The organism is Actinoplanes sp. NPDC051851 (assembly GCF_040681165.1).
Lineage (GTDB): Bacteria > Actinomycetota > Actinomycetes > Mycobacteriales > Micromonosporaceae > Actinoplanes.
In genome coordinates this window covers 1-56,335 of record NZ_JBFAYF010000048.1, presented here as the reverse complement: position 1 = coordinate 56,335, position 56,335 = coordinate 1, and the positions used below count along the sequence as shown (strand labels likewise).

General features: G+C 71.0%; 55 protein-coding genes (1 of these 55 cut by a window edge). 33 read left to right on the top strand and 22 right to left on the bottom strand.

Features of this window, described 5'->3' with window-relative positions:
• On the top strand, positions 1-276 hold the final stretch of the coding sequence (locus AB0M08_RS34810) for a glycosyltransferase (RefSeq protein ID WP_364502853.1). It extends 489 nt beyond the left edge of the window; 276 of the gene's 765 nt are visible here — the last part of the coding sequence; the start codon falls outside the window, past its left edge; the stop codon is at positions 274-276.
• 20 nt (positions 277-296) lie between these two features.
• On the opposite strand, the gene AB0M08_RS34805 is transcribed toward AB0M08_RS34810, so the two are convergent.
• Positions 297-557, bottom strand: a complete 261-nt coding sequence (locus tag AB0M08_RS34805) for a hypothetical protein (RefSeq protein WP_364502850.1) — start codon at positions 555-557, stop codon at positions 297-299.
• A gap of 281 nt (positions 558-838) precedes the next feature.
• Positions 839-2,143 (bottom strand): hypothetical protein, encoded by a 1,305-nt coding sequence (locus tag AB0M08_RS34800; protein WP_364502847.1) that lies wholly within the window; start codon positions 2,141-2,143, stop codon positions 839-841.
• Between the two features lie 111 nt (positions 2,144-2,254).
• Here AB0M08_RS34800 and AB0M08_RS34795 point away from each other — a divergent pair, with 111 nt between their 5' ends.
• The 10 genes from AB0M08_RS34795 (at position 2,255) to AB0M08_RS34750 (ending at position 12,292) form a co-directional block, all read left to right on the top strand.
• Positions 2,255-2,689: a hypothetical protein gene (locus AB0M08_RS34795; RefSeq protein WP_364502844.1), complete on the top strand. Its 435-nt coding sequence runs from the start codon at positions 2,255-2,257 to the stop codon at positions 2,687-2,689.
• Positions 2,676-3,077, top strand: coding sequence for a heavy metal-responsive transcriptional regulator (locus AB0M08_RS34790; RefSeq protein ID WP_364502842.1), 402 nt, complete (start codon positions 2,676-2,678; stop codon positions 3,075-3,077). The genes AB0M08_RS34795 and AB0M08_RS34790 overlap by 14 nt, the downstream gene beginning before the upstream one ends.
• 68 nt (positions 3,078-3,145) lie before the next feature.
• Positions 3,146-4,342, top strand: coding sequence for a right-handed parallel beta-helix repeat-containing protein (locus AB0M08_RS34785; RefSeq protein ID WP_364502839.1), 1,197 nt, complete (start codon positions 3,146-3,148; stop codon positions 4,340-4,342).
• A 192-nt stretch (positions 4,343-4,534) separates the two neighbouring features.
• Complete coding sequence (locus AB0M08_RS34780) at positions 4,535-5,359, top strand: DUF4142 domain-containing protein (RefSeq protein WP_364502836.1); 825 nt, start codon at positions 4,535-4,537, stop codon at positions 5,357-5,359.
• A gap of 188 nt (positions 5,360-5,547) precedes the next feature.
• Positions 5,548-6,615 carry a glucose-1-phosphate thymidylyltransferase gene (locus AB0M08_RS34775; RefSeq protein WP_364502833.1) on the top strand — a complete coding sequence of 356 codons (1,068 nt, stop codon included), beginning with the start codon at positions 5,548-5,550 and terminating at the stop codon, positions 6,613-6,615.
• The gene (rfbB, locus tag AB0M08_RS34770) at positions 6,612-7,598 is read left to right on the top strand and encodes a dTDP-glucose 4,6-dehydratase (RefSeq protein ID WP_364502830.1); all 987 of its coding nucleotides are present in this window, start codon (positions 6,612-6,614) and stop codon (positions 7,596-7,598) included. The genes AB0M08_RS34775 and rfbB overlap by 4 nt, the downstream gene beginning before the upstream one ends.
• Positions 7,595-8,473, top strand: coding sequence for a dTDP-4-dehydrorhamnose reductase (gene rfbD / locus AB0M08_RS34765; RefSeq protein WP_364502827.1), 879 nt, complete (start codon positions 7,595-7,597; stop codon positions 8,471-8,473). The genes rfbB and rfbD overlap by 4 nt, the downstream gene beginning before the upstream one ends.
• The gene (locus AB0M08_RS34760; protein ID WP_364502824.1) at positions 8,470-10,068 is read left to right on the top strand and encodes a glycosyltransferase family 2 protein; all 1,599 of its coding nucleotides are present in this window, start codon (positions 8,470-8,472) and stop codon (positions 10,066-10,068) included. Before rfbD ends, AB0M08_RS34760 begins: the two co-directional genes overlap by 4 nt.
• Positions 10,069-10,087: 19 nt before the next feature.
• Positions 10,088-10,681 carry a dTDP-4-dehydrorhamnose 3,5-epimerase gene (gene rfbC, locus AB0M08_RS34755; RefSeq protein ID WP_364502821.1) on the top strand — a complete coding sequence of 198 codons (594 nt, stop codon included), beginning with the start codon at positions 10,088-10,090 and terminating at the stop codon, positions 10,679-10,681.
• A gap of 150 nt (positions 10,682-10,831) precedes the next feature.
• Complete coding sequence (locus AB0M08_RS34750) at positions 10,832-12,292, top strand: cellulase family glycosylhydrolase (RefSeq protein ID WP_364502818.1); 1,461 nt, start codon at positions 10,832-10,834, stop codon at positions 12,290-12,292.
• Here AB0M08_RS34750 and AB0M08_RS34745 read toward each other — a convergent pair.
• A complete protein-coding gene (locus tag AB0M08_RS34745) occupies positions 12,289-12,687 on the bottom strand; it encodes a hypothetical protein (protein WP_364502815.1) in 399 nt (132 codons plus the stop codon). The two genes, AB0M08_RS34750 and AB0M08_RS34745, sit on opposite strands and share 4 nt — an antisense overlap.
• A 274-nt stretch (positions 12,688-12,961) precedes the next feature.
• Here AB0M08_RS34745 and AB0M08_RS34740 point away from each other — a divergent pair, with 274 nt between their 5' ends.
• On the top strand, positions 12,962-13,585 hold the full coding sequence (locus AB0M08_RS34740) for a hypothetical protein (protein ID WP_364502812.1): 624 nt from the start codon (positions 12,962-12,964) through the stop codon (positions 13,583-13,585).
• A gap of 259 nt (positions 13,586-13,844) precedes the next feature.
• On the top strand, positions 13,845-14,714 hold the full coding sequence (locus tag AB0M08_RS34735; protein ID WP_364502932.1) for a GDSL-type esterase/lipase family protein: 870 nt from the start codon (positions 13,845-13,847) through the stop codon (positions 14,712-14,714).
• On the opposite strand, the gene AB0M08_RS34730 is transcribed toward AB0M08_RS34735, so the two are convergent.
• Positions 14,686-16,020 (bottom strand): MFS transporter, encoded by a 1,335-nt coding sequence (locus AB0M08_RS34730; protein ID WP_364502809.1) that lies wholly within the window; start codon positions 16,018-16,020, stop codon positions 14,686-14,688. The genes AB0M08_RS34735 and AB0M08_RS34730 overlap by 29 nt on opposite strands.
• 516 nt (positions 16,021-16,536) lie before the next feature.
• On the opposite strand from AB0M08_RS34730, the gene urtA reads away from it, so the two are divergent.
• The 8 genes from urtA (at position 16,537) to AB0M08_RS34690 (ending at position 24,346) form a co-directional block, all read left to right on the top strand.
• A complete protein-coding gene (gene urtA, locus AB0M08_RS34725; protein WP_364502806.1) occupies positions 16,537-17,835 on the top strand; it encodes an urea ABC transporter substrate-binding protein in 1,299 nt (432 codons plus the stop codon).
• Positions 17,836-17,915: 80 nt separating this feature from the next.
• The gene (gene urtB / locus AB0M08_RS34720) at positions 17,916-18,800 is read left to right on the top strand and encodes an urea ABC transporter permease subunit UrtB (RefSeq protein ID WP_364502803.1); all 885 of its coding nucleotides are present in this window, start codon (positions 17,916-17,918) and stop codon (positions 18,798-18,800) included.
• Positions 18,797-19,891 carry an urea ABC transporter permease subunit UrtC gene (urtC, locus tag AB0M08_RS34715; RefSeq protein WP_364502800.1) on the top strand — a complete coding sequence of 365 codons (1,095 nt, stop codon included), beginning with the start codon at positions 18,797-18,799 and terminating at the stop codon, positions 19,889-19,891. The genes urtB and urtC overlap by 4 nt, the downstream gene beginning before the upstream one ends.
• A complete protein-coding gene (gene urtD / locus AB0M08_RS34710) occupies positions 19,888-20,673 on the top strand; it encodes an urea ABC transporter ATP-binding protein UrtD (RefSeq protein WP_364502797.1) in 786 nt (261 codons plus the stop codon). The genes urtC and urtD overlap by 4 nt, the downstream gene beginning before the upstream one ends.
• A gap of 1 nt (position 20,674) precedes the next feature.
• Positions 20,675-21,358, top strand: a complete 684-nt coding sequence (locus AB0M08_RS34705; RefSeq protein ID WP_364502794.1) for an ATP-binding cassette domain-containing protein — start codon at positions 20,675-20,677, stop codon at positions 21,356-21,358.
• A gap of 84 nt (positions 21,359-21,442) precedes the next feature.
• A complete protein-coding gene (locus tag AB0M08_RS34700; RefSeq protein ID WP_364502791.1) occupies positions 21,443-23,134 on the top strand; it encodes a hypothetical protein in 1,692 nt (563 codons plus the stop codon).
• Positions 23,134-23,700 carry a TetR family transcriptional regulator gene (locus tag AB0M08_RS34695; protein ID WP_364502788.1) on the top strand — a complete coding sequence of 189 codons (567 nt, stop codon included), beginning with the start codon at positions 23,134-23,136 and terminating at the stop codon, positions 23,698-23,700. The genes AB0M08_RS34700 and AB0M08_RS34695 overlap by 1 nt, the downstream gene beginning before the upstream one ends.
• Positions 23,701-23,770: 70 nt before the next feature.
• The gene (locus tag AB0M08_RS34690; protein ID WP_364502785.1) at positions 23,771-24,346 is read left to right on the top strand and encodes a TetR/AcrR family transcriptional regulator; all 576 of its coding nucleotides are present in this window, start codon (positions 23,771-23,773) and stop codon (positions 24,344-24,346) included.
• A 22-nt stretch (positions 24,347-24,368) separates the two neighbouring features.
• On the opposite strand, the gene AB0M08_RS34685 is transcribed toward AB0M08_RS34690, so the two are convergent.
• Positions 24,369-25,421 (bottom strand): substrate-binding domain-containing protein, encoded by a 1,053-nt coding sequence (locus tag AB0M08_RS34685; RefSeq protein WP_364502782.1) that lies wholly within the window; start codon positions 25,419-25,421, stop codon positions 24,369-24,371.
• 61 nt (positions 25,422-25,482) lie between these two features.
• On the opposite strand from AB0M08_RS34685, the gene AB0M08_RS34680 reads away from it, so the two are divergent.
• The gene (locus tag AB0M08_RS34680) at positions 25,483-25,932 is read left to right on the top strand and encodes a MarR family transcriptional regulator (RefSeq protein WP_364502779.1); all 450 of its coding nucleotides are present in this window, start codon (positions 25,483-25,485) and stop codon (positions 25,930-25,932) included.
• Between the two features lie 82 nt (positions 25,933-26,014).
• Positions 26,015-28,501, top strand: coding sequence for a DUF6250 domain-containing protein (locus tag AB0M08_RS34675; protein ID WP_364502776.1), 2,487 nt, complete (start codon positions 26,015-26,017; stop codon positions 28,499-28,501).
• Between the two features lie 139 nt (positions 28,502-28,640).
• Here AB0M08_RS34675 and AB0M08_RS34670 read toward each other — a convergent pair whose 3' ends face one another.
• Together AB0M08_RS34670 and AB0M08_RS34665 are read right to left on the bottom strand one after the other, a co-directional pair.
• Entirely contained in the window at positions 28,641-29,486 is an 846-nt protein-coding gene (locus tag AB0M08_RS34670; protein WP_364502773.1) for a hypothetical protein, read from the bottom strand.
• A 21-nt stretch (positions 29,487-29,507) separates the two neighbouring features.
• Positions 29,508-29,948 (bottom strand): protein phosphatase, encoded by a 441-nt coding sequence (locus AB0M08_RS34665; protein ID WP_364502770.1) that lies wholly within the window; start codon positions 29,946-29,948, stop codon positions 29,508-29,510.
• A 37-nt stretch (positions 29,949-29,985) separates the two neighbouring features.
• Here AB0M08_RS34665 and AB0M08_RS34660 point away from each other — a divergent pair, with 37 nt between their 5' ends.
• The 3 genes from AB0M08_RS34660 (at position 29,986) to AB0M08_RS34650 (ending at position 34,961) form a co-directional block, all read left to right on the top strand.
• Positions 29,986-31,206, top strand: coding sequence for an MFS transporter (locus AB0M08_RS34660; RefSeq protein WP_364502929.1), 1,221 nt, complete (start codon positions 29,986-29,988; stop codon positions 31,204-31,206).
• Positions 31,207-31,365: 159 nt separating this feature from the next.
• On the top strand, positions 31,366-33,009 hold the full coding sequence (gene argS / locus AB0M08_RS34655) for an arginine--tRNA ligase (protein ID WP_364502767.1): 1,644 nt from the start codon (positions 31,366-31,368) through the stop codon (positions 33,007-33,009).
• Positions 33,010-33,140: 131 nt separating this feature from the next.
• Positions 33,141-34,961 (top strand): 5'-nucleotidase C-terminal domain-containing protein, encoded by a 1,821-nt coding sequence (locus tag AB0M08_RS34650; protein ID WP_364502764.1) that lies wholly within the window; start codon positions 33,141-33,143, stop codon positions 34,959-34,961.
• Between the two features lie 22 nt (positions 34,962-34,983).
• On the opposite strand, the gene AB0M08_RS34645 is transcribed toward AB0M08_RS34650, so the two are convergent.
• The 4 genes from AB0M08_RS34645 to AB0M08_RS34630 all read right to left on the bottom strand — a co-directional run bounded on the left by AB0M08_RS34645 (position 34,984) and on the right by AB0M08_RS34630 (position 38,180).
• Complete coding sequence (locus AB0M08_RS34645) at positions 34,984-35,574, bottom strand: hypothetical protein (protein WP_364502761.1); 591 nt, start codon at positions 35,572-35,574, stop codon at positions 34,984-34,986.
• Between the two features lie 99 nt (positions 35,575-35,673).
• Positions 35,674-37,077 (bottom strand): serine/threonine-protein kinase, encoded by a 1,404-nt coding sequence (locus AB0M08_RS34640; RefSeq protein WP_364502758.1) that lies wholly within the window; start codon positions 37,075-37,077, stop codon positions 35,674-35,676.
• Between the two features lie 86 nt (positions 37,078-37,163).
• A complete protein-coding gene (locus AB0M08_RS34635) occupies positions 37,164-37,787 on the bottom strand; it encodes a YdeI/OmpD-associated family protein (RefSeq protein ID WP_364502755.1) in 624 nt (207 codons plus the stop codon).
• Positions 37,788-37,799: 12 nt separating this feature from the next.
• On the bottom strand, positions 37,800-38,180 hold the full coding sequence (locus AB0M08_RS34630) for a hypothetical protein (protein WP_364502752.1): 381 nt from the start codon (positions 38,178-38,180) through the stop codon (positions 37,800-37,802).
• 294 nt (positions 38,181-38,474) lie between these two features.
• Between AB0M08_RS34630 and AB0M08_RS34625 the strand changes: the two genes are divergently transcribed.
• Positions 38,475-38,819 (top strand): STAS domain-containing protein, encoded by a 345-nt coding sequence (locus tag AB0M08_RS34625; protein ID WP_364502749.1) that lies wholly within the window; start codon positions 38,475-38,477, stop codon positions 38,817-38,819.
• A gap of 197 nt (positions 38,820-39,016) precedes the next feature.
• Here AB0M08_RS34625 and AB0M08_RS34620 read toward each other — a convergent pair whose 3' ends face one another.
• The 3 genes from AB0M08_RS34620 to AB0M08_RS34610 form a co-directional block, all read right to left on the bottom strand.
• A complete protein-coding gene (locus tag AB0M08_RS34620; RefSeq protein ID WP_364502746.1) occupies positions 39,017-39,883 on the bottom strand; it encodes a 5'/3'-nucleotidase SurE in 867 nt (288 codons plus the stop codon).
• The gene (locus AB0M08_RS34615) at positions 39,880-40,815 is read right to left on the bottom strand and encodes a PfkB family carbohydrate kinase (protein ID WP_364502743.1); all 936 of its coding nucleotides are present in this window, start codon (positions 40,813-40,815) and stop codon (positions 39,880-39,882) included. Before AB0M08_RS34615 ends, AB0M08_RS34620 begins: the two co-directional genes overlap by 4 nt.
• 93 nt (positions 40,816-40,908) lie before the next feature.
• Positions 40,909-41,826 carry a cation diffusion facilitator family transporter gene (locus AB0M08_RS34610; protein WP_364502740.1) on the bottom strand — a complete coding sequence of 306 codons (918 nt, stop codon included), beginning with the start codon at positions 41,824-41,826 and terminating at the stop codon, positions 40,909-40,911.
• 183 nt (positions 41,827-42,009) lie between these two features.
• Here AB0M08_RS34610 and AB0M08_RS34605 point away from each other — a divergent pair, with 183 nt between their 5' ends.
• Positions 42,010-42,897, top strand: a complete 888-nt coding sequence (locus AB0M08_RS34605) for a superoxide dismutase (RefSeq protein WP_364502737.1) — start codon at positions 42,010-42,012, stop codon at positions 42,895-42,897.
• A 7-nt stretch (positions 42,898-42,904) separates the two neighbouring features.
• Here the strand turns inward: AB0M08_RS34605 and AB0M08_RS34600 are convergent, their stop codons facing one another.
• Both AB0M08_RS34600 and AB0M08_RS34595 read right to left on the bottom strand, forming a co-directional pair.
• Entirely contained in the window at positions 42,905-45,028 is a 2,124-nt protein-coding gene (locus AB0M08_RS34600; protein WP_364502734.1) for an AAA family ATPase, read from the bottom strand.
• 137 nt (positions 45,029-45,165) lie between these two features.
• Positions 45,166-46,119 (bottom strand): alpha/beta hydrolase, encoded by a 954-nt coding sequence (locus tag AB0M08_RS34595; RefSeq protein ID WP_364502731.1) that lies wholly within the window; start codon positions 46,117-46,119, stop codon positions 45,166-45,168.
• Positions 46,120-46,278: 159 nt separating this feature from the next.
• Here AB0M08_RS34595 and AB0M08_RS34590 point away from each other — a divergent pair, with 159 nt between their 5' ends.
• Positions 46,279-46,896 carry a carbonic anhydrase gene (locus AB0M08_RS34590; protein WP_364502728.1) on the top strand — a complete coding sequence of 206 codons (618 nt, stop codon included), beginning with the start codon at positions 46,279-46,281 and terminating at the stop codon, positions 46,894-46,896.
• 186 nt (positions 46,897-47,082) lie between these two features.
• On the opposite strand, the gene AB0M08_RS34585 is transcribed toward AB0M08_RS34590, so the two are convergent.
• On the bottom strand, positions 47,083-47,409 hold the full coding sequence (locus AB0M08_RS34585) for a hypothetical protein (RefSeq protein ID WP_364502725.1): 327 nt from the start codon (positions 47,407-47,409) through the stop codon (positions 47,083-47,085).
• A 243-nt stretch (positions 47,410-47,652) separates the two neighbouring features.
• On the opposite strand from AB0M08_RS34585, the gene AB0M08_RS34580 reads away from it, so the two are divergent.
• The gene (locus AB0M08_RS34580) at positions 47,653-48,144 is read left to right on the top strand and encodes a DUF3145 domain-containing protein (protein WP_364502722.1); all 492 of its coding nucleotides are present in this window, start codon (positions 47,653-47,655) and stop codon (positions 48,142-48,144) included.
• A gap of 226 nt (positions 48,145-48,370) precedes the next feature.
• Positions 48,371-50,062 (top strand): glycoside hydrolase family 3 N-terminal domain-containing protein, encoded by a 1,692-nt coding sequence (locus AB0M08_RS34575; RefSeq protein WP_364502926.1) that lies wholly within the window; start codon positions 48,371-48,373, stop codon positions 50,060-50,062.
• Positions 50,063-50,259: 197 nt separating this feature from the next.
• Here AB0M08_RS34575 and fabF read toward each other — a convergent pair whose 3' ends face one another.
• From fabF to AB0M08_RS34550, 5 genes are all read right to left on the bottom strand, one after another.
• Entirely contained in the window at positions 50,260-51,486 is a 1,227-nt protein-coding gene (gene fabF, locus AB0M08_RS34570; protein ID WP_364502719.1) for a beta-ketoacyl-ACP synthase II, read from the bottom strand.
• Position 51,487: 1 nt separating this feature from the next.
• The gene (locus AB0M08_RS34565; protein WP_364502716.1) at positions 51,488-51,730 is read right to left on the bottom strand and encodes an acyl carrier protein; all 243 of its coding nucleotides are present in this window, start codon (positions 51,728-51,730) and stop codon (positions 51,488-51,490) included.
• Positions 51,731-51,780: 50 nt separating this feature from the next.
• Complete coding sequence (locus AB0M08_RS34560) at positions 51,781-52,731, bottom strand: beta-ketoacyl-ACP synthase III (protein ID WP_364502713.1); 951 nt, start codon at positions 52,729-52,731, stop codon at positions 51,781-51,783.
• Entirely contained in the window at positions 52,728-53,699 is a 972-nt protein-coding gene (locus tag AB0M08_RS34555) for an ACP S-malonyltransferase (protein WP_364502710.1), read from the bottom strand. Before AB0M08_RS34555 ends, AB0M08_RS34560 begins: the two co-directional genes overlap by 4 nt.
• 140 nt (positions 53,700-53,839) lie before the next feature.
• Positions 53,840-54,928, bottom strand: a complete 1,089-nt coding sequence (locus AB0M08_RS34550; RefSeq protein ID WP_364502923.1) for a helix-turn-helix domain-containing protein — start codon at positions 54,926-54,928, stop codon at positions 53,840-53,842.
• Positions 54,929-55,314: 386 nt separating this feature from the next.
• Here AB0M08_RS34550 and AB0M08_RS34545 point away from each other — a divergent pair, with 386 nt between their 5' ends.
• Entirely contained in the window at positions 55,315-55,533 is a 219-nt protein-coding gene (locus AB0M08_RS34545; protein WP_364502707.1) for a hypothetical protein, read from the top strand.
• Positions 55,534-55,638: 105 nt separating this feature from the next.
• Positions 55,639-56,262 carry a TetR/AcrR family transcriptional regulator gene (locus AB0M08_RS34540; RefSeq protein ID WP_364502704.1) on the top strand — a complete coding sequence of 208 codons (624 nt, stop codon included), beginning with the start codon at positions 55,639-55,641 and terminating at the stop codon, positions 56,260-56,262.
• Positions 56,263-56,335 lie beyond the last annotated feature (73 nt).

Below are 56,335 nucleotides of genomic sequence, written 5' to 3'. Positions count from 1 at the left end.
ACCGCGCGGACCGACACCGTCCGGGCGTTCGGGGGCTGGGTGGCCACGCCGCGCGGCGGTGACCTGGCGCTGGTGGTGGCGCTCGCCGAGACGACGCCGGGCTTCATGCCGCCGGAGATCACCTGGTTGTACCGGAGGCACCCGGGGCAGATCACCGGCCAGGCCGGATGGGTCCGGTTGCAGGCCGAGTCGATGGCACTGGTCCGCCAGCGTATCGCGGCGCTGCGCCGGCTCGGCGTGCGCGTGGTGGCCGAGCCGGTAGCAGGCAACGCCTGACCCGTTCGCTCAGTCGTCTCTCACGACGTCGACCAGAGCGCATCCAAGGGCAGGACCAGCGTGCCGTCATCGAAACGGAACGACAGCGCGCCGGTGTACAACACGATGGCCGCGGCGAGGCGTTCGCCGATCTTGGCGCGGAGCGCCTGGATGCCGGCGAGGTCGGACCGGTCCACGCGGGTGCCGGCCTTGATCTCGAACGCGAGGATCTTGCCGTCGTCACGTTCCAGGATCAGATCGACCTCTTTGGCGTCGGCGGTGCGGAAGTGGCCGACCGCCACAGGGGCGTGTGCAGAAGGGTGCTCTTGCCGACGGTGCGGGGGCCGTTCAGGACGATCGCCGGTTCTCCTCGATCAGTCGGCGTGCCAGCACCGCCGTGAGCTGGCGAGGCGCAATACCTGTGAGGGATCCGTCCATGTTTGCCAGGTTAGACGTTCCGCGTTTGCAGGGTCTGGATTCCGCGTTTGCAGGGGAGGACTTCCGTATTCTCCGACGGTGAGCGGCGGGCCCGTGGAGTGGGCGGTCGGGCGGGTGCCGACCGCCCGGGAGCGGGCGGGGGCCGTCAGGAGGACGGGATCGTCACCTCCCAGCCGGTGGTGACGGTGTTCGACTCGAAGCCGTCGGCGGTGCGGGCGCGGGCCTGGACCTCCAGGTACTCCCACTCGATGGTGTACGTGAAGGTCGCGTTGCCGTTCTCGTCGGCGGTGACGACCTGCTCGGTGGCGCCGAAGTCGACCGAGTAGACGAACTCGGTGACCTCCGGGGAGTCGGTGCGCAGGGAGATCGTGACCTGGTCGCCGACGGCCGGGGGCGGGGTGCCGTCGTCCGGGAAGTCGGGCGAGGTGATCTCCGGGGCCGGGACGTGCACCGAGACATACAGGTTCGTGGTGATCTGTGGGGAGACCTCGCCGCTCGCCGTCCGGCTGGTGACGGTGAGCAGGTTGTCGCCGCGCCGGTCCGGGGTGAGCGTGACGGTGCTCCAGCCGTCCGCGTCGGCGTCGACCGTGGTGGCGGGGGCGCCGTTCAGGCTGTAGGTGAACGACACCGTGCCGGGGACGGCGCTCCAGAAGCGGATCGTCCGCGGCTCGCCGACGCCGGCGTCCGAGTTCAGGTCGATGACCCGGGGATCACGGTCGATCACCGTGAACCCGTACGCGGTCTCGGCCGAGCGGTTGCCGGTGCGGTCGACGGCCTGGACGGTGAGGGTGTTGATGCCGTACGACGCCGGGGTGATGTCGACGGTCGCCCGGCCGGATTCGTCCGCCGCCACCTCGCTGAGCGTCGTGCCGGCACCCGAGTAGCGGAACTTCACCACGTCCTGATCGCCGCCGGCCGCCGCGAACGTGAACCGTCCGGTGACGCCGACGCCGCCGCTTGCGGAACCCGCCGGATAGTCGGTGGAGGTCACCACCGGGGCGTACGGCCGGTTCGTGTCGACGGTGAAGAGGCAGGCCGGCGACCAGTCCGACGCGGCACCGGCGGCGTCGGTGGCGCGGGCGGTGAGCAGGTAGCGCCCGCCGTCGGCCAGCGTGGCGGGGATCGCGGACGTGGCCCGGCCGGGATAGGTGAGCGCCGTCGCGGTCCAGGTGACGGCCTGATCGGGTGCGCCCTCCGGCTGGAGCGAGAACTCCGGGGTCAGCGTCTCGTACGCGACCGCGCCCAGGTCGGGGTCGGTGAAGGACGCGCTCGCCTGCGGGGTGGTGGTGCCGATCCAGATGCCGTCGGAGGTGCAGGCGACGCCGCTGACGGAGAGGGAGGTGGGCACGGCCGGCGGCTGATCGGCGGCCGCCCAGCCGGCGGTGGCCGGCACGACGATGAGGGCGGCCGTCGCGGCGACGACGGCGGCTCGATAGGGGAGGGGGTGCACACGACCTCCATCGAAGAAGTGATGAACGTCGTGATCCTATGAGGAGGGTACGACAGGAGGGGGTGCGGCGGATTTGACCCTGCACCATGGTGCAGGGTCGAGCATGCCGGTATGAACATCACCGCCACTGAGGTCCGGACCAGCCCCGTCACGTTCTGGGGGCGGGCCGGCGCCCTCTGGGACCTGGTCATCACCGCGCCGTTCGCCACGCCCTGGACGGCCGGACTCGTCTTCGACGCGCTGCGCGCCGTGCACCGTGGGCTGGGGCTGCCGGGTGCGGAGCCGCCGGTGTTCGAGCCGATGATGCTGATGATGGTGAGCCTCTTCGGGACCGCTGTCCTGATGTGGTCACTCGGCCGGCTCTGGTACCCGCTGCCGCGGCTGATCCTGACCGACACCGTGGGGCGGTTGCTGTTCATCACCTGGTTCGCCTGGTCGTGGGCGAGCGGCGGTTCGGCGGTGTCCGGGTTCTTCCTGTTGCTGGAGCTGATCTGGGCGGTGGCGCAGGCGCAGTCCCTGTACCGTCACCGGCGTGCGGATCGGTGAGCTGGCGCGGGCGGTCGGAGTGGGCATCAGCACGGTGCGGTTCTACGAGCGCCGGGGACTGCTGGAGCCGTCCGGGCGCAGCGGGGGGAACTACCGCAGCTACGACGACGAGTCGGTGCGCCGGCTGCGGTTCATCCGTCGCGCGCAGGAACTCGGGTTCACCCTCGGCGAGATCGAGCAGTTCCTCGCGCTCCCCAGCGTGACCGATCTTGATCAGCACGCGGTCATCGATCTGGTGGCCGGCAAGCTCGACGAGATCGACGGGCGGATCCGTGACCTGAACCGGCTGCGGTCCGCCCTGTCGACCCTGGCCGCCACCGGCGCGAACCGCGAGCGCTGCCCGGTCGTGGCGGCGCTCGCCGATCCACCCACCGGACGCGGGGGCTGATTCCGGGCAACCTTCCGGTGCTCCACGGCCACTGATAGGAGTGAATGCCTGAACGAGAGGGAGCTCCTATGTCGTCGAGAGTCGTGATCGCTGCCGTATCCGTTCTCACCGCGGTGGGGGTGAGCGCCGCCGTGACCGGAACCGCGGATGCGGCGACCGCGGAGACGTATTACGTGGCCACGGAGGGCAGTGACAGTGCGGCGGGCACCATCGACGCTCCGTTCGCGACCATCCAGAAGGCGATCGACAGTGTCGGCGCCGGCGAGGTGATCGCGGTGCGGGGTGGTACGTATGCGCTCACCGCGAATCTGCAGATCACCCGGAGTGGTACGGCCGAGGCGCCGATCACCCTGACCCGGTACGGCGATGAGCGGGTGGTCATCGACGGGGAGGCGCTGGACTACACGCCGGGTGCGGTCGGGTCGACGATTCCGGCCGCGCAGCGCGGGGCGATTCACATGGCGGCGTCGTACTGGCGGCTGTTCGGGCTGGAGATCGAGCACGGGCCGTACGGCGTCTATTGCGACGACTGCAACGGGAACACGTTCGAGCAATTGGTGACGCACGACAACTACGAGACCGGATTCCAGCTGCAGGGTGACTCGGCGGGGAACATGATCCTGAACCTGGACAGCCACGACAACCGGGATCCGCGGAAGAACGGGGAGAGCGCGGACGGGCTCGGGATCAAGGAGGGCAGCGGCGCCGGCAATGTGGTGAGCGGGGCGCGGCTCGGGAACAACGTGGACGACGGGTTCGACGCCTGGAGCTTCGGTTCGCCGATCACCATCGAGAATTCCATCGCGTACGGCAACGGGTACAACAGGTGGGACATCCCGGACTTCTCCGGGGACGGGAACGGGTTCAAACTCGGCGGCAGCAGCGGGACCGGGCCCGCGGCGGGTCACGTGGTGAGCAACAGCATGGCGTTCGGGAACGCGGCGCACGGGTTCACCGACAACGGCAACACCGGGGCGATCACGATTGCTCGCGCCACGGCGTACGGGAATGGGAAGACCGGTTTTGACTGTGATGGTGGTTCGAGCACGATCCTGAGCGCGAATCTGGCGGTGGGCAACGCGACCGCGGTGGCGCTGGGCTCGCTCTCCGGCGGCTCGGGGAACTCGTGGGACATCGGCGGGACCTGGACGCTGCTGAGCACCGACCCGTCGACGATCACCGGGGCCCGGGACGCGGACGGCGCCATCCCCTCCTCGGACTTCCTGGTCCCGGCGAACGGTGCGGCGGTCGGCGCGAAGATCTGACGTAAGGCGGTAAGCGCTCTCCGTGCCCGGCGATCGGTCGCGGTGCTGGAATCGCTCCCAAATCTAGGGATTACCTGTGCTGTCGATGATCCGAACGGTGGTTCTGTGCGTACTGCCTGCTACAAAACGGTGTGCGTGTCGACGGCGCTCGATGTGGCGGAGCGGGGCACGCGAAAGTCTGAGGAGGTTCGCGTGGCTGCTGTCGGCTCGATGTACGCGTGGCGCCGTTTCTGGGGTGCGGCGGTCATCACCGCCGCCCTGATCTCGGTGGCGCCGGGGAAGGCGATGGCCGCCGCCGACGTGCCGGTGCCGCCGGAGGATCTGCTCACCGACACGGCCAACGGTGAGGTGTCGGCCGCCGACATCGACTTCGTGGTCAAGGTGCGGCTCGCCGGGCTCTGGGAGATCCCGGCCGGCGAGATGGCGCAGGAGAAGTCGGACGACCCACGGATCCAGGCGATCGGCAAGGAGATCGCGCGACAGCACGGCATCCTGGACGAGCTCGACCGCAACGCCGCGGAGAAGCTGGACCTCGAGGTGCCCGACGTGCCCAACGCCGACCAGCAGAAGTGGCTCGGCGAGATGCGGGCGGCCGAGGGCGAGGAGTTCGACGAGATCTACATCGACCGGCTCCGGGCGGCGCACGGCAAGATCTTCCCGGCGATCGCGACGATCCGGGCCAGCACCCGCAACGACACCGTACGCAAGCTCGCGCAGCAGGCGAACCAGTTCGTCGCGACGCACATGACGCTGCTGGAGAGCAGCGGCATCGTCGACTTCCAGGCGCTGCCGACCGCGCCCAACCCGTCCGCCGCGGCGTCGGCCACGGCGACCAAGTCGGCGAGTACCCAGGTGCTCTCCGCGTCCGAGCAGACCACCGGCGGGCAACTGGACATGACGGTGCTGATCGCGGCGCTCGCCGGTGGGCTGGTGGTCGGCGGCGCGGTCTCCTGGCAGCTCGCCAGCGGCCGCGGCGTGATGTCCCGTTCCCGTCGGCGGCGGTATTACGCCCGTTGATGGCCGAAATCCGGTTTTCGCCAGGTCTGCCGCGTTCGCATGCGACGATTACGGTGGGCCTGGCGGAGATCCAGGCGAAAAACGGTGGACGTCTGGTGGATACGAGGCAGGCACCTTAACCTCACGGTTGGTGGGGTGTCGGGGGCAAGATTGCAGAGACACCGGTATTGCGATTACGGTTCGCGCCCATGAAAGCATTGGTGCTCTCCGGCGGAGCCGGGACGCGGCTACGGCCGATCACTCACACGTCGGCCAAGCAGCTGGTGCCGGTCGCGAACAAGCCGGTGCTCTTCTACGGCCTGGAGGCGATCGCCGAGGCGGGCATCACCGAGGTCGGCATCATCGTCGGCGACACGGCCGAGGAGATCCGTCAGGCGGTCGGTGACGGTTCCGCCCTGGGCCTGAAGGTGACCTACATCCCGCAGGACGCGCCGCTCGGCCTCGCGCACGCGGTCCTGATCGCGCGCGAGTTCCTCGGCGACGAGGACTTCGTGATGTACCTCGGCGACAACTTCATCGTCGGCGGCATCAGCGGCCTGGTCGACCAGTTCCGGGCCGACAAACCGGACGCGCAGATCCTGCTCACCCGGGTGCCCAACCCGACGGCGTTCGGCGTGGCCGAGCTCGGTGCCGACGGCAAGGTGATCGGGCTGGAGGAGAAGCCGCAGCACCCGAAGAGCGACCTGGCGCTGGTCGGCGTCTACCTCTTCACCCCGGCCGTGCACGAGGCGGTCCGCGCGATCAAGCCGTCCTGGCGGGGCGAGCTGGAGATCACACACGCCATCCAGTGGCTGATCGACGAGCAGAAGGACGTGCGCTCCACCACGATCGGCGGGTACTGGAAGGACACCGGCAACGTCACCGACATGCTCGAGGTGAACCGGACCGTCCTGGAGACCCTGGAGCCGTCGATCGAGGGCAGCGTCGACGAGGCGAGCGAGATCATCGGCCGGGTGCAGATCCACCCGACCGCGAAGATCACCGGCAGCCGGATCGTCGGGCCTGCCATCATCGGCCCCGGGAGCACCATCAGCGACTCGTACGTGGGACCATTCACGTCGATCTCGGAGAACTGCCGGATCGAGGACGCCGAGGTGGAGTACTCGATCGTGCTGCGGGACTCCTCGATCATCGGCGTACGCCGCATCGAGGCCTCTCTGATCGGGCGCAACGTCGAAATCACCCCCGCGCCCCGGGTGCCCGCGGCGCACCGCCTCGTCATCGGCGACTACAGCAAGGTGCAGATCTCCAAATGACCACGAAGGTTCTCGTGACCGGCGGTGCCGGTTTCATCGGCTCGCACTACGTGCGTACCGTGCTGGGCCCGGAAGGCCCCGGTGACGTCGAGATCACCGTTCTGGACAAGCTCACGTACGCCGGCAACCCGGCCAACCTCGACGAGGTCCGCGACCACCCCGGCTTCCGGTTCGTCGAGGGCGACATCTGCGACGCCGAGCTGGTCGCCAAGCTGATGCCCGAGCACGACCAGGTCGTGCACTTCGCGGCCGAGTCGCACGTGGACCGGTCGATCGACGGCGGCGCCGAGTTCATCCGGACGAACGTCGTCGGCACGCACACCCTGGTCGACGCCGCGCACCGGTTCGGCGTCACGACGTTCGTGCACATCTCCACCGACGAGGTGTACGGCTCGATCGACGAGGGCTCCTGGCCGGAGACCGACCCGCTGGCCCCGAACTCGCCGTACTCGGCGGCGAAGGCCTCCAGCGACCTGGTCGCGCTCTCCTACCACCGGACCCACCACCTGGACGTCCGGGTGACCCGGTGCTCCAACAACTACGGGCACCACCACTTCCCCGAGAAGGTCATCCCGCTCTTCATCACGAACCTGCTGGACGGCGGCAAGGTCCCGCTCTACGGCGACGGTGGCAACGTCCGGGACTGGCTGCACATCGACGACCACGTGCAGGGCATCGAGCTGGTGCGTACCAAGGGCCGGGCCGGTGAGATCTACAACATCGGCGGCGGCACCGAGCTCTCCAACAAGGAGCTCACCCAGCAGCTGCTGGACGCGTGCGGCGCCGACTGGGACAGCAGCGTCGAGTACGTCGCCGACCGCAAGGGCCACGACCGCCGCTACTCGGTCGACTGCACCAAGATCAGCACCGAGCTGGGCTACCGGCCGCGTAAGGACTTCGCGACCGGCCTGGCCGAGACCGTCCAGTGGTACCGGGACAACCGCGCCTGGTGGGAGCCGCTGAAGGAGCGTGCCAAGCTGTGACATCCTGGTTGATCACGGGGGGATCCGGGATGCTGGCACGGGACGTGGTGTCCCGCGTGCCCGGCGCGGTTGCCCTCGGCCACGCCGACCTCGACATCACCGACCGCGACTCGGTCGCGGCCGCGTTCGACAAATACCACCCGGCCGTTGTGGTGAATTGTGCCGCCTGGACGGCCGTCGACGACGCCGAGACCCGGGAGGACGCGGCCCTCGCCATCAACGGCGACGGACCCCGGATCCTGGCCGAGGCGTGCCGGGACGCGGGCGCCGTGCTCCTGCACGTCTCCACGGACTACGTGTTCGCCGGCGACGCCACGCAGCCCTATCCGGAGGACGCGCCGACCGCGCCGCGCAGCGCGTACGGGCGGACCAAGCTCGCCGGCGAGACGGCCGTTCTGGGTGTTCTCCCGGACCGCGGCTACGTTATCCGTACCGCATGGCTCTACGGAGCCGGCGGCGGTAACTTCGTGCGAACGATGGTCAAACTGGAAGCGGCCCGGGACACCCTGGACGTCGTGGACGACCAGCGCGGTCAGCCCACGTGGACGGTGGACCTGGCGGACCGCCTGGCCCGGCTCGGCACCGCGGCGCTCGCCGGTACCGCCCCGGCCGGCGTCTACCACGGGACCAGCTCCGGCGAGACCACCTGGTTCGGCTTCACCCGGGAGATCTTCCGGCTGCTCGGTGCGGATCCCGAGCGAGTCCGGCCCACCACCAGCGAGGCCTTCCAGCGGCCGGCGCCCCGCCCGGCGTACAGCGTGCTGGGCCACGACCGCTGGCGGCAGGCCGGGATCGAACCGATCCGCGATTGGTCCGAGGCACTCGAATCCGCCATGCCCACGCTGGTCGCAGAGTTCTCAGAGGGGAAGTCATGACCGTCAAGGTCAGCGTCGTCATCCCGGTCTACAACGCGGGCGTCTACATCGAGCGCCCGATCAACTCCCTCCTGAAGCAGTCGCTGCCACAGGACGAGTTCGAAGTGATCTTCGTCAACGACGGTTCGACCGACGACTCCGCGGAGCGGCTGAAGGAGCTCGCCGACAACACCGAGAACGTCCGGGTGTTCACCATCCCCAACTCGGGCTGGCCGGGCCGTCCCCGCAACGTCGGCGTCGCCAACGCGACCGGCGAGTACGTGCAGTTCCTCGACCAGGACGACGCCCTCGGCCCGAAGGCGCTCGAGGTGATGTACGCCCGGGCCCGGAAGGACGAGGCCGACATCGTGGTCGGCAAGGTCAAGGGCAACATGCGCGGCCCGATCCGGCTGTTCCGCGAGACGGTCGGCCGGGTCGGCCCGGACTTCGCCGAGCTGTACGAGACGCTCACCCCGCACAAGATGTTCCGGCGCCAGTTCCTGCTGGACAACGAGATCGCCTTCCAGGAGGGGCGCTGCCGCCTCGAGGACCAGATGTTCCTGGCCAAGGCGTACCCGCTGGCCGAGAACATCACCATCGTCAGCGACGTGATCTGCTACGACTGGAGCGGGCGCGACGACGGCGACAACAACAGCAAGGGCCGCACCGAGCCGGGTGACTACTACCCGTGGCTCGCCAAGACGGCGCAGATCGTCAAGGCCAACACCGAGCCGGGACCGGTCCGGGACGCCTTCCTGACCCGGAACTACCGGGTCGAGGTGCTGCGGAACACCGCCCGGCAGGGCTTCCTGGACGGCACCGACTACATGATGGGCCACTACCGGGCGGCCCGTCAGGTGGTGATGGACGAGTACTCGGACTCGATCCGCGAGGCGCTGCCGCCGCTCTGGCGTTTCCGCGCCGAGCTGCTCGAGGCCGACCGGGTCGAGGACCTGCGCAAGGTGGCCACGCGCTACCGCGACGCGATCGGCGAGATCGAGTTCACCGGCGAGCCGAAGTGGCGGCTCGGTGTGCTGGTCGTGCCGTTCCGGGCCCGGTTGCGCTACGAGGACGGCTCCACCGTCAAGGTCCGCAAGCTCGGCGGCGGCTACGGTCTCGACCTCGCCGTGGTGCACGGCATCGAGGGCGGTCCGGAGTGGTCCTTCACGGACCTGGAGAACCGTGCGCTCGTCGACTTCCAGCTGCGCCAGCGGGACAAGGCGCAGGCCTGGTTCCCCGAGGTCGAGTACAAGGTGCAGGTGGCCGACGACGGCACCGTGGAGATCGTGGGCACCCTCCGGATCGACCCGGAGACCGCGGCGGGCGGCGAGCGGCTGCCCAAGGGCCTCTACGACGTCTATGTGAACATCCAGGCGCTCGGCATCGAGCGGATGGCCCGGGTGGAGGGTGGCCCGGCGAGCGCGGTGCTGCCCTGCGGCGGCGAGCGGTCGGCCCACCAGAAGATCCACGCCGTCCCGTACTGGACCAGGGACGGGCGGCTCGCGCTCGACATCGGCGGGAACATGCACAAGGTCCCGGTGCCGCCCAAGCCGGAGAAGCCGCAGGGCGGTCTGCGCTCCATCGCCGAGTACGTCAAACGAGTTCTGGCATCCTGACCCGGAGGTTCCACCGATCATGAAACCCCTCTCGATCGAGGGCGCCTGGCTGTTCGAGCCGAAGGTGTTCGGCGACAACCGGGGCAGCTTCCACGAGTGGTTCAAGGCACCGGCCTTCGACGGGGCGCTGGGTCACCGCTTCGACCTGGCGCAGGCGAACTGTTCGGTGTCGTCGGCGGGGACGCTGCGCGGCATCCACTTCGCCGACGTGCCGCCGAGCCAGGCGAAGTACGTCAAGTGCGTGCGGGGCGCGATCCTCGACGTCATCGTCGACATCCGGGTCGGGTCGCCGACGTACAAGAAGTGGCAGACGGTGCGGCTCGACGACCAGGACCACCACTCGGTCTACCTCGCCGAGGGGCTGGGCCACGGCTTCATGGCGCTGACCGACGACGCCACCGTCGTCTACCTCTGCTCCGAGGGGTACGCGCCGGAGCGCGAGCACGGCGTCAACCCGCTGGACCCGGAGATCGGCATCGTCTGGCCGGAGGGCCTCGAGCCGGTGCTCTCCGGTAAGGACGCGGACGCGCCGAGCCTGGCCGAGGCCGAGGCCGCCGGTCTGCTCCCCACCTGGGAGGACTGCCGGCAGTACTACGCGAAGCTGCGCGGCTGACCATAGTTTTCCCCCAAGAAGGAGCGGGCCCACCGGCCCGCTCCTTCTTTGCACCGTCATTGGCAATGGCAGAGGTCTGAGCAATGGCACCCCGGCAGCCGAAGGAGAGGGTCACCCCCGAAAAGCAACCTTCGAGAGGCCCGGACCCCCGTGAACAAGAAGCGCCTTAGTGTCGCGGCCCTCGCGCTGTCGACCCTGCTCGCCGTCGCCGTCCCGGTCTCGCCGGCGCACGCCGCCACCGTGGCACCGACCATGGCGGCCCGGCTGACCGCCGTGCAGAGCGCCAAGACGATGAACTACTACCCCTCGGACGCCGGCTGGTCGGCGATGTGGACCGCGTTCGACCCGGTCGCCATCGGTGAGGACCTGGCGCAGGCCGCCGCGCTCGGCGCCGACAACGTCCGGATCATCGTCTTCCCGCAGGCGTTCGGGTACCCCACGCCGAAGGTGGAGTACACCGAGAAGCTGCGCAAGTTCGTCAGCCTCGCGGACTCGTACGGGCTCACCGTCAAGCTGACCCTCTTCGACTGGTGGGACGGGTACTCCGACGCCACCGGCAGCGCCGCCTGGGCCCGTGCGGTGGTCACGCCGTACGCGAACGACCCCCGGGTGATCACCGTCGAGGTGAAGAACGAGTTCCAGCCGGGCGACACCGCCGCCGTCGCCTGGGCGAAGCAGATCATCCCGGCGATCCGCGCGGTCGCGCCGGCCATGCCGCTGACCATGTCGGTCGACGCGGGCACCGGCGCGACCGGGATGGCGAAGATCAAGAGCCTGCTCACCGCGACCCCGCTCGACTACTACGACTTCCACTTCTACGGCTCCTCGGAGCGGGCGCTCGCCGAGATCCGCAAGGCGCAGGCCGCGGTCACCCCGTCGCCCGTGGTGATCGGGGAGACCGGGATGAGCACCGCCGCGGGGACCGAGGGGGAGCAGGCCGCGTACCTGGCCCGGGTCTTCCGCGCGGCGAAGGAGGCCGGGGTCGGCTCGGTCGCACCGTGGACGCTGAACGACTTCGCGGACGGCGCCATCCCGGCCAACTCGACCGTCTCCACGTTGCCGGTGCAGTACCGGTTCGGCCTCTACCGCGCCGACGGCACCCCGAAGATCGCCGCCTCGGTGGTGCGTACCGCCTGGACCACCGGGACCACCCCGAACAGCATCCTCAACCTGGGCTTCGAGTCCACCGCCGCCGACTCGCCCTGGCGGCAGAACCTTCCCGAGTCGGGTGCCGCGACGACCGTGGCGGACTACGCACGTTCCGGATCAAATTCCGTCAAATTCTCCGGTACGACGCGGACCAGCGCGGGTCTCCCGTCGCTGCGGGTCTCGCCGATCACCCCGGTGCAGGCCGGCTACAAGTGGCGCGCCGAGGCCTACGCCCGCGGCGTCGCGGCCACCGGCGTCACCGAGATCTCGCTGAGCTGGTTCGACGTCAACGGCAAGTGGCTGAGCGAGAGCACCTCGAACCGCCTGCCCGCCGGCACCACCACCTGGACCAAGCTGGTCGTCGAGACCACCGCCCCGGCCGGCGCGGTCGCCGTCCAGCTGCACCTGAAGTCCGGCGACAACACCGGCACCGTCTGGTTCGACGACGTGGCGATCTCCTAGCCGTCCCTCCGGGAGTCACCCCGGATGTCCCGCAGGCGCTGTTCCAGCGCGGACCGGCGGCGCGCCATGCGCCGCCGGTCCCGCTCGTCGGGGCCGTGTCGCGGCGGGATCCGGGTGCGCCCCGCACTTCTCCCGGCCGGCTCCCCGCGCCGGGAGTTCCACCACATCAGCGCCATGGCCACGACCAGCCCGGAGCCGGCGACCAGCGGCGTGAAGTTGAGCCAGCCGGGCACCAGGGCGTGGTCGGCGCCGGGCCCGGCGACCATGGCGTCCTGACTCCACGGCAGAGTCGGCTCGTACAGGTAGAGGTGGGTCCCGAAGGCGGCCGCCGGCAGCAGGATCAGGAGGGTGGCGAGGTCGAACACCAGCCAGTCCCGGATCCGCGTCGAGCCCATGCTCCCCACGATAATGACACAGATCAATAGCCTTCTCCGGTACGCCGTACGCGTACCGGAGAAGGAGCGATCAGCCGGTCACCGAGACGACGACCTTGCCCCGCGCGTGCCCGTCCTCGACGCGGCGCAGCACCGCGGGGGCCTCGGCGAGCGGGAGCAGCTCGGTGACGTGGGCGTGGACCTGTGGCATCCCACTCTCCCTATCTACTACTCAATCTATAGAATATAGAGTCTTCGTGTCGAGACTTCGCCGCGTATCGACTATCGTGACTGGATGTCGCCGCGTGTGCGGATCGTCACCGGGCTGCTGATGCTGGCCGTCATGTTCGCGCTGCTCTTCGCCTACCGTCTGCACGCCGACGCGGCGGACGCCGAATCCGCTCGCGCCGTGCCCTCGCCCTCGCCCTCGCCCGTGCCCTCGTCGTCCGTGCCCTCGTCGTCCGCGCTCTCGGCGTCCTCGTCCGCGCCGTCGCCGTCGGCTCCCCTGTGGTCTGTCTCCGGGCCGGCTGAGCCGCGGTGCTGTGCCGCCGAGTGGCTCTCCGCCCGGTTCTCCGGTGACCGGCTGATACTCACCGTCGACCGCCAGTGCGACGCGGACAGCAACCTCGCCGAGCTGCAGGTCTCGGATGCCACGCCGACGGTCCGCTGGGCGATCTCGGCGGGGTTCCGGCCGTCCCGGGCGACGCCGGAGGTGACGGTCGGTGTGGTGCCCGCCGGGTTCACCGAGCGGGTGCCGCTCACCGGCGCCCTCTCCGGGACACTCCGCGTCCGGCTGCGTACGAACTACACCTATTCGGCCGAGATCGATCTCGCGGCGCTCACCGACGGACGCTCCCACGCCTACCGCCCCCAGCCGGTCTGGGCCGAGACCAGCATCATCATCCCGCCCTTCTGCTGACCGCCCGCCGCCCGCCGCCGCGTCTCGGCTGGGACTGCGGGGTGTGTCGAGGGGCCCGAGGCACCCTGGAGGGCCAGCCAGGAGCTGTTGGCTGGTGGTGGGGGGTGTGTCGAGGGGGTCGAGGCACCCTGGAGGGCCAGCCAGGAGCTGTTGGCTGGTGGTGGGGGGTGTGTCGAGGGGGTCGAGGCACCCTGGAGGGCCGGCAGGGAACGGGTCGGCCGGGTCGGTGAGCGGACGTGGCATATTCGGAGGCGTGACGGTGCGGCGGTGGCAGGTGGCGGTGTTGGCGGTGCTCGGGGTTCTGGCGGTCGCCTGTGATGGGGCGGGTGTCGCCGGAGAGGCGGCGCCGACGGCGACGAAGACCACCGCGACCAGCGGGAACGCGGCCGGATACCCGGCGGTGATGGCGGCGCTCGGCGACTCGATCACCGCGGGGGTGGGCAGCTGCCTGGCCTATCTGAACTGCGACAAGAACTCCTGGGCCGCCGGCGGGAGCAACCTGGTGGACAGCCACTACCGGCGGATCCTGGCGAAGAGTTCGAAGATCAAGGGGAAGGTCTACAACTTCTCCGAGCCGGGCGCCCAGGCGGACGCGCTGCACACCCAGGCGCTGCAGGCGATCGACGCCAAGGCGCAGTATGTGACGATCCTGATCGGGGCGAACGACGCCTGTGCGCGCAGCGTCGACGCGATGACGCCGGTGACCGCGTATCGCGAGCAGATCGACCGGGCGCTCGACGAGCTGAAGGACGGGCTGCCCGAGGCGCGGGTGCTGGTGGTCAGCATCCCCGACCTCTACCGGCTCTGGCAGGTGGGCAGCAGGTCGAACCAGGCGGTGAAGGTGTGGAGCCGGGGCGGCATCTGCCCCTCCATGCTGGCCGATCCGACCTCGACGGCGAACGCCGATCAGGAGCGGCGCGAGGCGGTGCGGGACCGGATCGACGCGTACGACCAGCAACTGCGCAAGGCCTGTTCGGCGTACGGCGAGAAGTGCCGCTGGGACGGCGGTGCCGTGCACGACGTCCGGTTCACCCTGGACCTGGTCAACACCGTCGACTACTTCCACCCGAACGCCGAGGGGCAGAACGAGCTGGCCGAGGTCACGTGGCCGGGGAGGTTCGACTGGTGAGGGCGGAGAAGGCGGCCAGCCCGGTGCCCACGCAGAGCGCCGCCGAGCTCAGCCCCAGCGACCAGTGGATGCCGACCACCGCGCCGAACAGCCCGACCGTGACGCCGCTGCCGAACCGGAGCCCGTTCGCCGACATGTTGTAGAGGCCGATCACCCGGCCCCGGTCGGCCGGCGCGGCCAGCAGCTGCACCATGGTCTGGCCGACCGACATCGACACCAGGTTCGCCACCCCGCCGGCGATCAGCAGGACCACCGCGAGCGGATAGTTCCCGGAGACTGCGAAGAGCAGCGAGAACAGGCCGTACAGCGCGGTGCTGAGCACCGCGCCGCGGACCGAGGGGCGCAGCCAGCCGGTCGCCTCCAGCACGATGCCGCCGATCACGCCGCCGGCGCCGTTGGCGAAGAGCAGGATCCCGTACGCCGTACCCGCGCTCCCCGCACCGAGATCCTGCGCGAACTGCGGCATCGCCGACTGGATCGAGGCGCCCACGAAGAACGAACCCAGCCCACCCAGGATGATCAGGCTGACCAGCGTGTGATCGCCCCGGACGTCCCGGAACACCCGCAGCGAGTCCATGATCCCGACACGCTTCCGGGCGGGCGCGGCACCGGCGGCACCGGCGGCACCGGCGGCATCGGTGGCATCGGTGGCATCGCCGGCGGAGGGGGCCGGGTCGGAGGTGTGCCCGGTGAACCGGGTGCGGAACAGGAACAGGGTCAGCGGCAGGTAGAACAGGATGTTGGCGAAGATGCCCCAGGTCGCCCCGAGCCCGATCAGCAGCGCCGACCCGATCGCCGGCCCGAACAGCACCCCGAGACTCTTGAAGGTGGCGTTCAGGCGTACGGCGCTCGGCAACTCCCCGTCCCCGACGAAGTCGTGCAGCATCAACTGCTCGGCGGGCCCCCAGAGCGCACCCGCCACCCCGTGCAGTACCAGCAGGACACAGGCGTGCCAGACCTGGAGCGTGCCGGTCAGGAAGAGCACCCCCCACGCCGCCGAGACCAGCATGAACAGCGTCTGCGCGGCCTGGATGACCCGGCGGCAGTCGAACCGGTCGGCGAGCCCGCCGAACCAGACCGAGAGGAACAGGAACGGCACCCAGTGGCTGATCACCTGGAACCCGGAGAGCGCCACCGAGTGGAACCTCTCCCAGAGCACCCAGTATGTGATGACGTGCTCGATGTTGTCGGCCATCATCGCCAGCGCGGCCCCGATGAGGTAGGGCCGGCAGTCCGGGTTCCGCAACGCCGCGAACCGCCGCGGCGCGTCCGGCACATGGGTGGTCTGGCCGCAGGCAGCGCACATGCCTACAGCCTCGTGCCCACGACCGCTCCGGGTCTCCCTAAGTGATCAACCTAACCGGCGTGCCCGCCCGCTGGCCCGTCCGGCGCGCCCGTCCGGTCGCCCACGTGTGCAGGCCGAGGGTCCCGCGCGGCGTGCGCTCTCGTCGTCGCCCATGCGACCGATCTCGGGCAGGCGGTTCTGGCTCGGGGGTTCAAAGCCGGCTTCGCGATGTCAGAAGTGTGCCATGAGCATCCTGTACTCCCCCTGAGTGGCAGAACTTTGACATCGAAGACTCGGAGGTCTCCGCGTGTTTCTAGGGGCAACGCAGCCTGATCGATGCGTCGGCTACAGAGTTGGAACAGTCAAGAAATGTCAGAGCAATGACTCGCGACCAGTCTGCTCTCACTAGCGGCAGCCGGTGGCACGGGGCGGGGACCCGGGACGGCGGCGGCTCGCCCTGGACATTTCATCCGCACGATCCGTCGTGCCACGACCCCGGCGTCACGCCCCTTTTCATCAGGAACGGAGTTCTCACATATGTCCGATTCCAGCAAGCGGATGCGCGCGCTCATGGCTACGGGCGCCCTCGGGACGACCATGGCCCTCGTGCTCGCCGGCTGTGGCGCCCGGGCCGGTGACGAGACGGCCGACGCCGGGTCGTCCGCGGCGGCCAGCTGCGTCGACACGTCCGGAGACACCGTCAAGCTCGGCTTCCTGAACTCCCTCACCGGCGGCATGGCGATCTCCGAGAAGACCGTCTCCAACGTGCTGCACATGGCCTCCGACGAGATCAACGCCAGCGGCGGCATCCTCGGGAAGAAGATCGAGTACGTCCAGGAGGACGGCGCCACCGACTGGCCGACCTTCGCGGAGAAGACCGAGAAGCTGCTCACCCAGGACTGCGTCGCCGCGATCTTCGGTGGCTGGACCTCGTCCTCCCGCAAGGCGGTGAAGCCGGTCGTCGAGAAGCTCAACGGCCTCTTCTTCTACCCGGTGCAGTACGAGGGCCTCGAGTCGTCGCCGAACATCTACTACACCGGCGCGACCACCAACCAGCAGATCATCCCGGCGATGGACTTCCTCGCCTCCAAGGGGGTGAAGACGCTCTTCCTCGCCGGCAGCGACTACGTCTTCCCGCGTACCGCGAACGCGATCATCAAGCTCTACGCGGCCAAGCTCGGCATCAAGATCGTCGGCGAGGAGTACGTGCCCCTCGACAAGGACGACTGGACCAGCCAGGTGGCGAAGATCGTCGCGGCCAAGCCCGACTTCATCTTCAACACCATCAACGGCTCGTCGAACGTCGGCTTCATCAAGGCGTACTACGACGCCGGCCTCACCCCCGCGAAGACGCCGATCATCTCGGTCTCGATCGCCGAGGAGGAGGCGCCGGCCATGGGCCACGAGGTCACCGGGAACTACGCGTCCTGGAACTACTTCCAGTCGCTCAAGACCGACACCAACCCGAAGTTCATCGAGGACTGGAAGGCCTACCCCAACAGCAGCGGCGTCACCTCCGACCCGATGGAGGCCGCCTACATCTCGCTCTACCTGTACAAGGCCCTCGTCGAGGCGGCCGGTTCGTTCGACGTCGACAAGGTGAACGCCGCGGCGAAGACGAACACCATCACGTTCGACGCGCCGGAGGGCACGGTCACGCTCGACGGCGAGAACCACCACATCTCCAAGCCGGGCCACATCGGACAGATCAACGCCGACAACCAGTTCGACATCGTCTGGTCCTCCGACGAGTTCATCAAGCCCGACCCGTACCTCGAGGCCTACGACTGGTTCCCCGCGGCCGTCCGCGAGCAACTGGTGGCCGCAGCGGGCTGATCGCCCTCACCCGGACGCGGGGTCGTGTGTCGCCCGCGGCATACGACCCCGAACCCCTCTGTCATAGAGAGCGAGAGCACGTGGACGCACTGATCGCACCGCTGCTGAACGGCAGCGCACAGGGTGCGCTGCTCCTACTCGCCGCGCTGGGCCTATCGCTCACCTTCGGCCAGATGGGCGTGATCAACATGGCCCACGGCGAGTTCCTCATGATCGGCGCCTTCGCCGCCTACCTCGTCCAGCAGGTCATCGCCGCCAGCGATCTGTCGATCCCGGTCGCGCTGCCGGTCGCGTTCGTCGTCGCGGGCCTGTTCGGCCTCCTGCTGGAGGTCACCATCATCCAGTGGATGTACCGCAGGCCCCTCGACACCCTGCTCGTCACGGTCGGTGTCAGCCTGATCCTCCAGCAGGCGGCGCTGCAGATCTTCCCGTCCCAGGGCGTACCGGTGGAGAAGCCCGGCTGGCTCGACGGGCAGTTGACCGTCCTCGGCTACGACTGGCCGCTGCGGCAGGCGTTCACCATCGTGCTCGCGGCCGCCTGCGTCGCCGCGCTGGCGGCCTGGCTCAAGTACACCTCGTTCGGCCGCCGCATCCGGGCGACCGTGCACAACCGGGACCTCGCCGAGACCTCGGGGATCTCCACCCGCACCATCGACCGCCTCACCTTCTTCACCGGATCGGGACTGGCCGGGGTCGCGGGCGTGGCCGCGTCGCTCATCGGCGGCACGAACTCCCAGATGGGCGCGCAGTACATCATCCCGGCCTTCCTCGTCGTGGCCGCCGGTGGCATCGGCCAGCTCAAGGGCACCATCATCGCCGCGTGGGCGGTGGGCGTCGCCCTCTCGTACTTCGCCTACTGGACGACCGGCAGCCTGGCGCAGGTGTTCGCCTTCATCCTCGTGATCGTCTTCCTGCAACTACGCCCTCAGGGCCTGTTCACGGTGCGAACCAGGAGTCTGGTATGACCAAGCTGAAGCCATGGATCTCTCTCGGCGGCATCGGGGTGTTCGCCGTCCTGCTCCTCGCGGTCGCTCCGCTCGTGCTCGACGACCACTGGCTCAACAACCTCGGCAAGTACTGCTGCTGGGCCATCGCCGCCGTCGGCATCGGCCTGGCGTGGGGCCGGGGCGGGATGCTCGTGATGGGGCAGGGGGTGTTCTTCGCCCTCGGCGCCTACTCGATGGCCATGCACCTCACGCTGGAGACCGCCGGTGACAGGATCCCCGGGTTCATGGTGCTCTACGACCCGCTGGCGCCGCTTCCGGCGTTCTGGGAGCCGTTCCGCAGCGCGGGGTTCACCCTGCTGGCGATCGTGCTGCTCCCGGTGGTCCTGGCCGGCATCCTCGGCTACGCGCTGTTCAAGCGGCGCGTCAAGGGCGCGTACTTCGCGATCCTGACGCAGGCGCTCGCCGTCGCGCTGGCCACCCTGATCAGCTCCACGATCCGCGAGACCGGGGGCGACACCGGGCTCAGCGACTTCAAGTACTTCTTCGGTTTCGTGCTGAACGACCCGGCGAACAGGCTGATGGTCTACCTCATCGCGGCCGCGCTGCTCATCGTCTGCCTGCTCGCGGTCTGGCAGCTCTACCGCAGCCGCTTCGGTGAACTCCTCGTCGCCACCCGGGACGCCGAGGAGCGGGTGCGCTTCCTCGGCTACGACCCGGCCAACGTCAAGCTCGTGGCGTTCGTCGTCTCCGCGCTGATGGCCAGCATCGGCGGAGCGATGTTCGTGCCCATCGTCGGCATCATCACTCCGGCCGAGATGGGCGCCGCCGCCTCGATCCTCATGATCGCGGGCGTCGCCTTCGGCGGCCGCGCATCGCTCTTCGGCCCCGCGCTCGGCGCGATGGCGGTCGGCTGGGGGCAGTCGAGCCTCGGCTCGACCTGGCCCGACGGCTGGACCTACATCCTCGGCCTGCTCTTCATCGTCGTCATCCTCTTCCTGCCGAACGGGCTGTCGTCGCTGCCGGCCAGGTTCGCCGCCGCGCGCCGGAGCCCCGGCCCACAGCCCGCCCCGGCGATCGTCGCCGCAGAGCTCGAAGAGGTGCGGTCATGACCGGTGCTTCGCTCGTCGTCACGGACCTCCGCGTCGAGTTCTCGGGCTTCGTCGCGGTCGGCGGCGTCTCCTTCGACGCGCATCCCGGCGAGGTCCGGTTCCTCATCGGACCGAACGGTGCCGGCAAGACGACCTGCATCGACGCCATCACCGGGCTGTCCAAGGGCACCGGGTCGGCGAGGCTCGGCGAGAGAGAGCTGCTCGGTAGGCAGGTGCACAGGATCGTCCGCCTGGGAGTCGGCCGTACGTTCCAGACCGCGAGCGTCTTCGACGAGCTCTCGGTGCTGCAGAACCTCGACATCGCCGCCGGACGCCACCGTCGCTCGGCCGCACTGCTGCGGGCCCGGCGCGGCGTCGACGCGTCGATCGAGCAGGCGCTGGAGGAGACCGGACTCGCCGGTGAACTCGCCACGCCGGCCGGCGTCCTGTCGCACGGCCAGAAGCAGTGGCTGGAGATCGCGATGCTGCTCGTACAGGACGCGAAGGTGCTGCTGCTCGACGAGCCCGTCGCCGGCATGAGCCAGGACGAGCGCACCGCGACCGGTGAGCTTCTGCAGCGCGTCGCGGCGAAGCGCATCGTGCTCGTGGTCGAGCACGACATGGACTTCATGCGCCGCTTCGCCACCCGCGTGACGGTGCTGCACCAGGGCCGGGTGCTGTCGCAGGGCACGGTGGCCGAGGTGCAGGCCGACCCCAAGGTGCAGGAGGTCTACCTCGGCACCGCGGGCGCCGCCACCACGGCCGCCATGGCGGCCGTGCCCGAGAAGTCGACGGAGGACTGACATGCTGGAGCTCACCGACATCGAGGCCGGCTACGGGCGCACGCGGGTGCTGCACGGCGTGACGGTGCCGTCCGGCAAGGTCGTGGCCGTGCTCGGCCACAACGGCGCCGGCAAGACGACCCTGCTGCGTCTCGCGATCGGCCTGATCAAGCCGTCGAAGGGCCGGGTGTTCTTCGACGGCGAGGACATCACGGCGCTCGCCCCCAACCGGCGCGTCGCTCGCGGCATGGCGTACGTGCCGCAGGGTCAGCAGTCGTTCGGCCACCTCACGACGCTGGAGAATCTCCAGCTCGTCGCCGACGGGCGCCGGGGCGGCAAGGGCCTCATCGAGGCGCAGATGGCCCGCTTCCCCGCGCTGGAGAAGTTCGCCACCCGGAAGGCGGGCCTGCTCTCCGGCGGGCAGCGTCAGCAGCTCGCGATCGCCCGTGCCCTCATCACCGAACCGAAGCTGCTCATCCTCGACGAGCCGACCGAGGGTATCCAGCCCACGATCGTCGCCGAGATCGAGCAGACCATCATGCAGCTGGCCGGAGAGGGCATCAACGTGCTGCTCGTCGAACAGCACATCGGCTTCGCCCTCGAGGCCGCCGAGCACTACGTCGTGCTCGCCTCGGGCCTCGTCACCCAGACCGGAGAGGGTGGCAAGACCGCCACCTCCACCGTGCGAGCCGCCATGGCGATCTGAGCCGCCATGACCCACACCCGCAATGTCGTCGTAACACCGGACAGCGAGGATTCCCCAACGCAAGGTGCCTTAGGGGATGCCACTGTGTCGACGTACAACGCGCGCGCGGCCGCAGAGGACAGCCTGGAGGACTACGCCTTCCGCTATGTACCGCGCACCTTCCGGCGCTGGAGCGCGGCCTCCATCGGTGCGACCGCCCTCGGGTCCATCGCGTTCCTCGCCGACTTCTCGATCGGCGCGAGCATCGGCATCGACCACGGCACCCCCAACGCCGTGCTCGGCATCGTGTTCGCGTCGGTCATCATCGTCATCGTCGGTGTACCCGTCGCCTACTACGCCGCCCGCTACAACCTCGACCTCGACCTCATCGCCCGCGGCTCGGGATTCGGCTACTACGGCTCCATACTCACGACCGTGGTCTTCGCGGGCTTCACCTGCATCTTCTTCGCCCTGGAGGGCGCCATCATGGCGCAGGGGCTGCAATTGGCGACGGGGTTGCCGCTCTGGCTCGGCTATCTCATCTCGACCGTCGTGGTGATCCCGATCGTCATCTACGGCATGCGTGCGCTGGAGCGCCTGCAGTTCTGGACCACGCCCCTGTGGCTCGCCCTCGCCCTGCTGCCGCTGCTCTGGATCGTCGTCTCCGACCCCGAGGCGGTACGCGCCTTCACGGCGTTCACCGGCAAGTCCGACGGCTCGATCAGCTTCGGTGCCGTGGTCTCGAGTGCGGCCGTGTGCTTCGCCCTCACCCCGCAGCTGGCGGAACAGATCGACTACATCCGCGCCATGCCGCCGCGCACGCGGTCGAACGCCCGCTCGTGGTGGACGTCGTTCGCGTTCGCCGGCCCGGGCTGGGTCGTCTTCAGCGGCACCAAGCAGGTGATCGGGGTGTTCCTCGCCGTCTACCTCCTGGTGAAGGTCGAACCCGCTCTCGGGCACCAGGCGACCGAACCGGTCAAGCAGTTCGTCGTGATGTATCAGACGCTCGTCCCCGATTGGCTCGCGATCGGTCTGGCCCTGGTGCTCATCGTGGTCGCGCAGGTGAAGATCAACGTGACGAACGCGTACTCGGGCTCGCTCGCGTGGTCGAACGTCTTCACCCGGGTGGCGAAGCACTACCCGGGTCGTACGATATTCGTGCTTTTCAATCTTTTGATCGCGTACGTGCTCATGATGCTGGACGTCTTCACCCTCATCTCCTTCGTGCTGAGCCTGTACGCGAACGTCGTCATGGCGTGGCTCGTGACGATCGCCACCGATATCGCGATCAACAAGTGGGTGCTGCGCATCTCGCCGCGCTTCCCCGAGTTCCGCCGCGGCATGCTGCACGACTGGAACCCGGTGGGGCTCGTGTCGGTGGGGCTCGCCTCGGCGCTGTCGCTGCTCGCGTTCGCCGGGCTGCTCGGCGCCGCGGTCAAGCCGTTCTCGGTGCTCATCGCGATCGGCGTCGCGTTCGTGGCCACGCCGGTCACGGCCCTCGCCACGCGGGGGCGCTACTACCTGCGCCGCCGTTCCGACGGCATCGACTCCCCCCGGTTCGACGAGGACGGCAACCCCTCCGGCGAGCGGCTCCGCTGTCACGTCACCGGGTACACCTTCGAGCGGCCGGATATGCTGGCCTCGGCCGAGAGGGGACCGCACGGCGAGGTGCAGTACGTCTCGTCGCTGGCGCTCGCGCTCGACGACTCCGATCGCTACGTGCTCCCGCCGGAAGTCACCGGGCCCCCGCGCTGGGCGGCCGCCCGCAGGGCATCCCAACGACGGGGGGAGACGTGATGGAGGAGCCGGTCGACACGGCGACCGCGATTCTCGCGAGCGCCGCGGTGCTGCTGCGCGAGCGCACCTTCGACGACATCTCCTATCGCGCCCTCGCCGACGAGGTCGGCATCTCGGAGCGCACGATCTACCGCCAATATCCCACCCGCGCGCACCTGCTCGCCGCCCTCTCGAACTGGATCGAGCAGACCTACTATCCGCTGCCGCCGTTCGTGACGGTGTCCGATTTCCGCGCCGCGGTGCACGAGCGCTTCCGCGCCTTCGACGCCTCTCCCGCCTACGCCTACGTCGGTGCACGGGCGTCCGCGATCTCGCCGACGCTCGATGCCGAGCCCGCCTACATCACGCGGGCGATCGAGGCGATGCTCGAGGTGGCGGCGCCGACGCTCAACCGGCGGGATCGGCGGCGGGTCGCGGCATCCCTGCGCTACTTCTCGTCGGCGATGTTCTGGGCGCGCCTGCGCACCGGCTTCGACATGGATGCCGGTGAGATCTGCGACGCGTTCGATCACGCCGTGGGCAGCGTGCTCGCCCGGCTGCTCGACACGACGTGGGCGGCGAGATGACGCGTGGGCGGCGAGATGACGCGTGGGCGGCGAGATGACGCGTGGGCGGCGGGATGACGTGGGCGGTGACATGACAGGGTCGGCGGCCGTTCCGGCGCTGAGCGGCACGCAGGTGGCGATCCTCGCCGCCTACGCCGAACTGATCGAGGAGCTCGGCAGCGACGACGTGTCGAACCGGGTCATCGCGCGCCGGGCCGGCATCGCCGAGCGCACGGTGTTCCGTAACTACCCCACGCGGGTCGACCTGCTGCTGGCGACCGCGGCGTGGATCGAGGCGACGGTGTTCGCCCGCGAGGAGTCGCACTCGATCTTCGACATCCCCCTCGCGATCCGCGACGCGATGCAGCGGTACGACGCACGGCCGGAGCTCGCGCACGTCGTCGCCGAGACGGCGATGCGGGGCGTGAGCGGCGCGGCGCCGTCTCCCGGCCGGGCGCAGCTCGAGCGGCTGCTCGACGCCGAGGTGCCCTCCCTCGACGCGCCGCAGCGCCGAGCGGTCGTCGCGGCGCTGTCGCACCTCGACTCCGTCGGGGCCTGGGTGACGTTCCGCCGCGAGTTCGGGATGGACCGGCGGGACATCGCCGACGCCGCCGCATGGGCCGCGGAGGCGGTACTCGACGGCATCCGCGACCGCGTCGCCCCGTAGCGGGCCCGAAAGCCCAGCGCGCTCACGGCAGTTGGGTCAGGACATCGAACTCGACACCGCGCGCCTCGGCCAGGTAGATCCGCTGGTTCACGTGCCGCTCCCGCAGCCGCAGCAGCCCGCGCGGCCCCTCGTAGGAGATCGACTCCGCGTTCGCCCCGATCGCCCGGACGTCCGTGCCGCCGGCCCGCTCGACCAGGGTGGCGAGCAGCTGGACGCCCTCGTAGCAGGACTCGCCGAGGCTGCCCAGCGGCGGCGCCTCGGGGCCGAACCGCGCGGCGTACCGGCCGTGGAAGTCCAGGTTCTCCGGGGTGATCATCGAGGCGAAGAAGCCGGCCGTGCTGAACAGGTCACGGGTGGCCGGTGCGCCGCTGGCCAGCAGCATGTTCTCGTCCATCAGCGTGCTCAGCCGCAGGCAGCGGCCGGCCAGCCCGGCCCGCCCGAACGCCCGGTTGAAGCGGACCGCGTCCATCCCGACCAGCAGCATCAGCACCGCGTCGGCGGAGGAGACCTCGATCCGGCGCAGCGTCTCGGAGAAGTCGCCGGTGGCGAGCGGGACGAAGCTCTCGCCGACCACGTGCAGGCCCTCGGCGGCCGCGTACCGGCGGACGGCACGGGCGGTCCGGCGGGGCCAGACGTAGTCGTTGCCGACCACGTACCACCGGCGGGCGCAGCGTTCCCGGGCGATCAGCCGCATCGCCGGGAAGAGCTGCACGTCCGGGGTCTCGCTGGTCAGGAAGACGCCCTCGGCGTGCTCGCCGCCCTCGTAGAGCGCGGTGTAGACGTACGGCACCCGGCCGGCGAGCCGGGGCGCCACCGCCTGCCGGACCGAGGATATGTGCCAGCCGGTCACGCCCTGCACCGTGCCGCCGTCGACCAGAGCGCCGACCTCGGCGGCGACCGCCCGCGGGGGAGCGCCGCCGTCGACCGGGATCAGCCGCAGCTCGCGCCCGAGCACGCCGCCGGCCCGGTTGACCTCCTCGGCGGCGAGCTGCGCGCAGAGCTCGGCGCTCGGCCCGAGGATCCCGGCGGGACCGCGCAGCGGCACCACCAGGGCCACGTCGAACGAGCGGGACATGGCCCTCATCGTCCGCCAAGCGAGGCTGGATCTGAAGCATTGATTGGGTAACATCCCGACGATGCGGGATCCCACGGATCTTCTGTACCTGCTGACCCGGGCCGAGCGGCTGCTCGCCCGGCGGCTCTCCGCCATCCTCGACGCGGAGGGCTCCTCCCTCGACGCGTGGCGGGTGCTCACGCTGCTCGCCGACTCGGGCCGTTTCATGACCGAGCTCTCCGAGCGGGCCTTCCTGCCACCGGGCAGCCTGACCCGGCTCGTCGACCACCTGGTCGAGGAGAACCTGGTCTACCGCCGGGGCGACGACCTGGACCGGCGCCGGATCAGGGTGCACCTGACCACCCGTGGCCGCCGCTTCCATCAGCGGGTGGCGGAGGAGATCCAGGCCGGGCTGGCGGGTGTGCCGGTGGACGACGGCGACCGGGAGCGGCTGGTGGCCACCCTCACCGGCCTGGCCGAGGCGCTGGAATGTAGCCCGGGTCATATTCTCGCCGTGCGGCAGAGCGGCTAGCTCACCAAACGGAAGCGCTCCCACGAGCGCATTCAAAAGTGCGCAATCGTCGATACACACTGTTCTCCTACGGTCCGGCGGCATGAGACGCGCTTCCGCGGCGATCGCGGCCGGCCTCGTGCTGGCCGGCCTGACCGTCACACCCGCCTCCGCCGGCGGCCATCACGCCGGTACCGATGACACGCCGAGACGCATCGTCGAGTCGCTGGACCGCGGCCTGGTCGCGGTGCCCGCGCAGAACGGTGGCACCTTCCTGAGCTGGCGCCTGCTCGGCACCGAGTACGGCACCGACATCGCCTTCAACGTCTACCGGGGATCCCGGCGCCTGAACGACCGCCCGGTCACCGCGTCGACCACCTTCACCGACACCACCCGGGGCACCGGCGCGTACACGGTCCGCGCCGTGGTCCACGGCCGGGAGCAGGGCGCGAGCGAGGCGGCCCTGACGCCCGGCGACATCCCGCTCGCCGACGCGCCCGGCTACTACGTGCAGCACGCCTGGCCCGGTGACCTGGACGGCGACGGGCGCTACGAGATCGTGGTGTCCCGGCTCTCCTACGCGCTGGACCAGCCGAACTACCTGGAGGCGTACACCCTCACCGGCGAGCGGCTGTGGCGGGTCGACCTGGGGTCGAACTCGTACGTCCGGCAGGGCGGCGTGGCGGCGAACGACCCGCCGCTCGCCGCGATCAGCGGGTACGGCGACGTGGCCGGGTACCGCAACGACGACAACGTCACCGTCTACGACCTGGACAGCGACGGGCGGGCCGAGGTCGTCGTGAAGACCGCGAACGGCACCACATTCGCCGACGGCGCCGTGGTCACCTCGGCGAACCCGCTGGACCAGTTCGTCTCGGTGATCGACGGTGCGACCGGCGTGGAGCGCGAGCGCGTCCCGGTCGCGGACGACTTCACGGCCGACGGGCCCTCCGGCGGGCAGTACGGCGTCGGGTACCTGGACGGCGTACACCCGAGCCTGATCACCAAGCAGGTGACCCGGATCGGCGCCAAGCGCGGCGACTTCCGGGTGCTCTTCGTGGCCTGGGACTTCGACGGCCGGGACCTGACCGAACGCTGGACGTTCGTCCGCGGCGCCGACCAGGGCACCAGCTTCCACCAGCTGCGGATCGTCGACGTCGACCAGGACGGCACGGACGAGATCGCGGACGGCAACTACGTGGTCAACAGCGACGGCACCTTCCGGTACGTGGTGTCCGAATCCGTTCACGGCGACCGGTTCCAGATCGGCGACCTCGACCCGAACCGCCCGGGGCTGGAGGGCTACGCGATCCAGCAGACCGAGGGCGGGATCTTCACCGACTTCCCCTGGTACTACTACGACGCGTCGACCGGCGAGCGGCTGATCACCGGGTCGCATCCGGACGTGCCGCAGGACGAGACGCTCTGGGACGTCCCGCGCGGCACCGCCGCCGACATCGACCCGACCCACCCGGGCTACGAGTTCTGGGCCGCCACGGCGAACGCGGACCTGCCCGGCGCGGGCGTGTGGAACGTGGACGGCACGCAGCTCTCGAAGACCACCCCGAGCGTGAACTTCCGCATCTGGTGGGACGGTGACACCGGCTCGGAGCTCCTCGACAACACGTACGTGGAGAAATGGAACTGGAAGTCGCAGACCAGCGCCAAGGTCTTCGAGCCGTCGGGCGTGGTGTCGTCGTGGCGCAACGCGGTGCCGTTCTACGGCGACATCCTCGGCGACTGGCGGGAGGAGTACCTGGCCGAGACGGCGGACCACACGGCGTTGCGGATCTTCACCACGAACATCCCGACGTCGACCCGGCTCTACACGCTGGCGCACGATCCGGCGTACCGGCTGGGCTGGACCGTGCGGGGTTACCTGCAGTCCACGCTGACCGATTTCTACCTCGGTTTCGGGGGTAGGGCCCCGGCCCGGCCGAAGATTCAGACCACCGCGCAGGCCGGGAACGCCTGGCAGGTCCTCGCCTACGACAATTTCACGAAGGACACGGACAAGTGGTCGGCTGAGTTGCAGAGCGGCGGGACCGTGGCGGCGGCGGACGGCGTGCTCGACGTCGACGTGCCCGGCGGCGCGAGCGTCTGGTTCAAGCAGGAGCTGGAGGGCCCCTACGAGATCGAGTACACCGCCACGCCGGTCGACGCGGGAGGCGCGAACGACCACGTCACCGACCTGAACTCGTTCTGGAGTGCGCGCGACTCCCGCTCACCCGACGACGTCTTCGCCACCGAACGGCACGGTGCCCTCGCCGAGTACGACTACCTGAAGACCTACTACGTCGGGCAGGGCGCCAACCTCAACACCACCACCCGGTTCCGCCGGTACGTGGGCGAGGCGGGCAACCGGCCGCTGATCTACGACTACACCGAGCCGCGGATCTCCGGGAACGTCCCGGTGCACGTCCGGATCGAGGTGTCCGGGTCGCGGATCCGGTACTGGAGCGACGACCAGCTGGTCTTCGACTACACCGACCCGGACCCGTACACCAGCGGCTGGTTCGCCTTCCGCACGGTCGCCAGCCACTTCCACATCCAGGACTTCACCGTCTGGCGTCCGCCCACCGCGGCATGAGGGAAGGGGGCCGGTCGGCCCGGCCCCCCTTTCGGTGTCGTCGGCGCCGCGGCCATCGCGGTGTTCGACGTGGACGGTGTGGTCGCCGGCGTCCGGCACCGGCTGCGCCACATCGAGAAGCGCCCGAAGAACCTGAGGCCTATCCGGCCAGCAGGCGGGTCCACTCGCGGAGGAAGGCGGCGCCGCGCGGCCAGAACCGGAAGACCGCGGCGAGCAGCCAGCAGGCCACGCCGAGCATCATGAGCGGCTTGACCAGGGCGCTGAGGTACGGCTCCCAGAGCGCGCCGGGTGCGTCCGGCGGGAGCGGGCTCTGGGGGCGGAAGAGCATCTCGGTGACGGCGAGCGTGGTGATCAGCTGCAGCACCGAGCCGGCCCGGCCGAGGGTGCGGGCGACGCCCTTCTCCGGGTGACGGGTGAAGCGCAGCGCGATCCAGCCGCCGAGCAGCAGCCCGGCGACCCAGCCGACCAGCGCGAGCACCCGGGCCAGGGACGGCTCCGGGCGGAAGAACGTGATACCCGGGGTGGGCTGGTACTCGTGACTCCGGTAGATCATCATCGCGATCGGGCCGCGGCTCGCGGTGACCCAGTCGGCCGTGGTGTTCGCCCCGATCGTCCAGCCGGAGCGTTCCAGAGTGGACCGGGCCGCGCCGAGGTCGGGCGTCGCGCCGAGGGTGAGCCAGACCGCGCCGGGGTCGTACTCGTCGTAGCCGAAGAACGCTTCGCCCGGCAGCGGGTCCATCTGCCCGAAGAGCACGTCGAACCGCTCGATCCCATCGACCGGCAGGCCGGGGAGGATCTCGGCGGCGATCGCCGTGGCCCGGTCGTCGGTGGGCAGATCGGGGGCGCCGCGCCAGCCGAGCCACGCGCCGGCCGCCGCGGTCATCGCGCCGAAGGTCAGCGCCACCAGCAGCACGGCGGCCCAGCGGCGCAGACGGGGGACCGCACGGTGCCCGGTGTGCTGGGCGTCGGTGGCGAGGATGGACATGCGCGAACCCTAGACGAACGGTCAGCCCGGCTGGAAGCGCCGTACGAACCGTCGCTGCCACGGCGTCTCGACGGCGTCGCGGTGGTAGTTCGCGCGGACGAACGCGACCGCCTCCTCCGGCGGCACGCCGTCCAGGATCGCGAGGCAGGCCAGCGCGGTGCCGGTGCGGCCCCGGCCGCCGAAGCAGGCGAACTCGACCCGTTCCCCCTCGGCGCGGTTCAAGGCTTCGAGCAGGACCCTTCTCGCGTACGGCGGATCCGACGGCAACCAGAAGTCCGGCCACCGGATCCATCGTGTCGTCCACCCGAACTCGGGCGGCGCCGAGCCCAGCAGATAGATCCCCCAGCTGGGCGGATGCCCGGACGGCATCGGCCTGCGGAGTCCCCGGCCGCGCACCAGCCGTCCGGACGGTAACCGCAGTACACCGGCCCCGTCCGGCTCCCACCCGGAATATTCGGTCATGCGGCGAAACGCTACCGCGTAAGGTGCACTCCTTGTGATCGCTCCCGTACTCCGAACCGTTCTCCCGCCACGGCTCGGCGCCGGGTTCCGCTGGCTCGTCGCGTCCTCATGGTCCACCAACCTGGGTGACGGCATCTCCGCGGCGGCCGGTCCGCTGCTGATCGCCTCGCTCACCGACGACCCGTTCCAGATCTCGCTCGCCGCGCTGCTGGGCTGGGCGCCGCCGCTGGTCTGCGGCCTGTACGCCGGGGTGCTCTCGGACCGGCACGACCGCCGGCTGATCGTGCTGGCCGCCAACGTGGTCCGGATGGCCGTACTGGCGGTCCTGATCGGAGCACTCGGCACGGGGCACCTCTCGGTCACTCTGGTGCTGACCGGGCTCGGGCTGCTCGGGGTGGCCGAGGTGTTCGCCGACAACACCACCGGGACGCTGCTGCCGATGCTGGTGGCGCGGGACGACCTGGCGCTGGCGAACGGGCGGCTGCAGGCCGGGTTCATCACGCTCAACCAGCTCGCCGGGCCGCCGCTGGGCGCCGCGCTCTTCGCCGCCGGGCGGGTCTGGCCGCTGGTCGCCGAGGTGGTGCTGCTCGCCGCCGGCACGCTGCTGGTCTCCCGGGTGCGGCTGCCGGCGCACGGGCGGGAGCGCGGGTCCACCGGTCTCCTGCGGGAGGTGGTGGACGGCGTGCGCTGGACGATCCGTCATCCGGCCGTACGTACGCTGTGCCTGACGATCTTGATCTTCAATCTGGCCTTCGGTGCGGCCTGGTCGGTGCTGGTGCTCTACGCGAACGACCGGCTGGGGCTGGGCGCGGTCGGGTTCGGGCTGATCACCACGGTCCAGGCGGTCGGTGGCATGCTGGGCACCGGCGGGTACGGCTGGCTCACCGCCCGGGTCAGCCTCGGCAACCTGATGCGGATCGGACTCATCATCGAGACGCTCACGCACCTGGTGCTGGCCGTGACCACCTCGCCGTGGGTCGCGATGCCGACGTTCTTCCTCTTCGGCGCGCACGCGTTCGTCTGGGGCACCACCTCCACGACGGTCCGGCAGCGCGCCGTGCCGCAGCAGTTGCAGGGCCGGGTCAGTGCGGTCAACACCATCTGCGTGTACGGCGGACTGGTGGTCGGCTCGGCTCTCGGCGGAGTGCTGGCCTCGCACTACGGCGTCGCGGCGCCGTTCTGGGTCGCGTTCGGGCTCTCCGCGTTCTTCCTGATCCTGCTCTGGCCGCAGATGAAGCACATCGCGCACGACGACTGACCCACGCTATAGTCGCCGCATGCTCAGCAGCTTCAGCGTGCGACGCCGGCGTCCGACAGGCCGCCGCTGAACTCTGCTTTCCGCCGGCGGGTCGATCCCGCCGGTTGCTGATCAGTACCGGTCGACCCGCCTCTGCCTTCCTGTCGAGGGGACCGACCGATGAATCTCGAAGCACTCCTGTCCGACCGGCTCGCGCCCGCCCTCGCCGCGGTCGCGGGCACCGCCGTGGACCCGGCGATCCGGCCGTCGCCGCACGCCGACCTCCAGTCCGGGGCGCCGCTCGCCCTGGCCCGCACGCTGGGCCGGCCGCCCCGGGAGATCGCGGCCGAGGTCGCGGCGTCGGCCCGGCTCGACGGGATCGCCGCGATCGAGGTCTCCGGCCCGGGCTTCCTCAACCTCACGCTCACCGGCGAGCTGATCGACGGCGCGCTGCGGGCGGTCGCCGCGGACGACCGGCTCGGCGTCGCGGCGGCCACCCGGCCGGAGCGGATCGTCGTCGACTACTCCGGGCCGAACGTGGCCAAGGAGATGCACGTCGGGCACCTGCGGTCGACCATCATCGGCGACGCGCTGGCCCGGACCCTGGAGTGGCTGGGCCACGACGTGACCCGGGTGAACCACCTCGGCGACTGGGGTACGCCGTTCGGGATGCTGGTGGAGCACCTGATCGACCTCGGCGGCGCCGGTGACCACTCGATCGGGGATCTGACCGCTTTCTATCAGGCGGCGCGGCTCAAGTTCGACGGCGACGAGGACTTCCGGACCCGGGCGCGGCTGCGGGTGGTGGCGCTGCAGTCCGGCGACCCGCTCTCCCGGGAACTGTGGCGGACGCTGGTCGCCCGCTCCGAGACGTACTTCCTCGACGTCTACCGGCGGCTCGGCGTCACGCTCGGGCCGGGCGACTTCGCGGGGGAGAGCCGGTACCAGGACGACCTCGGCGCGGTGGTGGCCGAGCTGACCGCGCAGGGGCTGCTGGTGGAGAGCGACGGCGCACTCTGCGCCTTCCCGCACGGCTTCACCGGCCGGGACGGCGCCGCTCTGCCACTCATCGTGCGCAAGGCCGATGGCGGTTTCGGGTACGCCGCGACGGACCTGGCGGCGATCCGGTACCGGGTCCGGAAGCTCGGCGCGCAGCGGATGCTCTACGTCGTCGGCGCGCCGCAGCGGATCCACTTCCAGATGGTCTTCGCGGTCGCCCGGGCGGCCGGGTGGCTGCCGGCGGAGGTGCGCGCCGAGCACATCGGGTTCGGGTCGATCCTGGGTGCCGACGGGAAGATGCTGAAGACCCGGGCCGGCGACACGATCAAGCTGGCCGAGCTGCTCGACGAGGCGGTGAGCCGGACCTCGGACCCGGCGATCGGGATCGGCGCGGTCAAGTACGCCGACCTCTCCGGCGACCGGCGGGGCGACTACGTGTTCGACTGGGAACGGATGCTCGCGACCACCGGGAACACCGGACCCTACCTGCAGTACGCGTACGCGCGGACCGGCTCGCTGCGGCGCAAGGCCGGGACGGAGCCCGGGGCGGTGCACGTGACCGAGCCGGCGGAGCGGGCGCTGGCCCTGGCCCTGCTCGGGTTCGAACCGGCGGTGCGGGCCGCCGCCGAGCACGCCGAACCCCACCGGCTCGCGGTCCACCTGCACGAACTCGCCGCGGCCTTCTCGGTCTTCTACGAGCGGTGCCCGGTGCTGCGCTCCGAGGGGGACGTGCGGGCGAGCCGGCTCGGCCTGGCCGACCTGACCGCGCGGACGCTGCGTACCGGAATGTTTCTGTTGGGTATCGAGGCTCCGGATGAGATTTGATGAGATTTGATCGGCGCGCAATGTTCCGTTGATCGACCGATGCGCTTATCCACCGTTAGGGTGCGTCTCTTAGGCAACCCGGCTGCTGCGCCCACGAGGCGCGCGCCCTCATCTGATCCGAAAGGTTCGCGATGACCCTCCTCAACGGCGTATCGCGGCGTTCCGTCCTCGCCGCCTCGGCGGCGGCTGCCGCCGTCGCGCCGCTCGCTCTTCCCGGCGCGGCGCAGGCCGGCTCGAAGCACGGCGACACCAAGCACCACCCCGCTCCGGCCCCGACTCCCGAGACCTACAGCCTGACCGTCCTGGGTACGTCGGACCTGCACGGCAACGTCTACAACTGGGACTACTACAAGGACGCCGAGTACGACGACACCGCGCACAACGACGTCGGTGTCGCCAAGGCGGCCGCACTGATCAACAAGCTGCGTTCCGAGGCGACCGGCGCCACCCTGGTGCTGGACGCCGGCGACACCATTCAGGGCACCCCGCTGGCGACCTACTACGCCAAGCAGGAGCCGATCACCGAGACCGGCGAGAAGCACCCGATGGCCAAGGCCTTCAACGTGCTGCACTACGACGCCATCGTGCTCGGCAACCACGAGTTCAACTACGGCCTGCCGCTGCTGAACCTCTGGATCCGCCAGCTCAGCTTCCCGGCGCTGGCCGCGAACGCGGTCAGCGCCACGACCGGCAAGCCGGCCTTCACGCCGTACATCATCAAGAAGGTCTCTCTCGGCAAGCACGCGCCGACGCTGCGGGTCGGCATCCTGGGCCTCACCAACCCGGGCATCGCGATCTGGGACAAGGGCAACGTCGAGGGCAAGCTGACCTTCCCCGGCATGGTGGAGACCGCCGCCAAGTGGGTGCCGGTGATCCGGGCCCGCGGCGCGGACATCGTGATCGTCGTCGCGCACGGCGGCGACAGCGGCACCTCCAGCTACGGCGACGAGCTGCCGAACGAGAACCCGTCGGCGCTGATCGCGCAGCAGGTGCCCGGGATCGACGCGATCCTCTTCGGACACGCGCACGCCGAGGTCTCGCAGCGGCTGGTCGTCAACACCAGCACCGGCAAGGAGGTGCTGCTCTCCGAGCCGTCCAAGTGGGGCCAGCGGGTCACCAAGATGGACTTCACCCTGGTCCGGGAGAAGAACGCCTGGACGATCACGACCAAGGCGTCCGCCACCATCAACACCAACACGGTGGACGCGGACGAGAAGGTCCTGGCCGTGGTGAAGAGCCAGCACGCCAAGACGGTCACGTACGTGAACCAGATCGTCGCCACCTCGACCGAGGAGCTCTCCTCGGCCACCTCGCGGTACGAGGACACCCCGATCCTCGACTACATCAACAAGGTGCAGACCGACACCGTCGTGGCGGCGCTGGCGAGCACCTCGTACGCGAGCCTGCCGGTGCTCTCGATCGCGGCGCCGTTCAGCCGGACCGCGGTCTTCCCGCAGGGCGACGTCAAGATCAAGGACGTCGCGGGGCTCTACATCTACGACAACACCCTGGAGGCGGTCGTGCTGACCGGCGCCGAGGTGCGGGCGTACCTGGAGTACTCGGCGAAGTACTTCAAGACCTTCGCGGTGGGCACCACGGTGGACCCGGAGAACATCAACGAGACCACGGTGCCGGACTACAACTACGACACCCTCTCCGGCGTCGACTACGACATCGACATCAGCCAGCCGGTCGGCAGCCGGATCACCAGGCTGCAGATCGACGGCGCCGACGTGGCCGACGACGCGCAGTTCGTGGTCGCGGTCAACAACTACCGGCGCTCCGGCGGCGGCGCGTTCCCGGGCATCGTCAAGACCCAGGTCTACAACGAGCAGAAGGAGATCCGCCAGCTGCTCATCGACTGGGCGCAGGCGAAGGGCGCGATCGACCCGGCCGACTTCTTCACGAAGAACTGGCAGCTGGTTCAGGCCGGCACGCCCGTCACCTTCTGATCTTCTTTCTTGGGGGCGCCGGTCAGTCCGTCGTCTCCCAGTTGCCTCGGGTGTCCGCGTCGATCCGCATCGACGCGGTACGCCCGTCGCCCAGTTTGAACGAGCAGTCGTAGGTGCGGAGGCCGTCCGAACGGCGGTCTCCGTCCGCGATGCACCAGGCGCTCTTGACCGTGGTCCCGACCGCCTCCTCGACCCGGCCGTCGCTGAGCACCTTCGCCTCGACCGCCTCGGTCGCCGCGCTCTCCTTCTGCCGCTGATACGTCGGCAGCGCCACGTCGAAGACCAGCACCGACCAGAAGACCGCCCCGGCGACCAGCGTCGTCAGGAACGCGATCCAGTACGGTGCGCGGGCCCGTCCGTAGCTCCTCGCCCGCCGTGCCCGGCGCATCGCGGAGACCACCCCGATCGCGCTGAGGAAGAACGTCCACGCCACCACCGGCTGCCAGGAGGGCGCCTCGGGGCGGGCCGCGCCGTGCACCTCGCCGGGGAACCGGACCAGCAGCTGATTGTGGCGCACCGGCGGGGCCGGGGAGACCGGCTCCGCCGGCGGTGGCGTGCTGACCCACGGGGGCGTGACGGGGTACTGCGGTCCCGGCGTCTCGACTGTCGTCATTGCTGTCCTCCCCCTCGCTGCCGACCGTGTTCATCGGCAGCGGAGCGGGGCAGCTGAGAGGTTGCAGTTCCGGAGTTTTTCCGTCGCTCTCCGGCCGGCTCAGCCGTCGCTGACCGGAGGGTCGGTGCCGACCGGGGGAGTCGTCGTCGTCGGCTCCGTGGTGGTCGGCTCCTCGGTCGGCTCCGTGGTGGTCGGCTCCTCCGTCGGCTCCTCGGTGGTCGGCTCGGTGCTCGGGCTCGGCGACGGGCTGGCCGACGTCGGCGTGGCGCTCGGCGTCGGGGACTTGGTGCGCTTGGTGGGCTGCACCTCCTCCGTCGTCTCCTCGGTCGTCGGCGTGGCCTCGGTGGCGTCGGTGAACGGCTCCTCGGTGGTCTCCACCACCGTCGTGGTCGTGGTGGGGGTCTTGTTGGCGTCGCTGTCGTCGCTGCCGAGCGCCCAGGCCACGCCGAGACCGCCGGCGAGCAGGAAGAGCGCGAACACCGCGATCATCAGGCCACGCTGGGCACCCGCGCCACCGGAGGCCGCGGACGAGGGCCGTGCGGGCGGCAGCGGCGGCGGCGACGGGCTGAACCGGGGCCGGGGCACCACCTGGGTCGGGCCGGCCGGGGGCGGGCCCACCGCGGGGCTCACCGGAGCGACCATCTTCGTCCCGGTCAGCCGCTTCCAGTCGGCCGAGGCGCCGGCCGCGGCGTAGGCCGCCTCGGCGAACTCGGCGGCGGTCGCATACCGGTCGGCGGGCTGCTTGGCCATCGCCGTGGCGATCAGCTCGCGGACCGCGTCCGGCACGTGGTCGGGCAGCGGGTCGGGCTCGTCCTCCAGGTGCCGCAGGGCCACCTGGAGTGCGTTGTCGCCGTCGAACGGCGGACGGCCGGCGATGCAGTGGTAGGCCACCGCGCCCAGCGCGTACACATCCGTGCCGGGGGTGAGGTTGCCCTTGGCGACCTGCTCGGGCGCCATGTAGAGGGCGGTGCCGACGATCGCGTTCAGCCCGGTGAGACTGGTCACCGCGTTCGACCGGGCCACGCCGAAGTCGATCAGGATGACCGCGCCGGTCGGCTTCACGATCAGGTTGCCGGGCTTGATGTCCCGGTGCACGATCCCGTTCTCGTGGGCGGCGTGCAGCGCCTCGCCGGCCTGGGCCACGATCGACAGGGTCTCGTTGACCGGCATCGCGCCCTGCTTGACGCGGTTCGACAGCGGCTCGCCCTCGACGAAGGCCATCACCAGGTACGCCACCGTCTCGGCGCCGCCGGAGTCGCCCTCGCTGGCGTAGTCGTACACCTCGACGACGCCGGGGTGGCGGAACGCGGCCATCATCCGGGCCTCGCCGTAGAAGCGGGCGGCGAACTCCGGGTCGTCCAGCATCGCGGTGCGCAGCACCTTGACCGCGACGACCCGGCCGAGCACCACGTCGGTGCCGCGCCAGACGTCGCCCATGCCACCGGTGGCGATGCGCTCGTCCAACCGGTAGCGGTTGTCCAGGAGATGTCCCGCACCTAGCACCAGTGGACCCTTATTCCTATCGGGCGGCGAAATCCGGATGCCGCGTGACGAGCCGAATGCCGCTCAACTGTACAGAGCCGGGCCGATCAACGGGAGATCAGCGGCGGGACACGTCGGCCCGCCGCGGAGTCGGCGACGAGCTGGGCGAGGCGGCGTTCCCGGGTCTCCGGGCGCTTCGCGCTCACCACCCAGTGCACGGCCGCCCGGCGGTACCCCGCGGACTGGCCGTTGAACCACTCCCAGGCTGCGGGTTCGCCGCGGAGACGGGCCGTCTGGGCGGCGTCCAGCTCGGTCGGGGCGGCCTGCTCGTACGAGTAGACGCCGACACGGTCCGGGCGGCGCGCCGCGAAGGCCCGGAGCCCGGCCGGGAGCATCAGCCCGCGCTCGGTCAGCTCACCGACCTTGGCGATGTTGACCTCGCTCCACACGCTGCCTCTGCGGCGCGGCGTGAAGCGCACGTAGTAGCTCTTCTCGTCGATGCGCCTGCTGACGCTGTCGATCCAGCCGAAGCAGAGTGCCTGCTCGATCGCCTGGGGATGTGTGATGCCCGTCTCACCACTGCCCTTCTTCCAGTACGCGATCAGGGCCTCGGGCGCCGTCTCGTGGTTCTCCGTGAACCAGGCACGGAGCGCGGCGGGGTCACGGAAGAAGAGGGAGCCTTCAGCCCGTTTCAGGGCGGTGGGCGGGGCGGTTGGATGGGGCTCGGCCACTCAGGGAGTGTCTCAGCTCTCGCCGTAGGTGGGGGTGACCACGACGGTGGACTCGGCGAGCTCCAGCCGTTCGTTCTCGGCCTGGCGCTCCAGCGCGGCCCGTGCCGTGGTCGCGGCGGCCCAGCCGGCGGCCAGGCCGAGCAGGCCCGCTCCGGCGATCAGCGCCCACGGGCGGCCCGGACGGCGCCCGGCCAGCGCGTCGGCGGCCAGTTCGGCCCGCCTCCACGCCTCGTCCGCGGCCAGCTCGGCCCGCCTCCATGCCTCGTCCGCGGCGCCGGACGCGCGGTCCGCCAGAGGGCGGCTCCGCCTGCCGGTCGCGGTGACCGCGGCGGAGAGGTGCTCCCAGGCCTGGCTCGCCGTCCGTTCCGCCTGGTTCTTCCTCGTTGCGAACATCGTCGGTTACCTCCTGCGCTCGCCCCTCACGGGAGTCATCCCCCGCGCCGGGGGGCGGCAAACGTCGGTTGTGGACGTCATCACGGTTGCAAAACGATTTGACGTGGCGCAGTACTCTTGACCTCGCTCACACGGGCCACTCAGGTGGTCTTCAGGTTCGGGGCCTAACCTTTCGGGCAGTTTCACCGAACCTTCCGGGGGTAGTCCATGCCGCCCCGCAACACGGGGTGAGCAGGGTCTGACCCGCGTAACGAGGAACGACGCCCGGATGCCGGGCGGGTGGAGGGAAGAGGCGTGACGCTGTCGATAACGACGTCGACGCTGGCCGACGGAGCCGTCGAGGTCTCGCCGCGTGGCGAGATCGACGTCGAGAACGCGTATGAGATCCGTGAGGCGGTGGCGGCCCAGCTCAACGAGGGCACGCCGGCCCGGATCGAGCTCAACATGCAGCACGTGACCTTCATCGACTCGGTCGGCATCAGCGCCCTCGTGGCCGCCTTCCAGCTGGCCGGGGTCAGCGGGGTCAAGGTGATCGTGACCCGGCCCAGTCGCTTCGCGCACAAGCAGCTCTGGGTGACCGGGCTGCTCGGCCTCTTCGGCAACCCGCAACCCCACGAGGAAGCGGTCGTCACCAGCTGATCCGCTCCGCCGCCGCGCGCCCCCGTCCCGCAGGACGGGGGCGGAGCCGCGGCATCGCTGAGGCCGGTCCCAGCGCGCCGTTTCCAGCACGCGCCGGGTATGCCGGCGGCCCCGGCGCCCGCCGGGTATGCCGGTGCGTCGGCGCGCGCCGGGTATGCCGGCCCGTCGGCCGGTTCGGCGCGCCGGCGGGCGCGGGCCTAGATCGCGGGGGACTGGAAGCGCAGGTCGTCCACGTTGACCTGCACGTCCGGGTCCTCGGAGGGCGCCCGGATCGGGGTGACCACGGCGTAGTTGTCGGCGAGGGCGGCCAGATCGGTTCCCGGGTCCAGCTCCTCCTCTGCAGCCTGCACGGCGGTGCGGACGTAGCCGTCGCCAGCCTCGGCGATGCTCATCTGGACCTGGCCGAACCGGGCCAGCCCGGCCCGCCGCAGGCCGCGGATGCCGTCCACGTGCAGGTCCGGGACGTTCAGATTGAAGACCGTGCCGGGCGGGGTGTGCAGCAGCGAGGGCAGCAGCAGGACCGCCAGTTCGGCGCCGCTGGCCCAGTGGTGCTTCTCCTCGTCGGCCATGTGGATCGCGTCGATCGCGGCGCCGCCGCTGGCCGCGGTGGCCTGCGCCGGGGTGAGCACGTCCAGCGAGACCGCCAGCCCGCGCAGACCGGCGTGCGAGGCGGTCAGGGTGGCGCCCACGGTGCCCGAGTGGACCACCGCGGCGCCCGCGTTGGCGCCCCGGTTGATCCCGGAGACCACCAGGTCCGGCGGCGGGCCGAAGGCCTCCCGGAGCGCGAGCAGCACGATGTACGCCGGTGACGCGGCCACCCCGTACGCCGGGATGTGCTTCGCCCCGGCCAGCTCGCGCGGCTCCGAGACGATCCTGCCGTCCTGGACCACCGCGGTCATCGCCGCGCTGCTACCGCTCGACTCGCTGAGCGGGGCGGCCACCACGGTCTCGTACCCGGCATGGGCGACGGCCTTGGCCAGCCAGCGGATCCCCGGCGCCTCGATGCCGTCGTCGTTGGTGATGAGGATTCGCATCCTGCGGTGGTTGCCCGGAAACGCGGTCATGTCGCCTTCCTGATGGGGGTCAGCCGGACTCGTTCGGTGAGGACCCGCACGGCGTCGACGTGCCCGGTACCGAGGCCGTGCCGGGTGACGTTGAGGGCGCCCGCCGCGGCGCCGGTCCGGACGGCGTCGCTCAGCGTGCCGCCGTGTGCCAGGGTGGCCGCCACGCCCGCGGTCATCGAATCGCCGGCGCCGCGGTGCTCGGCCGGCGTCAGCCGGGGCAGCCCGACCGCGTAGATCTCGTCCTCGATCAGCGCCAGCGCGCCCTCGTCGGCCCGGGAGACCAGGGCCATCTCGGCGCCGTCGTCGTGCAGACGGATCAGGGCGGTGATCAGCTCCCGGGTGGAGCCGTCGGCGGCCAGCCCGTCCGCGATCAGCTCCTCGTGACTGATCTTGACCACCGAGAGCCCGGACTCCAGGACGGCGGCGAGATACCTGCCGCAGAGGTCGGCGATCACCCGGCAGCCGTTCGCCCGCAGATCGGCGGCGAGCCGCCCGTAGACGTCCGGCTTGATCACCGAGGGCTTGGCGGGGCCGCTCAGGATGGCGATGCCGGCCCGCAACCCCTCGGCCAGCGCCAGGTTGTAGAGCTCGTCGAGCTCGTGCCGGGAGAGCGGGGTGCCGGGCCGCTCGGCGATCTCCTCGCGCTTGCCGCTGCGGCGGTCGTGGACGTACCACCCGCTGCCGTGCTCGCGCATCACCATCCGCATGGTCACCCCGGGCAGCGCGTCCAGCAGCGGGGCGAGCACCCGGCCCACCTCGCCGCCGGCGGTCGTGCAGAGCGTCACGTGCGCGCCGAGCAGCGTGATCATCCGAGTCTGCCAGATGCCCTGGCCGCCGGGGTGAACGTGCAGCTCGGGCTCGTCGTGATGTTGCTCGATGGTCACCGTCAGCTGTGGGGCCGGCGCGAAGACCATGACACGGCCGTCACTCATGTTCGCATTGTCATCGCTGCGCGCACGCGGCGTGGCGGATCGCAGAAAGAACACGGGAGTCATTGCGCACCTCGGGACCCGGACGGCCCCCGGTCACCAGCCGGTCGGGGTGCAGTGCCCGGCCCCGGCGGGCTCGACCTGGAGCGTGGCGTGCTCGATGGCGAACTCGTCGTGCAGTGCCTCGCGGGCCGTCGAGAGCACCGCGCCGAGCTCGGCGCCGGGGTCCAGCTCCAGGTGCGCGGAGGCGACCTCCATGCCCGAGGTGAGCGTCCAGACGTGCAGCGCGTGCACGTCGGCGACGCCCGGCACGGCGACCAGCCGGTCGCGGACGGCGTCCACGTCCAGGTGCCCGGGCGCGGCCTGGACCAGGATCCGGACCGCGTCGCGGCCCAGCGCGACGGTGCGCGGCAGGATCATGAGGGCCACCGCGACGGCGACGATCGGGTCGGCGTACGCCCATCCGGTGAGCCAGATGATCGCCGCGGCCACGATCACCCCGGCCGAGCCGAACAGGTCGCCGAGCACCTCCACGTACGCCCCGCGCACGCCGATGCTCTCCTTGGCGCCGGAGTGCAGCAGCGCGAAGGCGCCGACGTTCGCCAGCAGTCCGCCGACCGCCACCGCGAGCATCCACCCGGCCGGCACGGCGGGCGGGTCGGTGAACCGGCGCGCCGCCTGGACCAGCACGAAGACGGCCACCAGGGTGAGCAGCGCGGCGTTGGCCAGCGCGGCGAGCACCTCGAGCCGGTACAGCCCGAAGGTGCGCCCGGAGCCGGACCCGGAGCCGGCCCGTCCGGCCGCGGTGATCGCCGCCAGGGTCATCGCGATGGCCAGCACGTCGGTGAACATGTGGCCGGCGTCGGAGAGCAGGGCCAGCGAACCGGTCAGCGCCGCGGCCACCGCCTCCAGCAGCATGGATCCGGTGAGCAGCGCCGCCGCCCACCACAGTGGTGCGCGATGCCGGGCTCCGGCGTGCAGGGCCCGTGTGCCGTGGTCGTGACCGGCTCCCATGTCGTCCACCTTCCGCCGTCCGGGGAGCCGCTGTCGCGATATGCGTACATCACTATGCGCGCAGACGGTTGTGCGGACGGCCTCCGCGGGTTGGAATCGGGAGCGACATGATCCGTTCCGTACGGGAAAGGAAGTTTCGTGCTTCGCCGTACCTTTGCGAACGTACTCTGTGCCGCCCTCGCGGTGACCGTAACCGCCCAGCCCGCCATGGCGTCGCAGACGCCCGTCCCGCTCAGCACAATCACCCTGCCGAGCGGTTTCCAGCCGGAGGGGATCGCCATCGGCGGCGGCCCCTACGCCTACTTCGGCTCCCGGGCCGACGGTGACCTCTACCGCGCCGACCTGCGTACCGGGGCGGGGGCGATCCTGGCCGAGGGGCCGGGCACGCCGTCGCTCGGCATGAAACTGGACTCCCGGGGCCGGCTCTTCGTGGCCGGTGGCACCGGGGGCGACGTCCGGATCCTGGACGCCGCGACCGGTGCCCTGCTCCGCTCCTACGACCTTCAGCCGGACACCGTCGCCGCGTTCATCAACGACGTGGTCCTGACCCGGGACGCCGCCTGGTTCACCGACTCCTACAACGCCGTGCTCTTCAAGCTCCCGCTCGGCCGGCACGGCGAGTTGCCCGGCGCCGCGGTGGCCCTGCCGCTCAGCGGCGATCTCGCCGTCACGTCCGGCGTGGTCAACGTCAACGGGATCGTCACCACGCCGGACGGCCGTGGGCTGATCGTGGTGCAGTCCAACACCGGCTCGCTGTTCCGGGTCGACCCGGCGTCCGGCGTGACCACCCGGATCGACCTCGGCGACGAGTCCGTGCCGTACGGCGACGGGCTCTGGCGGCGCGGCGCGGACCTCTACGTGGTGCAGAACCGGCTCAACGTGATCGCCGCGATCGAGCTGGACCGGGCGGGCACCACCGGCACGGTGATCTCCCGGACCACCGACGCCGGTTTCGACGTGCCCACCACGATCGCGGAGTACGGCGGGCGGTTCTACCTGCCGAACGCCCGCTTCACCACGACCGCGACGCCGGAGACCACCTACACCGCGGTGTCGGTGGCCATCCCGTAGGAGAGGCTCACGGGTGCCAGCCGGGGTTCGTGCCCACCGTGGTCAGGCGCTGGGTAGCGCGGGACAGCGCCACGTACAGGGTGCGGATCCCGGACCGGTCGACGGCGATCTCGCCCGGCTCGACCAGGACCACGGCGTCGTACTCCATGCCCTTGGCCTCCAGCGCGGTGACCACCTGGACCCGTTCCGGCAGCCCGGCCAGCCAGCCGGCCATCTCGTCCCGCCGGACCACCGGGGTGATCACGCCGATCGTGCCGTCCACCTCGGCCAGCTGCTTCTCCGCGAGCTCACGGACGGTCTCCGGCAGCGCGGCGGCACCGGTCACCACGTCGACCGGGTCGACGCCGGTGCTGCGGACCGCCGACGGCAGCGGCAGGTCCGGCATGATCGCCCGGATCACCCCGGCGGCCACCGCGAAGATCTCCGACGAGTTCCGGTAGTTGGTGGTCAGCGCGTAGCTGTTGCGCTTGCGTGAGCCCAGCGCCCGCTCCCGGGCCCGGTCCAGCTCCTCCGGGTCACCGGACCAGGCGGTCTGCGCCGGGTCGCCGACGATGGTCCAGGAGGCGTACGAGCCCCGCCGGCCGATCATCCGCCACTGCATCGGCGAGACGTCCTGCGACTCGTCGACCACCACGTGCGCGTAGTCCCGGTAGTCCTCCTCGCGCTGGACCTGCTGGGCACGTGCGGCGGCCTGACGGTCCGCGTGCGTGGTGACCTCCTGAATCCCGTCGCGTACGTGGAAGGGATTCCTGGTCTTCTTCTGTGCCTTCCGCGGACGGCCCATCATCTCGTCGAGCTCGTCCAGCAGGGCCACGTCGGAGATGGTCGGCCCGTGCTCGGCGAGCCCGTCGAACGAGCCCTGCAGGGTGGCGATCTCGTCCCGGGAGAGGACCCCGTTCGCGTACGCCCGGAGCCGTCGCGGGTCGGCCAGCCAGCGCAGCACCCGCATCGGGGTGAACCGCGGCCACCACGCCTTGAGGAAATCCCGGAAGTCGTTGCGGTCGGCGAGCTCCGCCTCGAACTCGCGCTTCTCCGGCAGCCCGGAGACCCGGTGCTCGCGGGCCTGGGCCCAGAGCGCGTCGAAGACCCGGTCGAAGCCCTGCCCGCGGATCTCGTTGCGCCGGGCACCGCGCTGCAGCACCTTGCGGCGGATCTGGTCCAGGTCCTGAGCGCCGAGGCGGAGCAGCGTGCCGCGGTAGAGCAGGCGCAGCTCGGTGGGACCGTCCGGCACCGCGTCGTGCGAGGCGCGCTCCAGGACCCGGCGCATCCGCAGCGAACCCTTGATCGCGGCGACCTCGCCGGAGTCGACCCGGGTGACGTCGTACCCCGGAACGAGGGAGCCGAGCGAGCGCAGCGTCGCGGTCTCCTCGCCGAGCGAGGGCAGCACGGTCGCGATGTACTCGACGAAGACCCCGGAGGGGCCGACCACCAGGATGCCGCCGCCGGCGAACCGGCTGCGGTCGGAGTAGAGGAGGTACGCCGCCCGGTGCAGGGCCACCGCGGTCTTGCCGGTGCCCGGGCCGCCGGTGACGATCGTCACCCCACCGGCGGGGGAGCGGATCGCCTCGTCCTGCTCCCGCTGGATGGTGGCGACGATGTCGCGCATCCCGCGGCCGGTCGCCTTGGCCAGGCTGGCCAGCAGCGCGCCGTCGCCGACCACCCGCATCCCCTCGGGCGCGGCCTCCGGGTCGAGCAGGTCGTCCTCGATGCCGGTGACCTTCTCCCGGCTGGACTGGATCATCCGGCGGCGGATCACGCCCAGTGGCTCGGCCGGGGTGGCCTGGTAGAACGCGGCGGCGGCCGGCGCGCGCCAGTCGACGACCAGCGGCTTGGAGGCGTCGTCGCGGATGCCCATCCGGCCGACGTAGTGGGTGGCCCCGGTCAGCAGGTCGAGGCGGCCGAAGACCAGGCCCTCGTGCTCGGTGTCCAGGGCGTGCCGGCGGCGTGCCGCGTGGAAGACCATCGCGTCCCGCTCGACCAGGGCGCCGAAGGTGCCCACGCCGGCCAGCTGGTAGCCCTCTTTCTCGGCCCGGGAGGCGTCCCGGCGCAGCTCCGTGAGACGGCTGTAGACCCGGTCCACATGCTGCTGCTCGACCGCGATCTCCTGTTGAAGGACGGTGGCGTCGCTCAAGTCCGTTGCTCTCCCTTTCGTGCGCACCACCAAACGCGCTCGCGCGAAGGGGGCAATCGAACCTACTCCTCGCCCACACTTCGCGTCGAAGCGCCCCGGCGTTCAGGGCATCCCTCAAACCTTGCACAACGAGGGGATCAGGCGGCGCGTTCGCCGGATATCGGGACGGCGGCGTGGCGCGCGGCGCGGTGGGCGTTGCGGGCGGCGCGGTGGACGATCGTGGTGAGCGCCGCCGCGACCGCCTCCGGGCGCTCCAGGGGGAGCATGTGGCCGGCGCCGGGGAGGACGGTGAGCTCGGTGCCGGGCAGGGCGGCGGCGATCGACTCGGCGCAGGGCACCGGGGTGAGCCGGTCCCGGTCGCCGACCAGCACCGCGGCCGGGACGCCGCCGAGCCGGGCCAGGGTCTCCAGCCGCTGCTGGGCGCCGATCGAGGCGCGGAAACCGCCGATCGAGCGGAGCGAGGCACGGCCGACGCTGCGTACGGTCAGTCCCAGGGCCGCCTCCGCGCACTCGTCGCCGAAGAGCAGCCAGCGCAGCGCCGGGCGCAGGACGGGCAGGACGGCCCGGTGCGGGTGCCAGGCGCCGGAGCGGGCGAGTACCCCGGCGCCGAGGGTCTCGCCGGCGCGCAGGACGCCGGTCAGCCCCGCGGGGAGGCCGTACCGGGTGTGGGTGTGGCCCTCGGCGGTGGTGGCGACCAGGAACAGCCCGGACACCCGGTCGGCGAACTCGTCCGGGTGACGGTGGGCGTACTCCATGATCGTCATGCCGCCCATCGAGTGCCCGGCGAGCACCACCGGGCCGGTCGGCGCCAGCTGCCGCAGCACCTCGGCCAGGTCGTCGCCGAGGTGCTCCAGGGTGGCGGCGCGGCGCCGGGTCGAGCCGGAGCGGCCGTGCCCGCGGGCGTCGTACGCGATCACCCGGGGCCGCCGTCGTCCCAGTTCGCGGAGGGCGGCCACCTGGGGCCGCCAGGTACGCCGATCCAGGCACCAGCCGTGCAGCAGCACCACGGTGGCCGGGGCCCGCGACGGGCCGGACACCTCGGCGTGCAGCCGTACGCCATCGGCAAGCGTGATCTCGTGACGCTCGGGCATGGGCACCTCCGCCTTTCGCAGTACCCACGGGTAACCAGCATCACTCTGGATCTCCGCCGGGCGCCAGTATCCGCTCGGTCGGGTGAACCTGGCCGAAAGTGACCGTGAGCTGTCTCGCAATCACTTCTCCTGCGCGCGCCGATCGTGAGAATCAACGACATGACAGCCATTCGCGCTGCCCAGGCCATGGCACACGGCACCGCCCTGGGTGAGCTCATCACGGGCAACAAGCGTTTCGTCTACGGCAACCCCCGCTACGGGCACAACGTCACCCAGGCGGCCGCCACCGCGGGCGGTCAGCAGCCGCACTCGGTGGTGCTCGGCTGCATCGACTCCCGGGTACCCCTGGAGGCGATCTTCGACCAGGCGTTCGGTTCGATCTGCGTGGCCCGGTCCGGCGCGCACGTGCTGGACCGGTCGATCCTCGGCTCGGTCGAGTTCGCGGTCTCCGCGCTCGGCGTCTCCCTGGTCCTGGTGGTGGGGCACAAGCGCTGCGGCGCGGTCTCCGCCACGGTCGCCGCCACCCGGTCCGGCGAGCAGCCCACGGGCGACGTCGGGTACCTGGTGGCGGAGCTGGCACCGGCGACCGAGGGTCTCGACCTGAACGACCCGGCGGCGGCGGACAAGGCGGTCCGCGCGCATGTGCTGCGTACGGTGGCCCGGCTCCGGAGGGCGGACGGCCTCGCGCCGGCCATCGCGGCGGACCAGATCAACGTGGTCGGCGCGATCTACGACCTGGACACCGGCTGGGTGGAGTTCCTCGACCCGGAGGACTGAGCCCCACGCGGGTCCGTCCGCGGTTCGGCTCGGCGCGGGTCCGTCCGCGGTTCGGCCCCGTGCGGGTCCGCTCGCGGTTCGGCTCCGTGCGGGTCCGGTTGCGGCTCGATGATCATCAGGTGATGCGAAAAGGCACCTACCGGCCGAAGCCGGGAGGTGCCTTTCTCGTCAGGTGGGCGAGGTTGCTCAGCCCTCGAAGACGCCCGCGTCCACGAGCCGCTTCTCGGTGTCGGCCCAGCCGTGCTCCGGGTTGCTGGTGTGCAGCGCGGTCAGCTCGGCGCGGATCTTGGCACCGTGGCCGGCACCGGTCAGCACGCGGATCTCCTCGACGAACGCGTCGGACTTGGTGCTGAGGTGCGCGGTCTTGCCGTTGGTCAGGTTCCGCACGTATGCGAAGCGACCGTTGGCGAGCGGGATGAGGTACTTGTACTCACCGAGCACGCTGAGGGCGCCACCGGTGCCCTGGCCGGCGCGGACTGATGCGCGGGCGGTCTTTGAGGTGTTGCCTGCCACGGCGGTACTCCTTGGAGGAAAAGCTTGAGCAGAGAAAAGGCCGTAGTAACTCTACACGATGAGCCGCGGACCGTGCCGTCGGAGCAGGTAAAGGCGTTGCACTGGGTATGCCACTACGGCCGCTCCCATAGTCGATGTTGCCGATTCTCTGGCGCACCATCCGTACCAACCGGCATCATGGGACACGATCAACCGCGGTCGAGGTCGTAGGGGAAGACGCACCTCGGTCTCCGGGAGGTCACCGTGCCAACGTGTGGCGTCGTATACGTCCACTCGACCCCACTCGCCGTGTGCCAGCATGTCGAGTGGGCGATCGCGCGCGTCCTGACCGCGCCGGTCAATCTGCAATGGACCGTGCAGCCGGTCGACCCCGGCATGCGCCGCGCCGAGTGCAGTTGGACCGGCCGTTCGGGTACTGGCGCCGAGCTCGCTGCTGCCCTGAGGCAGTGGCCCATGATCCGTTTTGAGGTGACCGAGGAACCAAGTGCGGGGCTCGACGGCGAGCGCTTCATGCACGTCCCCGGCCGGGGACTGTTCCACGGCACGATGGGCGCCTCGGGCGACATCCAGATCGGCGAGGACCGGCTGCGTGCCATCATGGCGTCCGCCCGGGCTCCCGAGGCGCTCGCGCACGCCCTGGAACGCGCCCTCGGCACGGCCTGGGACGCCGAGTTGGAGCCGTACCGCTACGCGGGCGACGGCGCCCCGGTCACGCTCCTCACCCGCGTCGGCTGACGACCCGTCCCCCCCCCGCGGCGGGTGACGGGCCTCACCCGGATGGGCCTCGGCGGGCCGCTGACCGGCGGTTCGGCGGGCCGCCGACCGGCGGTGAGGCCGGGGGAGGGGCCGGGCCGCACGGAGCTGCCGGGGGAACCGAGGGGGATCGAGTGGCATTGCTCCCCGGTGAGCTGATTCGATGGCGGATGTGAGAAAGCTGCCAAGCGTCGCATTTGCCGTGCCCATGCTGCTGCTCGCCGGTGCGTGCGGGAACAATGCTCCGGCCCCGGAATCGTCCGGAGCCGGGATACCGGCGTCGGCCGCGGCGCCGCCCTCCTCCGCCGTGCCCTCGGTGACCTCCGGCGATCCGGCGGCACAGGCCGCCGCGACGGTGGCCCGGCTCAGCGACGAGGACCTCGCGGGACAGGTGCTGATGCCGTACGCGTACGGCTCCGCCGCCACCGAGGTGGACGCCGCCGCCGCGGCCGGGAACAAGAACCTGGCCGGCGTGACCACCCCGGCCGAGATGATCGCCAAGTACCGGCTGGGCGGCCTGATCCTGGTCTCCTTCACCGCGCAGGACCCGACCGGCAAGACCAACCCCACGTCGAACGTGGAGGATCCGGCGCAGGTCCGCGTCCTCACCGACGGACTGCAGGCGGCCGCGCTGAAGCTGCCCGCCGCGGCGCCCCTGATGATCGGCACCGATCAGGAGTACGGCGTGGTCACCCGGATCACCGACGGCGTGACCATGCTGCCCTCGGCGACCGGCTCCGGCGCGGCCGGGCAGCCCACGCTGACCGAGGCGGCCTGGAAGGCGGCCGGCAGCGAGCTGGCCGCGATGGGCGTCACCGTCGACTTCGCACCGGTCGCCGACACCATCGCGAACACCGGCGGCTCGGTGATCGGGTCCCGCTCGTTCGGCACCGACGCGAAGGCGAACGCCGAGCAGGTCGCCGCCGCGGTTCGGGGCCTGCAGAGCGCCGGCGTCGCGGCCGCCCTCAAGCACTTCCCGGGGCACGGCCACACCGGCGGGGACAGCCACGAGACGCTCCCGGTGATCAAGCAGAGCAAGGCCCAGTGGGAGAGCCAGGACCTGCCGCCGTTCCAGTCCGGCGTGGACGCCGGGGCCGGCGTGGTGATGTCCGGGCACCTCGACCTGCAGGCGATCGACAAGGGCACCGCGGCCACCTTCTCGCACAAGGTGATGACCGACGTGCTCCGCGGCCGGCTGAAGTTCACCGGGGTGGCGATCACCGACGCGATGAACATGGAGCCGGCGAAGAAGTGGCCGGCGGGGGAGGCCGCGGTCCGGGCGCTGAACGCCGGCAACGACATGCTGCTGATGCCGCCGGACATCGGCGCCGCCCGGGACGGCATCCTGGCCGGGCTGAAGAGCGGCAGCCTGAAGCGGGAGCGCCTGGTCGAGGCGGTCACCCGGATCCTGACGCTGAAGTACCGGACCGCGGCGACCGCCCAGCCGGACCTCACCGTGGTCGGCTCGGCCGAGCACGAGCAGGCGGTCGCGGCGCTGGACGCGGCGTCGATCACCGTGCTCCGCGGCAAGTGCTCCGGCGCGCTGGTCAGCGGAGCGGTCACGGTCACCGCGCCGTCGTCGCGCGGGGTGGCCCGGGCCGCCCTGGTCAAGGCGCTGCAGGACGCCGGGGTGACGGTGCAGGCCTCCGGCGGGCAGATCGTGCACCTGGTCGGGTACGGCGACAAGCCGGTGGACCTGGATCAGACCGCCGCGGTCACGGTGATGATGGACCTGCCGGGGCTGCTGGCGTACGCGTCATCGCCCACGCTGATCGCGACCTACTCGTCGAGCAGGCTCTCGCTGACCGCGCTCGCCGCGGTGCTGGCCGGGAAGGCGACCGCGCCGGGTAAGTCCCCGGTGGCGGTCTCCGGCCTGCCGAGGAGCGCCTGCGTGAAGTAGGAGCCAGAAAGACCGGAAAGAAGGGCCCGGGGGGACCGGGCCTTTCTTCCAGGTTGGTGACGGCGATCTTAAGGCCGGGGGCGTCCAGCGCGAGGACGCCCCCGGCCCGCCGGGCCTTACCCGAGTCAGACCCGGCCGCCGGTACGCGTACCGGAAGTCGCTGTCGGGTCTTCCCGTTCGTCAGACGGTCGTGAAGATCAGACGGTCGTGAAGACCAGCGCCACGTTGTGGCCGCCGAAGCCGAACGAGTTGTTGATCGCCGCCGGGATCTCCAGCGGACGGGCCTTGTGCGCGGCCACGTCCAGATCCAGGCGGTCGTCCGGGTCGTCGAGGTTGATGGTGGGGGGAACGACGCCGTCCCGGATGGCCAGGATGGTGGCGATCGACTCCAGCGCACCGGCCGCGCCGAGCAGGTGACCGGTCATCGACTTCGTCGAGGTGATCACCGGGTGGGTGCCGATGGCGGCCCGGATGCCCTTGATCTCGCCCATGTCGCCGACCGGGGTCGAGGTCGCGTGGGCGTTCACGTGCTTGATGTCGGCGCCGGTCAGTGCGGCGTCGCGGAGGGCCATCTCCATCGCCCGGATACCGCCCTTGCACTCCGGGTCGGGCTGGACGATGTCGTAGCCGTCCGAGGTGATGCCGGCACCGGCGAGCCGGGCGTAGATGGTGGCGCCACGAGCGATCGCGTGGTCGGCCCGCTCCAGGACCAGGGCACCGGAGCCCTCGCCCAGCACGAAGCCGTCGCGGCCCTTGTCCCAGGGGCGGGAGGCCCGCTCCGGGTCGTCGTTCCGCGTCGACATGGCCCGCATCGAGGCGAAACCGGCGATCGGCAGCGGGTGGATCACGGCCTCGGTGCTCCCGGCCACCACCACGTCGGCACGGCCGGCGCGGATCAGGTCGAGACCGAGGGCCACCGCCTCGGCGCCGGTGGCACAGGCGCTGGCCATGGCGCGCACGCCCGCCTTGGCGCCCAGCTCCAGGCCGACGTACGCGGCCGGGCCGTTCGGCATGAGCATCGGCACCGTGTGCGGGCTGACCCGCCGCGGGCCGGACTGCTCCAGGATGTCGTCCTGGTCGAGCAGGGTGATCGCGCCACCGATGCCGCTGCCGAAGCTGACCGCGAGACGCTCCGGGTCGAGCCCGGAACCCTCCAGCCCGGAGTCCGACCAGGCCTGCTTGGCGGCGATGATGGCCATCGCCTCGCTGCGGTCCAGGCGGCGCATCCGGACCCGTTCGATGATCTCGCCCGGGTCGACGGCCACCCGCGCGGCGATGCGTACGGGAAGCTGCCCGGCCCACTCCGCGGTGAGCGAACCCACCCCGGAGCGGCCGTTGAGCATGGCGTCCCAGGTGGACGCGACGTCCCCGCCCAACGGGGTCGTCGCGCCGAGCCCGGTGACGACGACGTCTACGGTGCTCATGTCAGTGGTTCGCCTCGATGTAGTTCACGGCGTCGCCGACGGTCTTGAGGTTCTGGACCTCGTTGTCCGGGATCTTGACGCCGAACTTCTCCTCGGCGGCCACCACGACCTCGACCATCGACAGCGAGTCGACGTCCAGGTCGTCGGTGAAGGACTTGTCCTCGGCGACGTCGTCGGGGTTCACACCGGCGACCTCCTCCAGGATCTCGCCGAGGCCGGAAGTGATCTCTGCGCGGGTTGCCATTGCTGGTTGTTTCCTCTCGGGTGGTGTTTCGCGGCGGGAAGGGTTCCCGCTCACGGGCAGCGGACGACCTGACCTGCGTAGGTGAGGCCGCCGCCGAAGCCGAAGAGCAGCACGGGGGCCCCGGAGGGCACCTCGCGGCGCTCGATGAGCTTGGAGAGCGCCAGCGGGACGCTGGCCGCGGAGGTGTTGCCGGACTCCACGAGGTCCTTGGCGACGATCGCGTCGGGGCTCAGGCCGAGCCGCTTGACGATGCCGTCGATGATCCGGGTGTTCGCCTGGTGCGGGATGAACGCCGCCAGCTCGGACGGCTCGACGCCGGCCCGCTTGCAGGCCTCGGCGGCGAACGGGGCGAGCGCGGTGGTCGCCCAGCGGAAGACCGACTGGCCGTCCTGCTTGATGTACGGCTGCCAGCCCTCGATCCGCAGCACGTCGCCCTTGTCCGGGGCCGAGCCCCAGAGCACCGGGCCGACGCCGGCCTGCTCGCCGTCCGGCACCGCGCTGAGCACCGCGGCGCCCGCGCCGTCGCCGAAGAGCACCGCGGTGGTGCGGTCCGACCAGTCGGTGACGTCGGAGAGCTTCTCCGCGCCGATGACCAGGGCGTTGCGGGTGGCGCCGGCCTTGATCGCGTGGTCCGCGCTGGCCATTGCGTAGGAGAAGCCGGAGCAGGCGGTGTTCAGGTCGTACGCCGCGGGGGCGACGATGCCGAGCTTGTTCGCCACCCGGGTGGCCACGTTCGGGCACCGGTCCATCGAGGAGCAGGTCGCCACGACCACCAGGTCGATGTCGGCGGCGGTGAGCCCGGAGGCGGCGAGGGCCTTCTCGGCGGCGAAGACGCCCATGTCGGCGACCGTCTCGCCGTCGGCGATGCGGCGCTCCGCGATGCCGACCCGGCTCCGGATCCACTCGTCGTTGGTGTCCAGGATCTTGGTGAGGTCTTCGTTGGTGACGACACGCGAGGGCTGGTAGTGGCCCATCGCGAGGATGCGGGAACCCGCGGTCATCGTGCTCCTCCTTCGGGCGCGGCGGGCGCGGTTGCGCTCACGGTCAATGGTGCGCCGTGCCGCGCGATCAGGTCGCGTGCCGCGGGCAGGTCGTCCGGGGTGTTCAGGGTGACGATCTCGGGTGCGCCCTCGCCCTTGAGCTCGCGCTTCACCAGACCGGCGAGGGTGCCGGCCGGCGGCAGCTCGATGATCGCGGTGACGCCGCGCTCGCGCAGGGCCGCCATGCACAGGTCCCAGCGGACCGGCGCGGTGACCTGGCTGACCAGGCGCCGCAGCATCTCGGCGCCGTCGCCGACGGCGGTGCCGTCGAGGTTCGAGAGCAGGGTACGGGCCGGGTCGTGCACGGTGACGCCACCGGCGAGTGCACCGAGTGCGGTCTCCGCCGGCGCCATGTACGGCGTGTGGAACGCGCCGGCCACGGCGAGCGCGATGACCCGGGCCTTGGCCGGCGGTGCGGCGGCGAACTCGGCCAGCGCGGTCAGCGAGCCGGCCGCGACGACCTGGCCGGCGCCGTTGCGGTTGGCCGGGTACAGCCCGTGCTTCTCGATGGTCGCGACGACCTCGTCCGGGTCGCCGCCGAGGACGGCGCTCATCCCGGTCGGCTCCAGGGCGCAGGCGGCGGCCATCTCCCGGCCGCGCACCCCGGCGAGGGCGATCGCGGCCTCGGCGGGCAGCACCCCGGCGAGCGCCGCGGCGCCGAGCTCGCCCACGCTGTGCCCGGCGACCAGCCCGACGTTCGCCATCGGCAGGTGCCCGGCGGCGAGCATGGCCGCGGCGACCAGCAGCGGCTGGGTCCGGGCGGTGTCCTTGATCTCCTCGGCGCCGGCTTCGGTGCCGAGGTGGATCAGATCGACGCCGGCGAGCGCGGACCACCATCGGAGGCGGTCCGCGGCACCGGGAAGTTGAAGCCAGGGGGCCAGGAAGCCGGGCTTCTGCGAGCCCTGGCCTGGCGAGAGTACGGCGAGCACGTCCCGAACTCTTCCCGATGCGACGGCGCTCTGCGGTTGCCGACCGCGACCAAACCCTACGACAAGTTTTGGAAGAAACCTACAAAAGCCGGGTTGGTTTGTGCGGTTTCATACCCTTTCTGAAGTCTGGTCGTTGGTGACTACCCCGCCGGATCGAGGCGGCCGATGCTCATCGCCATGCGGAGCGTGAAGGCGTCCCGGCCGTCCAGTGGGGAGAGGCCGGTGACCTCGGCGACCCGGCGCAGGCGGTACCGGACGGTGTTCGGGTGGACGAAGAGCTCGCGGGCCGCGCTCTCCAGGACCCCGCCCGCGGCGAAGAACGCGTCCAGCGTCTCCATCAGGCCGCTGCCGGCCCGGGTCAGCGCCGCGAAGACGTCGTTGCGGAGCTGGCGGCGGGCGTCCATGTCGCCGGCGAGGGCGCGCTCCGGCAGCAGGTCGTCGGCGGAGACCGGGGAGGGCGCGCCGGGCCAGGCGGGCGCCGCGCGGAAACCGGCCAGCGCGGCGCGCGCCGACTCGGTGGCCTGGTCCAGTGAGGGGACCGCCGGTCCGACCACGATCGGGCCGTCGCCGAAGCTCGCGGCGAGCGCCGCCGCGGTGGCGACCGGTGCGCCCGCCCCGCCGACCACGGCGACCAGCCGGTCACCGTGTACCCCGGCGATCACCTCGAGCCGGGCCCGGCGGGCCGCGCGGTAGACCGCGTGCAGTACCGCGGAGAGGTCGCCGCCGGGGGAGCGGCCCACCACCACCGCGACCGGCGGGGTGTCCACCCAGCCCAGTGCGGCGGCCCGGCTGGCCAGCACGTCCGAGGAGTCGCCGCGGAGCAGCGCGTCGACCAGCAGGGCCTGCAGCCGGGCGTCCCAGGCACCGCGGGACTCGGCGGCTCGCGCGTACACCCTTGCGGCGGAGAAGGCGATCTCGCGGGAGAAGCGCAGGATGGCGGCGAGCAGCAGGCCGGACTCGCCCTCCGCGGCGAAGCCGATCACCTCGGCCTCGGCCACGTCGATGGTCACCTTGATCAGCTGTACGGTCTGGGTCAGCGTGATCACGCGGGCGAGAGCACGTGGCGCGGCGGCGAAGACCTCGTCGGAGATCTCCTGGGTGTCGGCCGCCACGGTGCCGCCCGAGCGCAGCCACTCGACCAGCGAGCGGACGCCGGCCTGTGCGACGAGCATCACCCAGGACCGCTGGTCGGCGGGGAGCGCGCGGAACCAGGGCAGCGTCTCGTCCATCCGGGCCACCGCCGAACTGGCCAGTGCGCCGGCGTGCCGCTCGATCCGGCGTAACGTCGCAGGCTGCAGCGGATTCGCCGGAGCGTCGGGTCGGGTTTCGGTCACGGGCCTCTCCACCACCGGCCCAGCGTGTCACGCTGCGTCGGCACGAGGCGAACCCGGTCTGATTTACCCCGTTTAGCGACATTTAATCCGGTGTAGCGGTGCGCCTCTCCCGCAATTTCGGTCGGTGACCTGGCATCGTGTCCCACTGGCCCCGGGTTTCCGTGGCTGCGTGAGTCCACCGGCAGGGTCAACCCCGGCCGTGGCATGCCGATGAAGAGACGGTGCCGACGGTGCCGAACAAAGCTGCGACAACCGAACCCGCGGATCGAGGTGGCGAGATTATGGACCGGGACGACGCGTCGACGCGTACCGAGATCGACCCCGCCCTCGACGAGGTCCCATCGGTGGTGCCCGAGGAGGAATCGGTCATCGGGCCGGTGCCGGGCCGGGTGGGCTGCCGATCGGACCTGCGCGGCTGGGCCGGCGCCCACCTGCACGGCGCCGTCCGGCCCCGCCGTCGCGCGGCGGGCCGCGGGCGGCCACCGGGCCGCTGGTGCTGAGCTGACGCTCGACCCGGGGTGGACACTCACCTGGTCGAGTGAGAGACACCGGCGTGGCGGCGCGCTTCGCTCACCCGCGTGTGCCGCACTGGTCAGGTTTACGGCGTGGACGACAAGAGACGGCTGATCCTCGACCAGGCGCTCGCCCTCGTCGACGAGCGCGGCCTGGCCGCCATGTCGATGCGCGCGGTCGCGGAGCGGGTCGGGCTGACCTCGATGGCGCTCTACCCCTACGTCGGCGGCAAGGACGCGCTGCTCGACGGGCTCGTCGACCTGCTGCACCTGGAGCTCGGTGCGGTCGCGGCCGCCGAGGAGGACGGTGGGGCCGGCGTCGCGGAGATCGACTGGCGGGACCGGCTCCGCGCGCTGGGCCGGGCGGTCCGGGGGCTGGCGCACGCCCACCCCAGCGCGTTCCCGCTGCTGCTGAACCGGTCCGCGGCCGCCGCCTCCGCCTCCTGGCTGACCGCCTCGCTGCGCGGCATCCTGCACGACGCGGGCGTGCCGGACGGGGGCGTACCGCGGCTGGCCCGGATGATCTGCGGGTTCCTGCTCGGGTACACCACCGGGGAGGTCACCGGCGGGCTCCCACTGGTGCCGGCCCCGCACCCGGACGACGACACCCCGGCGGTCCCGGTCGACCCGGTGGACCGGGCCGCGGAGTTCGACGCCGACCTCGCCGACCTGATCGCGATGGTCGAGCACGCGGCCACGATCGACTCCCGGTCGTAGCGCGGCCCGCCGTTTTGGCTGGTGCTCAGGGGTGTCCGACGCGGAGCGAGACACCCCTGAGCACCAGCCACCA

Coding starts and splice junctions, on each gene's coding strand:
- AB0M08_RS34610 (WP_364502740.1), bottom strand. CDS start 41,826: ATGGGAGCCGGTCACGACCACGGCACACGGGCCCTGCACGCCGGAGCC.
- argS (WP_364502767.1), top strand. CDS start 31,366: ATGAATCTCGAAGCACTCCTGTCCGACCGGCTCGCGCCCGCCCTCGCC.
- AB0M08_RS34745 (WP_364502815.1), bottom strand. CDS start 12,687: ATGGGCTCGACGCGGATCCGGGACTGGCTGGTGTTCGACCTCGCCACC.
- AB0M08_RS34740 (WP_364502812.1), top strand. CDS start 12,962: ATGTCGCCGCGTGTGCGGATCGTCACCGGGCTGCTGATGCTGGCCGTC.
- AB0M08_RS34565 (WP_364502716.1), bottom strand. CDS start 51,730: ATGGCAACCCGCGCAGAGATCACTTCCGGCCTCGGCGAGATCCTGGAG.
- fabF (WP_364502719.1), bottom strand. CDS start 51,486: ATGAGCACCGTAGACGTCGTCGTCACCGGGCTCGGCGCGACGACCCCG.
- rfbC (WP_364502821.1), top strand. CDS start 10,088: ATGAAACCCCTCTCGATCGAGGGCGCCTGGCTGTTCGAGCCGAAGGTG.
- AB0M08_RS34680 (WP_364502779.1), top strand. CDS start 25,483: ATGCGGGATCCCACGGATCTTCTGTACCTGCTGACCCGGGCCGAGCGG.
- AB0M08_RS34795 (WP_364502844.1), top strand. CDS start 2,255: ATGAACATCACCGCCACTGAGGTCCGGACCAGCCCCGTCACGTTCTGG.
- AB0M08_RS34685 (WP_364502782.1), bottom strand. CDS start 25,421: ATGTCCCGCTCGTTCGACGTGGCCCTGGTGGTGCCGCTGCGCGGTCCC.
- AB0M08_RS34545 (WP_364502707.1), top strand. CDS start 55,315: ATGGACCGGGACGACGCGTCGACGCGTACCGAGATCGACCCCGCCCTC.
- urtA (WP_364502806.1), top strand. CDS start 16,537: ATGTCCGATTCCAGCAAGCGGATGCGCGCGCTCATGGCTACGGGCGCC.
- AB0M08_RS34705 (WP_364502794.1), top strand. CDS start 20,675: ATGCTGGAGCTCACCGACATCGAGGCCGGCTACGGGCGCACGCGGGTG.
- AB0M08_RS34650 (WP_364502764.1), top strand. CDS start 33,141: ATGACCCTCCTCAACGGCGTATCGCGGCGTTCCGTCCTCGCCGCCTCG.
- AB0M08_RS34630 (WP_364502752.1), bottom strand. CDS start 38,180: ATGTTCGCAACGAGGAAGAACCAGGCGGAACGGACGGCGAGCCAGGCC.
- AB0M08_RS34590 (WP_364502728.1), top strand. CDS start 46,279: ATGACAGCCATTCGCGCTGCCCAGGCCATGGCACACGGCACCGCCCTG.
- AB0M08_RS34665 (WP_364502770.1), bottom strand. CDS start 29,948: ATGACCGAATATTCCGGGTGGGAGCCGGACGGGGCCGGTGTACTGCGG.
- urtD (WP_364502797.1), top strand. CDS start 19,888: ATGACCGGTGCTTCGCTCGTCGTCACGGACCTCCGCGTCGAGTTCTCG.
- AB0M08_RS34690 (WP_364502785.1), top strand. CDS start 23,771: ATGACAGGGTCGGCGGCCGTTCCGGCGCTGAGCGGCACGCAGGTGGCG.
- AB0M08_RS34730 (WP_364502809.1), bottom strand. CDS start 16,020: ATGTGCGCTGCCTGCGGCCAGACCACCCATGTGCCGGACGCGCCGCGG.
- AB0M08_RS34620 (WP_364502746.1), bottom strand. CDS start 39,883: ATGACCGCGTTTCCGGGCAACCACCGCAGGATGCGAATCCTCATCACC.
- AB0M08_RS34575 (WP_364502926.1), top strand. CDS start 48,371: ATGCTGCTGCTCGCCGGTGCGTGCGGGAACAATGCTCCGGCCCCGGAA.
- rfbB (WP_364502830.1), top strand. CDS start 6,612: ATGACCACGAAGGTTCTCGTGACCGGCGGTGCCGGTTTCATCGGCTCG.
- AB0M08_RS34550 (WP_364502923.1), bottom strand. CDS start 54,928: ATGGACGAGACGCTGCCCTGGTTCCGCGCGCTCCCCGCCGACCAGCGG.
- AB0M08_RS34675 (WP_364502776.1), top strand. CDS start 26,015: ATGAGACGCGCTTCCGCGGCGATCGCGGCCGGCCTCGTGCTGGCCGGC.
- AB0M08_RS34615 (WP_364502743.1), bottom strand. CDS start 40,815: ATGAGTGACGGCCGTGTCATGGTCTTCGCGCCGGCCCCACAGCTGACG.
- AB0M08_RS34595 (WP_364502731.1), bottom strand. CDS start 46,119: ATGCCCGAGCGTCACGAGATCACGCTTGCCGATGGCGTACGGCTGCAC.
- AB0M08_RS34645 (WP_364502761.1), bottom strand. CDS start 35,574: ATGACGACAGTCGAGACGCCGGGACCGCAGTACCCCGTCACGCCCCCG.
- AB0M08_RS34785 (WP_364502839.1), top strand. CDS start 3,146: ATGTCGTCGAGAGTCGTGATCGCTGCCGTATCCGTTCTCACCGCGGTG.
- AB0M08_RS34775 (WP_364502833.1), top strand. CDS start 5,548: ATGAAAGCATTGGTGCTCTCCGGCGGAGCCGGGACGCGGCTACGGCCG.
- AB0M08_RS34695 (WP_364502788.1), top strand. CDS start 23,134: ATGGAGGAGCCGGTCGACACGGCGACCGCGATTCTCGCGAGCGCCGCG.
- AB0M08_RS34560 (WP_364502713.1), bottom strand. CDS start 52,731: ATGACCGCGGGTTCCCGCATCCTCGCGATGGGCCACTACCAGCCCTCG.
- urtC (WP_364502800.1), top strand. CDS start 18,797: ATGACCAAGCTGAAGCCATGGATCTCTCTCGGCGGCATCGGGGTGTTC.
- AB0M08_RS34670 (WP_364502773.1), bottom strand. CDS start 29,486: ATGTCCATCCTCGCCACCGACGCCCAGCACACCGGGCACCGTGCGGTC.
- AB0M08_RS34760 (WP_364502824.1), top strand. CDS start 8,470: ATGACCGTCAAGGTCAGCGTCGTCATCCCGGTCTACAACGCGGGCGTC.